The following is a 57,671-nucleotide window of genomic DNA, read 5'->3' as shown; positions in this document are numbered from 1 at the left end:
TACCTCCAACACCTCGTCATCGCCCACCTGCACCCCGACGCAGAGCAACACCCCAACCCGCCGGCCGAGGACCTGGCAGGCGGACTCATCCACTCCGACCTCCTGATCTTCTCCCCCCACGCGACTGCCTGACAGGAGCCACCGCTTTGCACCGCCCCCACGATTCGCCACACCACTCCAAACCGCGCTCGGTGTGGTGGAACACCGCCCCCACCTCAGCCCCGGCCCAACGCAAAGCCCGCAACTACGTGACCGGCAGCAACGCCCACCCCGCCAAGATGCTCCCCGCACTGGCAGCCCACGCCATCACCACCTACACCAAGCCCGGCGACCTCGTCCTCGACCCGATGTGCGGCATCGGAACCACCCTCGTCGAAGCCCAGCACCTCGGCCGCCAAGCGATCGGCATCGAGTACGAACCCCACTGGGCACACCTGGCCGCGCGCAACACGGCCACCGCCGCAAGAGAAGCGGCCACCTCTCCCAGCGCAGTGATCTGCGGCGATGCCCAGCAGACGAGCAGCCTCCTCCCCACCGAACACCATGGCCGCGTCGCCATGGTCCTCACCTCACCGCCCTACGGCCCAAGCACCCACGGCCGCGTCCGCTCCACCCGCGACAGCGGAAAACAAGGCGTCACCAAATGGGACCACCGCTACAGCGAAGACCCCACCAACCTCGCCCACGCCCCCACCGAACAACTCCTCGCCGCCGTCACCCGCATCCTGCGCGCATGCTGCGCCGTCCTCTGCCCCGGCGGCACCGTGGTGGTCGTCGTCCGCCCCTGGCGGGAACACGGCGAACTCATCGACCTGCCTGCCGCCGTGCTCCACGCCGGGAAGCAGGCAGGACTCAACCCCGCTGAACACAACATCGCCCTCCTCGCCGGCCTCCGGGACGGACAACTCACCCTGCGCCCCTCGTTCTTTCAGATGAAGAACACAAGGGACGCCCGCCGCCGCGGAGTCCCTCTCCACCTCATCGCCCACGAAGACGTCCTCGTCTTCCGTAAACCCAGTTCCCCGGTCGCCGCTGTCCTGCCCGTACATCAACCGTTCCGACGACACCGCCGATGGCAACCCACTTCACACCGCCCGGCGCGCAATGGATGCACACCAGGACACCGACCGGTACTGGCGCGGGCACACCACCGCTCAGCACGTAAGGGGTGGGTGTGTTGAACGCCCCGATGACGGTCCCCCGCGCAGGGGAGCTTTCACCAGCAGTTCCCTACCTGCCGCAGTGTTAGACGTTCCCCATCAGGGTCAGTCGCTCGGAAGATTGCGGGCCTGGGCGCTCCGCGCCCAGGCCCGACTGGGGAAGATTGCTCACGCTGTACGAGCGAACCCATTGTGTGCATGCATGCTTCTCCCCTTTCTGATGGTGAGCGCTTCCGTTTGGGATTAGCAGCGCGCCTATTTCAGGTCAGGAACCTGCCTCGAAATTTGCGTGAGTTTCATCAACACCCTTTCGTGTCCTCGCTTGTATTCCATGGTTATTCGAGGGAGCGTTCCAGTGGAGAATTTGAATGCGCAGTCATGCTCAAAAGATTTCGGAGGTGCAGAAGTTTCGGTTGTTCACCCCAGTGAGCCGCCACCGCTAATCGAATCCGCCTCTCGGGCGCTGCTGCGATTTATCGTGTCTGAGTGTGCAAGAGTGGAGAAGTGTCCGGATTCGCATTGCACTTCTCGTGTGATCGAGCTATGACGGTCGTCGAGACCGAGATGGTCAGGATTTCAGGAGATCAGCAGAGAGATGAGTAAATGACAGCTTTTGCCTTTGCGGGACGCTGCTCAACAGAAGACCTTCAGGACCCGGAGACATCCCGCCAGTGGCAACTTCGCCGAGCGCGTGCGTTGATCGAGCCCAACGGGGGCGAGATCGTTGCTGAGTTCTTCGACTCCGGTCACTCCAGGGCCCTGCCGTGGAAACGCCGCCCTCGAGGAGATGCTTTGCTGAAAGCTCTGGGAGACCCAGAGCGCGGATTCGAAGCTGTCGTCATCGGGGAGCCGCAGCGAACCTTCTACGGAAACCAGTTCGGCAACACGTTCCCGCTGTTCGTCCACCACGGTGTGCCGCTCTGGGTTCCCGAGATCGGGGGCGCTATCGACCCCGAGAATGAAGCACATGATCTCGTCATGTCCGTTTTCGGGGGCATGAGCAAGGGTGAGCGCAACCGCATCAAGGTGCGCACCCGCACCGCTATGGCCTCGCAACTCAGTGTCGAGGGCCGTTACCAAGGCGGACGGCCGCCCTACGGATACCGGTTGGTCGACTCCGGACCGCATCCACACCCAGGCAAAGCAGCCGAAGGCAAGCGCCTGCAACGTCTCGAACCCGATCCAGCCACGGCACACATCGTGGCACGCATCTTCGCTGAGTATCTACGCGGCAAGGGCCTCTATGCCATCGCTGAAGGGCTGACTCGCGACGGAATTCCGTGCCCCTCAGCTCATGACCCTGCCCGAAATCGGCATCGTCACGGCTACGCATGGTCCAAGGGGGCTGTCGGAGCCATCCTCGAAAACCCGCGTTACACGGGTCACGAGGTGTGGAACCGGCAGCGCAGGCGAGATGTCCTCGTCGACGTTGAAGACGTTACTTTGGGTTACCGCTCAAAGCTGGAATGGAACAATCCGAGCGAATGGGTGTGGTCGACAGAAGTCGTACACACTCCCTTGGTTGAACCTGAGATCTTCGCCGCCGGGCAATCCAAGCGACGCGCCCGACGAAACACGAGTGGAGTGGAACGCAAGCCTCGCCAGCCCAACCGTACCTACGCGCTTGGCGGCCTAATGCGCCACGCGCTGTGCGGACGCAAGATGCAGGGCAACTGCAACCATGGTGCACCGTATTACCGCTGCCGCTACACAGCTGAGTACGCCAAAAGCGCGCAGCTCGACCATCCACTCACCGTCTACGTGCGCGAGTCCGCCGTCCTTCCGAGTCTTGACCGGTGGATCGCGCGCCACTTTTCCGCAGGCCGTCTCCACGACACGCTGCGTAGGTTGCACGCTGCCCAGCAGAAACAACAGGTATCTCCGGACCTTGCCGAGGCGCGTCAAAAGCTTGCCGACTGCGAGCGACGTATCGCCGGGTACCGAGCCGCCCTCGACGCCGGATCGGACCCAGCCTTGGTCGGTCAGTGGATCAATGAGACGCAGCAGGAGAAGAGCGCCGTCGAACAGCGGCTCCGGAGCGCCCAACGGAGCCGCCCACAAAGCATCGCTTCCGAAGCTGAGCTGGAAACCATGATCCGCACGCTCGGTGACATGAAAGACCGGCTCCTCGCAGCTGACCCCACACAGAAGCGGCCGATCTACGAAGCATTCGGTCTGTTCCTCACATACGACGAACGGCGACTGACCGTGACTGTTGAGTCACGTCCAGCCGCCGCGTGTGCGTATGGTACGTGTCGGGAGGGGGACTTGAACCCCCACGCCCTGTAAAGGGCACTAGCACCTCAAGCTAGCGCGTCTGCCATTCCGCCACCCCGACCGGGTGTGCCGCCTGGCCGGTGAGCGGCCTTGCGACGGGTTAAACCTTAGCACCCGATGAGGACTGCGATCACCCGGCTCTTGGGACGCCGGGGTGCGGGCGGGAGGATGGGGGTCTACCTGCGAGAAGAGGAGGCAGCGTGAGTGCCGACAGTGCCGCGACCGCGAGTGCCGCTAGCGCCGAGAGCGAGGTCGTCGACCTCTGCCGTGAGCTGATCCGGATCGACACCAGCAACTACGGCAACAACGAGGGTCCCGGTGAGCGGGCGGCGGCCGAGTACGTCGCCGGGAAGCTGGCCGAGGTCGGGCTGGAGCCGCAGATCATCGAGTCCAGCCCGGGCCGCGCCTCGACCGTGGCGCGGATCACGGGCGAGGACCCGTCCCGCCCGGCCCTGCTCATCCACGGGCACACCGACGTGGTGCCCGCCAATGCGGACGACTGGACGCGGCATCCCTTCTCCGGGGAGATCGCGGACGGCTGCGTGTGGGGCCGCGGCGCCGTGGACATGAAGGACATGGACGCCATGACGCTGGCGGTGGTGCGCGAGCGGATGCGGTCCGGTCGCAAGCCGCCCCGGGACGTCGTGCTGGCCTTCCTCGCGGACGAGGAGGCGGGCGGGGTCTACGGGGCGCGGCACCTGGTCGACAACCACGCCGACCTCTTCGAGGGGGTCACCGAGGCCATCGGGGAGGTCGGCGGGTTCTCCTTCACGGTCAACGAGGATCTGCGGCTGTATCTGGTCGAGACGGCGCAGAAGGGCATGCACTGGATGCGGCTCACCGTGGACGGCACGGCCGGCCACGGGTCCATGACCAACGACGACAACGCGATCACCGAGCTGTGCGAGGCCGTGGGGCGGCTGGGGCGGCATAAGTTCCCGGTGCGGGTGACCAAGACGGTCCGCTCCTTCCTGGACGAGCTCTCCGACGCGCTCGGCGTCGAGCTGGACCCGGAGGACATGGAGGAGACGCTCGCCCGGCTCGGCGGCATCGCGAAGATCATCGGTGCGACGTTGCAGAACACCACCGCGCCCACCCAGCTCGGGGCCGGCTACAAGGTCAACGTGATTCCCGGGCAGGCGACCGCGCATGTGGACGGGCGGTTCCTCCCCGGGCACGAGGAGGAGTTCCTGGCCGATCTGGACCGGCTGCTGGGGCCGCGGGTGCGGCGTGAGGACGTGCACGCCGACCGGGCGCTGGAGACGACGTTCGACGGTGCCTTGGTGGACGCCATGCAGTCCTCGCTGCGGGCGGAGGACCCGATCGCGCGCGCCGTGCCGTACATGCTCTCGGGCGGCACCGACGCCAAGTCCTTCGACGATCTGGGAATCCGCTGCTTCGGTTTCGCGCCGTTGAAGCTGCCGCCGGAGCTCGACTTCGCCGGCATGTTCCACGGGGTGGACGAGCGCGTCCCGGTCGACGGACTCCAGTTCGGTGTCCGTGTGCTGGACCGGTTCCTGGATCGGGCTTGACGCCCACCGGGGTGCCGGTGCGTGGCGTTGATCGGCTGCTGTGACCGGCGCTTTTCCGATCAACGTCCGGAACCTTGCCCGGTTCCCCGGCGGTGTTCCTCCGAAGGAGTGGTGCGGTGGGGTCTCGAATCGACAGCCTGTGCGGAAGTCACCGGGACGGGTGAATGATCTAGTCAGTTCGTAGCCTCATTCCTCCATCCTCGTTACAGGGAGTGCGACCCCCTGCTGGGGTCGTATTGCCAACTAGGAGGAATAATGATCAAGAAGGTCATCGCCGCCGCGGCTGTCACCAGCGGTCTTGTGCTGGCTGGTGCGGGTATGGCCGTTGCCGACTCCGGTGCGCAGGGCGCCGCCGTGAACTCCCCCGGCGTCGTTTCCGGCAACACCGTGCAGGTCCCGGTCCACGTGCCGGTGAACGCCTGCGGCAACACGATCTCCGTGATCGGGCTGCTGAACCCGGCCTTCGGCAACACCTGCGTCAACCAGTGACGTCACGCCTCATCCGACGCGATCGGTGAGGCATGTGCATCTGAGCGGCCCCGGAGCACGCGCCACGCGCTCCGGGGCCCTCGGGTCTCGGGGGGTGGGAGGGTGCGCAGGTGCGCCTCCCCCTGGCCGGTCACCAACAGCCACCACTAGGCAGGGGATTCCAACATCATGCGTCAGGGCACCAGAAAGGGCCTGATCACCATGGCCGCCGCCGGCGGTCTTCTCGCGGTCTCCGGGGGGACCGCATTCGCCGACTCGGGCGCCCAGGGCGCCGGCGCGAACTCGCCCGGAGTTCTCTCCGGCAACACCGTCCAGGCGCCGGTGAACGTCACGGTGAACATCTGCGGCAACACCGTCAACGTCCTCGGGCTGCTCAACCCGGCGTCCGGCAACAGCTGCGGGAACGGCACCGGAAGCGGTGGCGGCAGCCCGCAGGGCGGAAGCGGGGCCCATGCGCAGGGCACCGCCCACGATTCGCCCGGCGTCGGCTCGGGCAACGACGTTCAGGCGCCGGTCGACGTGCCGGTGAACGTCTGCGGCAACACCGTGGACGTGGTCGGCGCGCTCAACCCGGCGCACGGCAACGGCTGCGCCAATCCGTCGCACCCGGGGCCCACCGATCCCGGGTATCCGGACGAGCCCGGGAACCCGGACGAGCCGGGGAACCCGGATGAGCCCGGGAACCCCGATGAGCCCGGGAACCCGGATGAGCCGGGGAACCCCGATGAGCCCGGTAATCCGGACGAGCCGGGGAACCCGGATGAGCCCGGGAACCCCGACGAGCCGGGGAACCCGGATGAGCCCGGCAACCCGGGGCAGCCCAGCGAGCCCGGCGAGCCCGGCGAGCCGTCCACTCCGCAGTCGCCCACCCAGCCGGGCAGCTCCGGTGAGGTGCACGCTCCGTCCACACCGGAGACCGTCGCCGCGGCCCAGGTCTCCGACTCCGACACCCCGGAAGACGGCGGGGAGCTCGCGCACACCGGTGCCGGCTCGCAGCTCGGCATCGCCGCGCCGGTCAGCCTGGGCATGCTCGCCGGGGGATACGTGCTCTACCGGCGCTCCCGGCCCGCCGCCAAGCGCTGACCGGGGCGCAGCGCCGACCCCGGCGCTGTGCTCGACCGGCATTCCGCGACCTGACGCGCGGGCCGGTGTTCCGGCGCGGTCGCCGCGCCGGTCAAGCCGAGGGAGCGGGTCCCGCACCGCCGGGCCCGCTCCCTCTCGGTTCTTCTGCAGGGCTCCCCCCCCGCGGCTCTCCTGCTCCGCGCCGACGGTCACCCCGTACCGTGCGGACACCCGTGACCAGGGGGAATCCGCGACCGGCGATCACCAGGTCGGGCGAAGCTGGCGGATGATGCGGCGGCGCAGCCGCACCCGGCGGCTGCCGTCCGGATACAGCCGGGTGCGGGCCAGTTCCCAGTGCCCGTACTCCGCCTGGTCGGTGAGCAACTGGGTCGCGGCCCTACGGGAGACGCCCCGTGGGACGTACACATCGCGAAATTCGTATTCCGGCATCGTCTCTATTGTGCGTGCGGACCCCGTCTGCCGATAGCGTCTGCACTATGTCTGATGCTGCGCAGCCCACCGCTGCCGACGTACGCGCCGCCGCCGAAGCGGTCAAAGCCGCGCTGGACCGGCACCTCGAAGCCGTCGAGCGCCGCGCGGGGGAGTCCCGGGTGCCTGCCGGAGCGGGTGGTGCGGGTGAGCGGGACGCCTCGTCGGCTGAGCAGTACGCCGCCGAACTCGACTCCGCCGTCTATGCCGCCTTCGACGCGCTGGCCGCCGCCGGCGAGACCTACGACGAGCTGCTGTACGAGGCCTACGACGAGGTCACCCCGTTCGAGATCCCCAGCAGCGAGAGCCTGCCGGCCTACACCGGACCCGATGTGCCCACCGCGCTGAGCGTCCTGATCCGGCGGGACTATGTCATCTCCGAGCCGCACCGGCTGCAGGCCCAGGCCGAGCGGATCACCGAGCTGGACCCGGACTCCGCGGAGGACGAGCGGTACGAGGGGGCGGCACCGAGCAACAGTGTGCACGCGGCGCTCGGTGTGCTCTTCGGCGAGTTCGAGCCGGACGAGATCGCCACCCGCCACAAGGAGTTCGGCCTGGAGGAGGGCGACTCCACCCTCTGGGTCACGGCGGTCGACGAGGCGGCCGAGCCCGGCGAGTGGCTGTCGGCCCCGTTCGAGCAGGCGGATCCGCAGCGCGTGGTCTGCCGCTTCGACGTCTCCGCCGTCTTCGACGAGGACGAGGAGGACCTGGTGCTCGAGGCCCGCAGCGAGGAAGCGGACGAGGACGGAGACGACGACGAGGACGGAGACGAGGACGGCTACGACGACGCTGACGGCTACGACGAGGACGGGGACGGCGCCGGCAGCGGAGTGTCCGCCGCCCGCCGCACGTAGCGCGGGCGGCGCGGCGGGCCGCCCCGGCGCCGCTGCCGTCCCGGCTCAGCCGTCGGCCGCCTCTGCCGCTTCTGTCGCCTCCGCCGCCCGCGCCGCCTCGGCGGCGCGGGCGGACTCGGTCAGCAGGGTCCGCAGCCGGGTCGTACGCTCCCGCGCCGCGGCCGAGGCGACCGCGCGGGGGAGCGCGTCGCCCGCTCCGTGCACGACCGACAGATGGCGCTCGCCCCGGCCGAAGGCTGTGTAGACCCACTCCCGGGTCAGCGCCTCCGTGGCGTCCCCGGGCAGTACCACGACGGCGGCGGGCCAGCGGATCCCGGCGGCCTGGTGGGCCGTCACGGCCCAGCCGTGCCGCACCGTTTCGGGCACCCGCTCGGGCGGGACCGTCACCCGCCGGTCCCCGCAGGCCAGCTGGAGGCCGTCCGCGTCGGCCGAGGACACCGTGCCGATGCGCGTGCGGCCCGGCGCGGGGGAGTGGGCGACCCGGTCACCGGGGTCGAAGCCGCCGAAGCGGCCCGGGCCCGGGTTGAGCTGTTCCTTGAGAGCGGCGTTGAGCGCGCGGGTGCCCGCGGAGCCGCCGTGACCCGGAGTGATCACTTGGGTCTCGGCGGACGGGACGCCGAGGGCACGCGGCACCGAGTCCTTGACGAGCTGCACCGTCCGGTGGACGGCCTCGCCGGGGTCGGCGACGGGGACGATCACCACCTCCTTGCCGGGGGCCGCCACCTGGCTCAGCTCTCCGATGCCGATGCCCGACACCAGCTCGCCGATCGGCCCGGGGTCCGGGGTGCGGGAAGCGACGTGCGGGCAGTACCGGGCCGCCATCAGGTCTCCGAACACCTGCCCGGGGCCCGCGGCGCCCAGCAGGCCCGGGTCTCCGCTGAGCAGCAGACGCGCCCCGTCCGGCAGCGCCTCCAGCAGCGCCGCGGCCGTCTCCGCGTCCAACTGCGGCGCGTCGCAGACGGCCAGCACATCGACGCGGAGCGCTCCTTCCGTGTCCCGCTCCGGACCGTCCGTGCCTGCCAGCACCCCGGCGACGGTGGCGCAGTCCGGGGCCGGAGCCGCATCGCCGCCGGCCGGGGTGCTGTCCGGATCGGTGTCCGGGTGGGAGGCCGAGTGCTCGGCGAGGAGGCGGGCCATGCGCTCCCGGCCCTCATCCGTATGGGTGAGGACTGCGGCACGCAGCCCGAGCGCCCGCGCCGCGACCAGCGCGGCGGCGACCTCCCCGCGGGACGCCTCACCACCCGTATGGGTGACCAGCCCGCTTCCGGCCACCGCCCGGATCAGCTCGCGCGCCGAGGAGGTGGAGGCACTCCCGGCGGCAGCCTCCCAGCCGTCGTCGGTCCCCGCGGCTCCGGCCGGAGCACCGTCCGCCGTTTCCGCGGAGTCCGCCGGACCGCCCGCCGGCTCCGCGGAGGCGAACGTGCCCGCGACGCGGGCGAGCCCGTCCGCGAGGCTCTCCTCCGCGAGCGCGTACCGGTCCAGGCCCACCAGGAGGGCGACCGGGCGCTCCTCCTCGGCCTCGCCCTCGGTCATGGCCGAGGGCACCGGCCCCGCGTCCAGCGCGTCCTCGAAGACCAGGACGGCTCCCGCGTCCACGGCCTGCCGTACGGCCTCCTCGGGGTCCGGTACCGCGTGCCCGGCCAGGCCCCTGCCCAGGGCGTCCGGCGTCAGTACCGTGTCGCCCCGCAGCGCCGCGTGCTCCAGCAGCCGGACCACCAGCGCCACCGCCCGCCGCGGGTCGTCCGGCCCGGCCTCGTCGCCCAGCAGCGCCCGGGCGAAGCCGTCGGCCTGCTCGGGGAGCACCCCGGGAACCGCGAGGAGCTGCCAGGGGTCGGCGCGCAGCACGCTCTCCGCGCCCTCCCCGAGCGTCTCGGTCACACGCCGGGCCAGCTCCTCCGGGGCACTGCCCTCCGCCAGCAGGGCGCGCACCCCCTCCGGGACGGTGACCGGGCCGTCCTGCCGGCCGGAGCGCTCCGCACGCCCCGGCGGGGGCACCGCTGCGCCGCGGGCTCCGGTCGGGCCGCCCGCGGCGCCGGACTCCGGGCCGCCCGGCCGGGCGCGGGGGCCGCTGCGGGGGGCCGGTCCGGCGGCGGGTTCGGTGAAGAAGGAGGTGGCGGAGCGTTCGCCGCTCTCCACCGCGCGGACGGCCGCGAGGAGTTCGGCTGCCTTCTCGTTGCTCACAGCTCGCTCCAGTCATGGTCGGGGTAGCGGTGCACGGGGGCCGAGACGTCGTCCAGGGCCGCGCGGATCTCGTCTGGAAGACTAAGGCCCTCCACCGACAGCGCCTGCGTCAACTGCTCCGCCGTGCGTGCGCCGACGATCGGTGCCACCACCCCGGGCCGGTCGCGGACCCAGGCCAGGGCCACCTGGAGCGGCGGCAGCGCGAGCCCGTCGGCCGCGGTGGCCACCGCGTCGGTGATCCGGGCCGCGGTCCCGTCCAGGTAGGGCTCCACGAAGGCGGCCAGCCGCTCGGAGGCGCCGCGCGAGCCGGTCGGCGGCGGGCCGGGTTCGCGGTACTTGCCGGTCAGTACTCCGCGCCCCAGGGGCGAGGAGGGCAGCAGCCCGATGCCGAGGTCCTGCGCGGCGGGCAGCGCCTCCCGTTCGACGCCCCGCTGGAGCAGCGAGTACTCCATCTGGGTGGCGGCCAGCGGCTGCCGCACTCCGGGTGCGGCCCGTTGCCAGGTGCCCGCCTTGGCGAGCTGCCAGCCGGAGAAGTCGCACACTCCGGCGTAGCGGGCGCGTCCGCTGCTGACGGCCGTGTCGAGTGCCTGGAGTGTCTCCTCCAGCGGTGTGTACGGGTCCCAGGCGTGCACCTGCCACAGGTCCACGTGGTCGGTGCCCAGCCGGTCGAGGGAATCGTCCAGCGCGTTCAGCAGGTGGCCGCGCGAGCAGTCGAAGGGGCGTTCGGGGTCGGGCACGCCCCCCGCCTTGGTGGCGATCACCAGGTCGTGGCGCGGCACCAGGTCCTGCATCAGCCGTCCCAGGAGGTACTCGGCCTCGCCGTCCCCGTACACGTCCGCGGTGTCCACGAGGGTGCCGCCCGCTTCCCAGAACGTCTTGAGCTGGTCGGCGGCGTTGCGTACGTGCTGGTCGTGCCGCGGGTGCGCCCCGGTTCCCGCGCCGGGTGCCGCGCGGTCGCTCCCGCCGCCGCGCGCCCAGCCCAGAGTGCCCAGTCCGATCCGGGATACGCGCAGGCCAGTGCGGCCGAGGTGCCTTCGCTCCATGGGCGTTGAGCGTAGTTGTGGCACGCGTTAGAGTCCGGGGGTCAGGGACATTACTGATCAGTAAGGGAAGTGGGTGCGGGATGGGGATGCGACTGGGCATCAACCTCGGCTACTGGGGTGCCGGGATGGATGCGGACAACCTCGCCGTCGCACAGGAGGCCGACCGGCTCGGCTACGACGTGTGCTGGGCGGCCGAGGCGTACGGTTCGGACGCCGCCACCGTGCTCACCTGGGTGGCGGCCCACACCGAGCAGATCGACGTGGCCTCCGGGATCTTCCAGATCCCGGCCCGGGCGCCCGCCATGACCGCCATGACGGCCGCCACGCTCGACTCGCTCTCCGGCGGCCGCTTCCGGCTCGGCCTGGGCGTCTCGGGCCCGCAGGTCTCCGAGGGGTGGTACGGGGTGAAGTTCGACAAGCCGCTGGCCCGCACCCGCGAGTACGTCGAGATCATCCGCCGCGCCATGTCCCGGGAGCGGCTGTCCTACGAAGGGCAGCACTGGACGCTCCCGCTGCCCGGCGGACCCGGCAAGCCGATCAAGCTGACCGTCCACCCGGAGCGCGCGGAGATCCCGCTCTACATCGCGGCGATCGGCCCCAGGAACCTGGAGCAGACCGGCGAGATCGCCAATGGTGTGCTGCTGGTCTTCTTCTCCCCGGAGCACGCCGAGGAGACCACCCTCCGGCACCTGCGGGCGGGCCGGGAGGCCTCGGGCCGGACGATGGAGGACTTCGACGTGTGCCCGACCGTCCCGATGGCCGTCGGCGACGACATCGACGCGCTCGCCGACCTCTTCCGCCCCTACACCGCGCTCTACGTGGGCGGCATGGGCAGCCGCAAGCAGAACTTCTACAACAAGCTCGCCCAGCGCATGGGCTATGAGAAGGAGGCCGCCGAGGTCCAGGAGAAGTACCTGGCCGGGGACAAGGAGGGGGCCGCCGCGGCGATTCCGCGCGAGCTGATCGACTCCACCACCCTGATCGGCCCCGTCGAGCGGATCGCCGAGCGGATGCGGGCCTACGCGGATGCCGGGGTGACGACGCTCTCGCTGGCCCCCGCCGGGTTCTCGCTGGAGGAGCGGCTGGCCGGACTGCGGGCCGGGGTCGATGCGCTGGAGCAGGCCGGGGTCGCCGCCTAGCGGCGGACTGCCGGCGTCCCGCGCGGGCGGCGCCGCCGGATCCGAGCGGCCCCCGGCCATGCGCCCGGGGGAGAGGGCGCGGTACAGCCCGAAGGCGTAACGCGCCCGAAGAATTCTGCGGCCGTGGTGGGGGCTCGGGGGGCGACCCCGCCACGGCCGTCATGGAGCACAACGCGGCCCGGCCGGTCCGGTTACGCGGGCGGGCCGCGGGGCTCCTGCGATCGGCGCAGCCGGACCGCTCACATGTTGCCTGTTCGGGTACGCGGCATTTGACTCGTTCTTCGCGGATGTCGTGCGGTAAGGGAACTCGTGCACGGAGGTGGCGGCGATGCTCTCGGCCAGGAGTCTGTTCCAGGAAATCCTCGACAACGACGAGTCCTTCCGGCTCTTCTGCTCCATCGCGGCCAGCGGCGAGGCGCAGGGCGGCTGGGAGAACGCCCGCATCGCCGCACTCGTCCCCGACGGCGCCCGCCGTCTCGCGCCCAAGATCGTCCGGCACGGAGCCGACGAGGACAAACACGGCCGCATCTTCCTCGCGCTGCTGAACAAGCGCGGCCTGGAGGCGGCCGAGATCCCCGACGGCACCGACTACACGATGATCCTGGAGGGCCTCGGGATCGGCCTGGCGCACGAGAAGCTGCGCCGGGACGAGCCGCTGACCGAGCACGACGTGCTCGCCTACCTGGCCCACAGCCGGGTCACCGAGCAGCGGGCCGCCGAGGAGATGGCTCTTCTCACCAAGGCGGTCGGTGACCACCCGGAGCTCGGCCGGGCGGTGCGGATGATCTCCCGGGACGAGGACAACCACCTCGCCTACTGCCACGAGGAACTGCTGCGGCTGGCCCGCGCCGGGCACGCGCGCACCATCCGCGCCCTGCTGCGCGAGAGCGCGCTCGCCGAGATCAAGGTCTACCGGGACGTCAGCCTGGCCGTCATGAGCCGGATGGCGCGCATCCTGGGCTGGTCCGGGCTCCGCTACGGGCTCGTCGCGCTGGGGATCCACGGCCGGTACGGCTGGGAGCGGCTGGGCGGCTGGCGCCGGCTGGTTGCCCTCCGGATGCCCGAGCGCCGCGACGCGCTGGGCACCGGGCAGGCGGATGCGGCGGCCGAGTACGCCTGAGCCCCGTACCGGCCGCCCCCGGCGCACGCCGCCCAGGAGCCGGAGCCGGAGCCGGAGCCGGAACCGGAGCCGGAACCGGGCACCGGGAACGCGATCCGCCGAGCCGCCGATCCGTTAGAACCAGTCGCGGCGCTTGAAGATCCGGAAGAGCACCACGCAGATGGTCACCATCAGCAGCAGCGTCACCGGATAGCCCCACACCTGGTGCAGTTCCGGCATGTGCGCGAAGTTCATCCCGTACACCCCCGCGAGGGCCGTGGGCACGGCGAACATCGCGGCCCAGGCGGAGATCTTGCGCATGTCGTCGTTCTGCCGCACCCCCATCTGCGCCAGATACGCCGACAGGATGTCCGTCAGCAGCCGGTCGATGGACTCCACCTGTTCGTTCACCCGCGAGAGGTGGTCGGCCACGTCCCGGAAGAACACCCGCGCGTCCTTGTGCACGAAGGGGACCCGGGCGCCCGTCAGCCGGGTGATGGGGTCGGTCAGCGGCGTGGTCGCCCGGCGGAACTCCAGCGCCCGCCGCTTGAACTCGTAGATCCGGCCGGCCGTGTCCCGGCTCCCCGCCCGGGCGTTCCTGGCGAAGACCGCGGCCTCCAGTTCCTCCAGGTCGGTGTGCAGCGCGGCCGCGACCTCCAGGTAGTGGTCCACCACGGTGTCGCTGACCGCGTACATCACGGCCGTCGGACCGTGCCGCAGCACCTCCGGGTCGCCCTCCAGCCGGGCGCGCACCGATCCGAGCGGGTTGGTCCGGCCGTGCCGGACGGTCAGCACGAACGAGTCGCCCACGAACACCATCAGTTCACCGGTGCTGAGCGTGCTGTCGCCCTCGTCGTAGTCCACCGGCTTGAGCACCAGGAAGAGCGAGTCCGCGTAGATCTCCAGCTTCGGCCGCTGATGCGCGTGCAGCGAGTCCTCGACGGCCAGCGGATGCAGCCCGAAATCCCGGGTCACCCGGTCGAACTCGGCTTCGGTCGGCTCGTGCAGGCCGATCCACAGAAATGTCTCGGCCGCGGCGCGGGCCTCCCGCAGCGCCGCCGAGAAGTCCTGCGGGCGCTCGGCTCGGCGCCCCTGCCGGTAGAGCGCGCAGTCGACGATCACTTCTCGCATTCTGCCGTTTCCGGACCGACGCACAACCGGAGGCCGCCACGAGAACCGAGGAGCCGCCGCGCGGACTGCGCAGCGCCGCCGACGGCGCCTCGCTTAGGGTTGCGGCATGCCGACGCTGATCCTCGTACGCCACGGCAGGTCCACAGCGAACACCGACGGACTGCTGGCCGGCCGCACGCCCGGAGTCGCCCTGGACGGACACGGCCAGCGGCAGGCCGCCGGCCTGCCCGACCGGCTCCGCGACATCCCGCTGGCCGCCGCGGTCAGCAGCCCGCTGCGCCGCTGTCAGGAGACCCTCGCGCCGCTGGCCGCCGCCCGCCCCGAGTTGTCCGTGCACACCGAGGAGCGCATCACCGAGTGCGACTACGGGGACTGGTCGGGCCGCAAGCTCGCCGAACTGAACGACGAGCCCCTCATGACCACCGTCCAGGGCCATCCGTCCGCCGCCGCCTTCCCCGGCGGCGAGTCGCTGCGGGCCATGCAGGCACGGGCCGTGGACGCGGTCCGCGCCTGGAACGCCCGCATCGAGGCCGAGCACGGCGCGGACGCCGTCTATCTGATGTGCTCGCACGGCGACATCATCAAGTCGATCGTCGCGGACGCGCTGGGCATGCACCTCGACCTCTTCCAGCGGATATCCGTCTCCCCCTGCTCGGCCACGGCCCTCACCTACACCCGGCTGCGCCCCTTCGTGCTGCGGCTGGGCGACACCGGGGAACTGGCCTCCCTCGCGCCACCGGAGAAGACGGGCGAGCAGGGCGCCGCCGCGAGCGCGGGGGAGGGCGATGCGACCGTCGGCGGAAGCGCGTGAGCACGATGATCGGAACGCACAGTAGGGTGCGGATGTCCGAAGCCACTCAAGCTGTCGAACCCAACGGAGCAGAACGTGTCCCGTCAGGTATTTCTGTACGATCCGCCGGACCGGTTCGTCGCCGGTACCGTCGGTCTGCCTGGCCGCCGCACCTTCTTCCTCCAAGCCAGTGCGGGGGGCCGCACCACCAGTGTGGCCCTGGAGAAGGCGCAGGTCGAAGCGCTCGCCGAACGGATCGACGAGCTGCTGGACGAGGTGGTGCGCCGTTCCGGCGGCAGCGCGCCCGTGCCTGCCGTCGCCCCCTCCGAGGTCGATGACACCGGGCCGCTGGAGAGCCCGGTCGAGGAGGAGTTCCGGGTCGGCACCATGGCCCTGGCCTGGGACGGCGACGGAGAGCGGATGGTCGTCGAGGCGCAGGCCATCGTCGAGCTGGAGCCCGGCGAGGACGAGGACCTGGCCGACGCGGAGGAGCGGCTGCTCCAGGACGACGAGAACGGGCCCCCGATGCTCCGGGTGCGGATCAGCGGGAACATGGCCCGGGCCTTCGCCAAGCGGGCGATGGAGGTCGTCAACGCGGGCCGGCCGCCGTGCCCGCTGTGCAGCCTGCCGCTCGATCCGGAGGGACACGTATGTCCGCGCCAGAACGGATACCGCCGGGGCGAATGAGCGGCACGGCACCGGCCGCCGAGGCCACCCGCGAGCTGCTCCGGCAGGGCACGCTCACCGTGCGGGGACAGATCACTGCCGCCTCCAACACCGTGCTGTTCGGCACCGTCGAGCACGCGGGGAGCAGCCTGCCCTGCGTCTACAAGCCGGTGGCCGGTGAGCGGCCGCTGTGGGACTTCCCCGACGGCAACCTCGCCCGGCGCGAGGTCGCGGCCTACGAGGTCTCCCGCGCCACCGGCTGGGATCTGATACCCGCCACCGTGCTGCGCGACGGCCCCTACGGCCCGGGTATGTGCCAGGCCTGGGTGGGCGAGCCGCCGGACGCCGATGACGACGGGGAGGACGCGCCGTCCGGGGAGCCGGCCGAGGCCGCGCCGGAGCGCGAGCCGGGCGGCGAGCCGGGGCGCGGGCCGGGCGGCGAGCCGGAGGAGGAGCCGGCACCGCTGCTCGCGCTGGTCGACGGCGAGGAGCCGGGCGAGGGCTGGAAGGCGGTCGGCTTCGCGGACGTCGGCGGCGGCCGGAGCGCGCTGCTCGTGCACGCCGACGACCCCCGGCTGCGCCGGCTCGCGGTGCTCGACGCCGTGCTCAACAACGGCGACCGCAAGGGCGGCCATCTGCTGCCCCGGCCCGACGGCGCGCTGTACGCCATCGACCACGGCGTCACCTTCCACGTGGACGACAAGCTGCGCACCCTGCTGTGGGGCTGGGCGGGCGAGGAGCTGACCGGCGAGGCCGTCGAGGCGCTGCGCAGGCTCTCCACCGCGCTCTGTGCCGATGCGGGCGGCCACGCGGAGGCGGCGGAGGCTGCGCAGGCGGTGGACGCGGCCGAGGCTCCGCTGGCGGCACGGCTGGCCGAGCTGCTCACCGAGGCCGAGGTACAGGCCGTGGGCAAGCGGGTGGAGGCGCTGCTGAGCTCCGGCCGGCATCCGCTGCCGAGCGGCGAGTGGCCCGCCATCCCCTGGCCACCTGTCTGACATCCGCCGCCCGCGCCCGGCCTCCGGAGCGGGCCGGAACGGCCCCGGAGGGCGCCTGCGGGCCGGCTCGGGCCGTCTCCCCTCGCCGCGCCCGACCGGTCCCGAACGGCCGTGCGGGCCCCGCCCGCGCCCGCGGACCTCGAACGGCGTCCATCCGGACGGATACGGAACACCAGTCCGGGTTAGGCTCAGGTTATGCATGCCTGGCCCGCTACCGAGGTCCCCGTCCTGCCTGGACAGGGCCGCGACCTCGACATCCACGACACCGCGACCGGTGGCCGAGTGACCCTCACCCCCGGTCCTGTCGCCCGCCTCTACGTGTGTGGCATCACCCCCTACGACGCCACCCACCTCGGACACGCGGCGACCTACAACGCGTTCGACCTCGTGCAGCGCGTGTGGCTCGACACCAAGCGCCAGGTGCACTACATACAGAACGTCACCGACGTGGACGATCCACTCCTGGAGCGGGCGGTCGCGACGGGCATCGACTGGACGGCGCTCGCCGAGCGCGAGACCGCGCTGTTCCGCGAGGACATGACGGCCCTGCGGATGCTGCCGCCGAAGCACTACATCGGCGCCGTGGAGTCCATTCCGCACATCGTGCCGCTGGTCGAGCGGCTGCGGGACATGGGTGCCGCCTACGAACTCGACGGCGACATCTACTTCTCGGTCGAGTCCGACGCCCACTTCGGAGGCGTCTCGCACTACGACGCGGAAACGATGCGCCTGCTGTCCGCGGAGCGTGGCGGCGACCCCGAGCGCCCCGGCAAGAAGAACCCGCTCGACCCGCAGCTGTGGACGGCGGCCCGCGAGGGCGAACCCCACTGGGACGGCGGCACGCTGGGCCCCGGACGCCCCGGCTGGCACATCGAGTGCGTGGCGATCGCGCTCGAACACCTGGGCATGGGCTTCGACATCCAGGGCGGCGGATCCGATCTGGCCTTCCCGCACCACGAGATGGGCGCCTCCCACGCGCAGGCGCTGACCGGCGAGTTCCCCTTCGCGCGCAGCTATGTGCACGCGGGGATGGTCGCCCTGAACGGCGAGAAGATGTCCAAGTCGAAGGGCAACCTCGTCTTCGTCTCGCAACTGCGCAAGGACGGCGTCGATCCGGCCGTCATCCGGCTCACCCTGCTGGCGCACCACTACCGTGCCGACTGGGAGTACACGGACGCGGTGCTGGAGGCGGCGCAGCAGCGGCTCGGCCGCTGGCGTTCGGCCGTCTCGCGGCCGGACGGACCGCCCGCAGAGGCCATGCTGGAGGCGGTGCGGACCGCGCTCGCGGACGATCTCGACACCCCCGCCGCGCTGGCCGCCGTCGACGCGTGGGCCGAGCAGCAGGCCGAGCGGGGCGGCACCGACGAGGGCGCTCCCGGACTGGTCTCCCGCACGGTCGACGCGCTGCTGGGCGTCGCGCTGTAGCCGTCCCCTGTCTCCCGCCTCCCGGCCGTGTCCCGCGGCCGGGAGGCCCGTCCCGCCCGGGCCCCGCCGTCGTCTCCACACCCCGCGCCGCCGCGCGGCGCCGGTCCCGGAGCAGCGGAGTCCGCTCCGCCGCGGCGGAGCGCCGGTCACTCGTCCTCGTCCGGCTCACCGGGTCGCGGCGGCTCGCCACCGGGCTTGGGCGGCGGGGGAGGGGACTGGTGCCCCGGGTCCCGCAGCGAGGGGGACGTGCCGGGCGCCGAGCCCCCGTCGGCGGAGCCCGAGCCGTCGCGGTGCCGCAGGTAGCGCTCGAACTCCTTGGCGATGGCCTCTCCCGAGGCTTCCGGCAGTTCGGCGGTGTCCCGGGCCTCCTCCAGCGACTGGACGTACTCGGCCACCTCGCTGTCCTCCGCCGCGAGCTGGTCGACACCGACCTGCCAGGCCCGGGCGTCCTCGGCCAGCTCACCCATCGGGACGCGCACCCCGAGCAGATCCTCCAGCCGGTTGAGCAGGGCGAGCGTCGCCTTGGGGTTGGGCGGCTGCGAGACGTAGTGCGGTACGGCCGCCCACAGGCTGGCCGCCGGGACGCCCGCATGGGTGCAGGCCTCCTGGAGGATGCCGACGATCCCGGCCGGGCCCTCGTAGCGGGACTCCTCCAGATTCATGGTGCGGGCCAGATCGGAGTCCGAGGTCACGCCGGTCACCGGGACCGGCCGGGTGTGCGGAGTGTCACCGAGCAGCGAGCCCAGCACCACCACCAGCTCGACCCCCAGCTCGTGCGCGAACCCCAGGATCTCGTTGCAGAAGGACCGCCACCGCATGCTCGGTTCGATGCCGCGCACCAGGACCAGATCGCGCCGCCTGCCCTTGCCGTCCGCGTCCTCGACCCGGACGACGGACAGCCGCGTGGTGGGCCAGGTGACCTTGCGGACCCCGTCCTCCAGGAAGACCTGCGGGCGGTTCACCTGGAAGTCGTAGTAGTCCTCGGCGTCCAGCGCGGCGAACACCTCGCCCTTCCACTCCTGTTCCAGGTGCGCGACCGCGCCGGACGCGGCGTCGCCCGCGTCGTTCCACCCCTCGAACGCGGCCACCATGACTGGGTCGACCAGCTCGGGAACCCCCTCCAGCTCGATCACCCAGTGCCTCCTCAGCTCGCTGTCGCCTGCGGCCGGCGATACCGCTGCGGACTCCGTCCCCCGGACCGCCGCCGGCCGTTTCGTGCGAGGCCCAGCCTACGGCGTGCACGCACGCGGCCCGCAGCCCCCGCACGTCCCCGATCCGGACCCGCGGCCCGTCCGACCGGCAGTTCCCGCGGTCGCGTCCGTCCCGGGGAGGCGGTGGTGTCCGGCGTCACAGTGCCGCGCGCAGCCACTGCTCGACGCCCGCGATGTGCACGGTCGACCAGGAGCGCGCCGCCTCCGCGTCGCCGGTACGCAGGGCCGCGAGGATCTGCCGGTGCTCGTGCAGGGTGCGGCCGACCGCTTCCTGCCGGGTCAGCCCCTGCCAGACCCGGGCCCGGGTGTGCGGGCCGGCGAGGCCGTCCAGCAGCGAGCCCAGTACGGAGTTGCCGGAGGCCGCCGCGATGCGCCGGTGGAACTCCAGGTCCGCGGCGACCAGTTGCCCCACGGACGGTTCCGGAGCCGGGGCGGCCAGCTCGGACTCCAGCGTGTCCAGTTCGGACTCCAGCGCGTCCAGCTCGGCCACCGCGATCCGGGTGCCCGCCAGCGCGGTGGCCGCCGGCTCCAGGATGCGGCGCACGGCCAGGAGTTCCAGGACGGTGTCGTCGCGGTGGAAGTCGACCACGAAGCTCATCGCCGTCAGCAGCACCTGCGGATCCAGGCTCGTCACATAGGTGCCGTCGCCCTGGCGTACGTCGAGCACCCGGATCAGCGCCAGCGCGCGGACCGCCTCCCGCAGCGAGTTGCGCGACAGGCCGAGTTCGGTGGCCAGTTCGCTCTCCCTGGGCAGCCGGTCGCCGGGGCCCAGCGCCCCTGAGACGATCATCCCCTTGATCTTCTCGATCGCCTCGTCCGTGACGGTCAACGCTGCCTCCCCTGGGCATCCGAAGTCTGTGTGTGCCGTGCTCCGGCCGGAGTCGCCGGTGTCGCCGGTGTCGCCGGTGCGCCCCAGCCCCGCCGGTAGGCGCGCCAGTCCTGCTCCGTCGCCGCGAAGTCGACGTAGAGCGCGACGCCGAACCGCGCACGGTCGCGGTCCTCGCGGCCGAGCCCGAGCCGTACCCCGCGCACCGCCGCCGCGGCGGTCTCGGCCGCGGCGTGATGGCCCATGCCGTCCGTGTGGTAGAAGGGCAGCCCCATCAGCAGGTCCACCCGGTCGGGCGCCGCCTCCAGCGCGAGTGCCGTCTGCTGCGCCACATAGCCGCCGTACAGGCTCTCGGCGGGCAGCGCCGTGTCGTAGGACATCACCGCGATCTGGTCCACCCGCCGCGCGACCTCGCCGAAGTACTCCTGCGACCACCACTTTCCGTGTCCGAAGACGCCGCCCGAGACGTGGTGCAGCCCCGGCAGCGGGTCGATCTGGTGCGCGGCGACCGACAGCACCCCGTCGTGCGCCCGGACCGCCGGGCGCAGCCGGTCCAGCAGCCGCAGATAGCCGGCGTCCCCCGAGCGCAGCGGCTCCAGGTCGAAGTGCACCCCGTCGAAGCCCGCCGCCAGCACCTGCCGGGCGCTCGCCACCACGGCGCGCCGCGTCTCCGGGTCGGCCGTGCGCAGCCCGCCGTCCGCGTCCGGGCCGTAGGCGAGCCGGTCCCCGAGCCATGCCTGGACCCGCACGCCGGGCAGTTCCCGCTCGACGGCCTTCAGCAGCCATTTCGCACGCGGGTACCGCTTCTTCGGCAGCGAGCCGTCGTGGGACAGCGGCCCGGTGTGCACGTACAGGTCGCGGATGCCGGTGCCCGCCGTCCGCCGCTTGAGCGCCGCGAGGTCGGCCTCGTCCCGGCGCCCGTCCAGCCAGGCGTGGCCCAGCCACAGTGCGTCCCGGCCCCGGGAGCGCGCTTCGGCGGACACCTCCCCCGCGTAGCCGGCGCGGAGTGCCGCCGCCGCGCCGGCGGTCGGCAGGACGAGGAGGACCACGAGCGCCAGTGCCGTCCACCCCGCGGCCCGCCGTGCCCGGGTGCGCCCCGGCATCCGCAGGCGGCGGCGCACGGGTCCGGCCGCGGGTGTCCCGCCGCCCGCGTTCGTCTTGCCTTTCATGCGGAGGACAGTGCCACGCCGCACCGCCTGACCGGGCGGTGGGAACCCGCTCGTTACCAACTTGCCGAACTGGTGATCCCATCCGCACAACGTCACGGCGCCCGGGGGTGAATGGCGTCCGGACAGCGGCAAGGGGGCGTACGCCGTCGAACGGCGTACGCCCCCTCGCGGTGCGCTCGGCGCGGTGTCAGCCGCGCTGCCCGAGCAGCTCCTCGATCCGGCCGCGGACCTTCTCGTCGTCCAGGCCGCGGATCGTCAGGGTGGTGCGGCGGCGCGCCACGTCGTCCACCGTCTCGGCCCACTCGTGGTCGCGTGCGTAGACGACCTGGGCCCAGATCTCCGGCCCGTCGGGGTGGATGCGCTCGCCCAGCGACGGGTCCTCGTTGACCAGCCGGGCGATGTCGAAGGAGAGCGAACCGTAGTGCGTGGCCAGCTGACGGGCGGTCAGCGGGTCCATCCGCACGCCCGGCTCCCGGTCCGCCAGCAGCCGGTGCGCGACCGCGTTCGGGTTGGCGATCCCCGGCAGCGGCGTCCGCCGCACCAGGTCCTTGACCGGCACCGCGCTCTCCATGGACGCCGCGAGCGCCCCGCCGGGCAGCTTCTCCAGCTTGTCCATCACCGTGCGGCCGATGTGCCGGTAGGTGGTCCACTTGCCACCGGCGACCGACAGCATCCCGCCCCGGCCCTCGGTGACGACGGTCTCCCGCTTGGCCGACTCCACGCCGCCGGGGCCGCCGGGCAGCACCCGCAGCCCGGCGAAGGCGTAGGTCATCAGATCGCGGTCCAGATCGGCGTCCCGCACCGAGAAGGCGGCCTCGTCCAGGATCTGCTGGATGTCGGCCTCGGTCGCCCGCACGTCGGCCGGGTCCCCGGTGTACTCCTCGTCCGTGGTGCCCAGCAGCAGCTGGTCCTCCCACGGCAGCGCGAAGGTGATGCGGTACTTGTCGATGGGCGTGGCCATCGCCGCGCCCCACGGCGACTTCTGCTTGAGGACCAGATGCGCGCCCTTGGACAGCCTGATCGAGGGCGCCGCGCCGCTGTCCTCCATCGTCCTGAGGTGGTCCACCCACGGGCCGGTCGCGTTCAGCACCAGCCGCGCGTCCACGCCGAACTCGGCACCGTCGGTGCGGTCCCGCAGCTCGGCGCCGGTGACCCGGCCCCGGGTGAAGCGCAGCCCGGTGACCTCCGCGTGGTTGAGGACCACGGCGCCCGACTCCACGGCCGCGCGGACGGTCATCACGGCCATCCGCGAGTCGTTCATCTGGTGGTCGCCGTAGACCGCGACCGCCTTGAGGTTGTCGGTGCGCAGCGCCGGGTTGTCGGCGGCGGCCTTCGCCGGGGAGATCACCCGGCCGACGCCGTCGCCGAAGGCGGACAGCGCCGAGTAGGCGAAGACGCCCGCGCCGAGCTTGGTGGCGCCGTGCGGGCCGCCCTTGTAGACGGGCAGGTAGAAGGTGAGCGGGTTGACCAAGTGCGGGGCCACGTCCTTGGCCAGCACCCGGCGCTCGTGGTGGTTCTCCGCGACGAGCTTGACCGCGCCGGTCTGCAGGTAGCGCAGACCGCCGTGCACCAGCTTCGAGGACGCGGAGGAGGTGGCGCCGGCGAAGTCGCCGGCGTCCACCATGGCCACCCGCAGTCCCGACTGCGCCGCATGCCAGGCGACCGAGGTGCCCAGGATGCCGCCGCCGATGACCAGGAGGTCGTACGTCGCGTTCGCGAGCAGCCCTCTGGTCTCTGCGCGGCCAGGGTTGCTGCCGGCAGTCGGGTGCGTCCCGAGGGTGGGGACGCTCTGCGAGGTGTTCATCGCTCTCAGTTCTCCTCTTCGATCCAGCCCATGGTCCGCTCCACGGCCTTGAGCCAGTTCCGGTATTCCCGCTCACGCGTCTCTGCGTCCATGCGGGGGGTCCATTCCGCGGCGCGCTTCCAGTTGGCCCGCAGCTCGTCGGTGCCCGACCAGAAGCCGACGGCCAGACCGGCCGCGTACGCCGCGCCGAGGCAGGTGGTCTCGGCGACCATCGGGCGCACGACGGGCGCGTCCAGGACGTCCGAGATGGTCTGCATCAGCAGGTTGTTGGCGGTCATGCCGCCGTCCACCTTCAGCGCGGCCAGCTCGACGTCCGAGTCCTTCTGCATCGCGTCGACGATCTCCCGGGTCTGCCAGGCCGTCGCCTCCAGCACCGCGCGGGCCAGGTGCGCCTTGGTGACGTAGCGGGTCAGGCCCGCGATGACACCGCGCGCGTCCGAGCGCCAGTACGGGGCGAACAGGCCGGAGAACGCCGGGACGAAGTAGGCGCCGCCGTTGTCCTCGACGGAGCTGGCCAGGGTCTCGATCTCCGCCGCGCTGTTGATCAGCCCCATCTGGTCGCGCATCCACTGCACCAGCGAACCGGTGACCGCGATGGAGCCCTCCAGCGCGAAGACCGGCTGCTGGTCACCGATGCGGTAGCCGACCGTGGTGAGCAGGCCGTTGTAGGAGTTGACCGGCTCGTGCCCGGTGTTCATCAGCAGGAAGGTGCCGGTGCCGTAGGTCGACTTGGCCTCGCCCTGCTCGAAGCAGGTCTGGCCGAACAGCGCCGCCTGCTGGTCGCCCAGCGCGGAGGCGACGGGCAGCCCCGCCAGCTCGCCGGTGGCCTCGCCGTACACCTCGGAGGACGAGCGGATCTCGGGCAGCAGCGCCATCGGGATGCCGATGGACGCGCAGATCTTCTCGTCCCAGGCCATGGTGTGCAGGTTCATCAGCATGGTGCGGGAGGCGTTGGTGACGTCGGTGACGTGCTTGCCGCCGTCCGGGCCGCCGGTGAGGTTCCAGATGACCCAGGAGTCCATGGTGCCGAAGAGGATCTCGCCGTTCTCGGCGCGCTCGCGCAGCCCGTCGACGTTGTCCAGCAGCCAGCGGATCTTCGGTCCGGCGAAGTAGGACGCCAGCGGCAGCCCGGTCTCGCGGCGGAACCGGTCCTGGCCCACGTTGCGGCCCAGCTCCTTGCAGAGCGCGTCGGTGCGGGTGTCCTGCCAGACGATGGCGTTGTGCACCGGACGGCCGGTCGCCTTCTCCCACAGGACGGTCGTCTCGCGCTGGTTGGTGATGCCCAGGGCCAGCACGTCCTCCCGGGTGACCCCGGCCTTCTCCAGCGCGCCGGTGACCACCTGCTGGACGTTGGTCCAGATCTCGGCCGCGTCGTGCTCGACCCAGCCCGGCTTGGGCAGGATCTGCTCGTGCTCCTTCTGGTCGACCGCGACGATGCGGCCGTCCTTGTCGAAGACGATGCAGCGGCTGGAGGTGGTGCCCTGGTCGATCGCGGCTATGAAGGGCCCGCCGCCGTGCGCGGAGGCGTGGGTGCTGTGGGTCTCGCTCATGGTGTGTGTGCTCCCTTGCGTCATCGGGTGGTCTCGGCGGTCGGCCGGGTCGCTAGGCCCATGCGAGGTTGTAGAGCCCCGCGGCGATGGCGGCGCCGGCCAGCGGTCCCACCACCGGGACCCAGGCGTAGCTCCAGTCGCTGCCGCCCTTGTTCGGCAGCGGCAGCACCGCGTGGGCCAGCCGGGGACCGAGGTCACGGGCCGGGTTGATGGCGTAGCCCGTGGGTCCGCCGAGCGAGAGACCGATACCGACGACGACCAGCGCGGTGATCAAGGCACCCATCCTGCCGAGGCCCATGGTGCCGTCGGCATCCTTGACCAGGCCCTGGGTGAGGATCGCGAAGATCAGCACGAAGGTGGCGATGACCTCGGTGAGGAAGTTCAGCAGGCCGTTGCGCACCTCGGGGGAGGTGAAGAAGACACCGTGCACGGGGCCGGGGTTCGCGTGCTTCATCTCGACCATGTCCGGCTCGCGGAGCGTGGCCTGGAACTGGCTGTAGTAGGCGACCCACACGAGTACGGCGCCCAGGATGGCGCCGAGCAGCTCGCTGCCCATGTAGAGCGGGACGTCGCTCCAGGGGGTGTCACCCTTGATGGCGAGCGCCAGGGTGACCGCCGGGTTGAGGTGGGCGCCGGACGGCTGGGCGATGTAGGCACCGGTGAGCACCCCGAAGCCCCAGCCGAAGGCGATGGCGACCCAGCCGGCCGCGAACGCCTTCGAGCGCTTGAGATTGACTGCGGCGACCACGCCGCCACCGAGGAGGATCAGCACCATCGTGCCGGTCACCTCACTCGTGAAGATGTCGAGGCTGGACACCCGCGACTCCTTTGTCCTTGTCCATGGGGGCACCTCCCGGCCGGAGGCCAGGGGGATGGGCGGACCGGTTGTTGATCGTCCGGTGTTCGACAATGTCGACCGCCGAACGGCAACTTTTCTCCTTCGTAAGAGTCCCGTCAAGGGGCTGTGACCGATGACTCCTGGCTGTCATCCTGCGGCCACGCAGCGGTGGCGGCACCCCGGGAGGGCCAGACGGTGCGCGCGGCCCTCCCGGCGGCTCGGGACGGCCGCGCCGGGGCCCTCCCGGGGAGGCCCCGGGACGCTCGGAGGGGGCCGTTTCGGAGCCCCCGCCGGTGCCGGCCCGGAACGCTCAGAACCGCCGCGCCCCCAGGTCCCTGGAGACCGCCCGCGCCGTGTCCCGGACGGCCGCCACCAGCCGCGGAAGCAGCTCCTCGCCCTCGCACACCCGCTCCACGGCCCCGGTGATGCCCACCGCGCCCACCGGCATCCGGCGCCGGTCGTGGATCGGCGCGGCCACCGAGGCGAGGCCGTCCCAGGTCTCCTCCACGTCCGCCGCCCAGCCGCGCGCCCGGACGGTATCCAGCAGCGTCTCGAACCGGTCCCCGCCGGTGACCGTGCGCTCCGTGAAGTCGGTGCGCCGCCCGTCCAGCGCCTCGCTGTGCGCCACCGGGTCGAACGCGCACAGCACCTTGCCCAGGGCTGTGCTGTGCAGCGGCTGCATGGCGCCGACCTCCAGCACCTGGCGGCTGTCGTCGGGGCGGAAGACGTGGTGCACGATGAGCACGCCCTGCTGGTGGAGCACGCCCAGATAGACGCTCTCCCCGCTGGAGCGGGCCAGGTCGTCCGTCCACACCAGGGCGCGGGCCCGCAGCTCGTGCACGTCCAGATAGCTGTTGCCCAGACGCAGCAGCTCGGCCCCGAGCTGGTAGCGGCCCGTGACCGCTTCCTGCTCCACGAAGCCCTCCTGCTGGAGGGTGCGCAGCAGCCCGTGCGCCGTACCCTTGGCCAGGTCGAGCGCCGAGGCGATCTCGGAGAGTCCGAGCCGCCGCTCGCCGCCCGCCAGCAACCGCAGTACGGCCGCCGCTCGTTCCAGCGACTGGATGGTCCGGGCCATCGGTCCTCCCTGACCTGCTGCCTTGAGATTCCACATGCCAAATTGTCGAATTCGACAATGTCGAACGGTATCGCTTGATGTCGACGCGACGGTAGTCGGGATCGAGCCCGGATCGAGCGCCGGAGTGTCCGATGGTCGGAATGTCGACCTGCGCTCTTGCGTCCGCCCGCTACGCTGACCGGGTGCGCTGCCTCACCGGCGCGCAAAGCCGACAGCCGTCGCAACCCAGGGAGCCTCTTCCATGGCCTCGTCGCCGAGCCGCACGTCCGCAACTCCGTCCCCCACCCGGGCCGAGGCGCTCCGCAGCGCACTCGCCTCCCGTGTGGTCGTCGCCGACGGAGCGATGGGGACGATGATCCAGGCGCAGGATCCGACGCTGGAGGATTTCGAACAGCTCGAGGGCTGCAACGAGATCTTGAACGTGACCCGCCCCGACATCATTCGCGCGGTCCACCAGGAGTACTTCGCCGCCGGCGTGGACTGCGTGGAGACCAACACCTTCGGCGCCAACCACGCGGCGCTGGGGGAGTACGACATCACCGAACGCATCTTCGAACTGTCCGAGACCGGCGTGCGGATCGCCCGCGACGTCGCCGAGGAGTTCGAGTCCGGAGACGGGCGGATGCGCTGGGTCCTGGGCTCCATGGGCCCGGGCACCAAACTGCCGACCCTCGGCCACGCCCCCTACACCATCCTGCGCGACGCCTACCAGCAGAACGCGGAGGGCATGATCGCCGGTGGCGCCGACGCGCTGCTGGTGGAGACCACCCAGGACCTGCTGCAGACCAAGGCCGCCGTCATCGGCGCCCGCCGCGGCATGGCGGCGGTCGGCGCCGACCTGCCGCTGCTGTGCTCGGTCACGGTGGAGACGACCGGCACGATGCTGCTCGGCTCCGAGATCGCCGCGGCCCTCGCGGCCCTGGAGCCGCTGGGCATCGACATGATCGGGCTGAACTGCGCCACCGGCCCCGCCGAGATGAGCGAGCATCTGCGCTATCTGGCCCAGCACTCCCGCGTCCCGCTCTCCTGCATGCCGAACGCCGGTCTGCCGGTGCTGGGCAAGGACGGTGCCAGCTACCCGCTCACCCCCGAGGAGCTGGCCGACGCGCACGACACCTTCGTGGGCGACTACGGTCTGTCCCTGGTGGGCGGCTGCTGCGGGACCACGCCCGAGCACCTGCGCCAGCTGGTGGAGCGGGTGCGCGGCCGCGAGCCCGCCGCGCGCACCCCGCAGCCGGAGCCGGCCGCCGCCTCGCTGTACCAGGCGGTGCCCTTCCGCCAGGACACCTCGTACATGGCCATCGGGGAGCGGACCAACGCCAACGGTTCGAAGAAGTTCCGCGAGGCGATGCTGGAGGCGCGCTGGGACGACTGCGTCGAGCTGGCCCGGGAGCAGATCCGCGAGGGCGCCCACATGCTCGACCTGTGCGTCGACTACGTGGGCCGGGACGGCGTCGCGGACATGACCGAGCTGGCGGGCCGGCTGGCCACCGCCTCCACGCTGCCGATCGTGCTGGACTCGACGGAGATCGACGTCATCCAGGCCGGTCTGGAGAAGCTGGGCGGCCGCGCCGTCATCAACTCCGTCAACTACGAGGACGGTGACGGCCCCGAGTCCCGCTTCGCGAAGGTCACCAAGCTGGCCGCCGAGCACGGGGCGGCGCTGATCGCGCTGACCATCGACGAGGAGGGCCAGGCCCGCACCGCCGAGCACAAGGTCGCCATCGCCGAACGCCTCATCGCGGACCTGACCGGCAACTACGGCATCCACGAGTCGGACATCCTCATCGATGTCCTCACCTTCACCATCTGCACCGGCCAGGAGGAGTCCCGCAAGGACGGCATCAACACCATCGAGGCCATCCGGCTGCTCAAGCAGAAGCACCCCGACGTGCAGACCGTGCTGGGCCTGTCGAACATCTCCTTCGGTCTGAACCCGGCCGCCCGGATCGTGCTCAACTCCGTCTTCCTCGACGAGTGCGTCAAGGCGGGGCTGGATTCCGCGATCGTGCACGCCAGCAAGATCCTGCCGATCGCCCGCTTCGACGACGAGCAGGTGACCACCGCCCGCGACCTGGTCTACGACCGCCGCAGCGAGGGGTACGACCCGCTGCAGAAGCTGATGGAGCTGTTCGAGGGCGCCACGGCCAAGTCGATGAAGGCCGGGAAGGCCGAGGAGCTGGCCGCCCTCCCGCTGGAGGAGCGCCTCCAGCGGCGCATCATCGACGGCGAGCGCAACGGGCTGGAGGCCGACCTGGACTCCGCGCTGGAGGAGCGTCCGGCGCTCGACATCGTCAACGACACGCTGCTGGCCGGCATGAAGGTCGTCGGTGAGCTGTTCGGCTCCGGACAGATGCAGCTGCCCTTCGTGCTGCAGTCGGCCGAGGTGATGAAGGCCGCCGTCGCCCACCTCGAACCGCACATGGAGAAGTCCGAGGACGACGCGGGCAAGGGCACGATCGTGCTGGCCACGGTCCGCGGTGACGTCCACGACATCGGCAAGAACCTGGTCGACATCATCCTGTCCAACAACGGCTACCAGGTGGTCAATCTCGGCATCAAGCAGCCGGTGAGCGCCATCCTGGACGCCGCGGCCGAGCACCGGGCCGATGTGATCGGCATGTCCGGGCTGCTGGTGAAGTCCACGGTGATCATGAAGGAGAACCTGGAGGAGCTCAACCAGCGCAAGATGTCCTCCGACTTCCCCGTCATCCTCGGCGGCGCCGCGCTGACCCGGGCCTATGTCGAGCAGGACCTGCACGAGATCTACGAGGGCGAGGTCCGCTACGCCAAGGACGCCTTCGAGGGGCTGAGCCTCATGGACGCCCTGATGGACGTCAAGCGCGGCGTGCCCGGCGCCGAGCTGCCCGCGCTCAAGCAGCGCCGGGTGCCCAAGCGGGACCTCGACATCCCCGAGCCGGAGGAGAACGACGGCTCCGTCCGCTCCGACGTGGCCGTCGACAATCCCGTCCCCGAGCCACCCTTCTGGGGCACCCGGGTGATCAAGGGCCTGCGGCAGCAGGACTACGCGTCCTGGCTGGACGAGGGCGCCCTCTTCAAGGGGCAGTGGGGGCTCAAGGAGTCCCGCAAGGGCGACGGGCCGTCCTACGAGGAGCTGGTGGAGACCGAGGGCCGCCCCCGGCTGCGGGGCTGGCTGGAGCGGCTGCAGACGGAGAACCTGCTGGAGGCGTCCGCCGTCTACGGCTACTTCCCCTGCTACTCCAAGGGCGACGACCTGATCCTGCTGGACGAGCAGGGCAACGAGCGCACCCGCTTCACCTTCCCCCGGCAGCGGCGCGGCCGGCGGCTGTGCCTGGCGGACTTCTTCCGTCCGGAGGAGTCCGGCGAGACCGACGTGGTCGGATTGCAGGTGGTCACCGTCGGTTCCAGGATCGGCGAGAAGACCGCCGAGCTGTTCGCGGGCGACGCCTACCGCGACTACCTGGAGCTGCACGGCCTCTCCGTGCAGCTGGCCGAGGCGCTGGCCGAGTACTGGCACGCCCGGGTCCGCAGCGAGCTGGGCTTCTCGGGTGAGGACCCCGACCAGATGCAGGGCATGTTCGATCTGAAGTACCGGGGAGCGCGGTTCTCGCTGGGCTACGGCGCCTGCCCGAACCTGGAGGACCGCGCCAAGATCGCCGAGCTGCTGCGGCCGGAGCGGATCGGCGTCGAGCTGTCCGAGGAGTTCCAGCTCCACCCCGAGCAGTCGACCGACGCGATCGTGCTGCACCACCCCGAGGCGAAGTATTTCAACGCCCGATGAGGGCACAGGTCATATACTGATCGGTCCGGTACAGGCCGGTCGTCCGCTTCCGCCGGAAACCGGAGCCCTCCGGGGTTCCGGCGGAGGGGACGACCGGCCTTGTCGTCCCTTGTGGAGTCGTCGCTTTCGGGAGGTGTTCGCGGATGGCCGGTCCATCCCCCGCCGTCACCACGCTCACGGGTGAGGAGCCCGAGCTGGAGGCCGTACTGCTGGACATGGACGGCACGCTGGTCGACACCGAGGACTTCTGGTGGGACGCGGAGGTCGCGGTCTTCGCCGAGCTGGGGCACGAGCTGCGCGACGAGTGGCGCAGCGTCGTCGTCGGCGGTCCCATGTCGCGCAGCGCCGGCTTCCTGATCGAGGCGACCGCCGCCGACATCGGCCTGGAGGAGCTGAGCGTGCTGCTGAACGCCCGGTTCACCGAGCGGCTGGAGCGCGGCGTCCCGCTGATGCCGGGCGCCCGCAGGCTGCTCGCGGAGCTGTCCGCGCACCGGATCCCCGCGGCGCTGGTCTCCGCCTCGCACCGCACGGTCGTGGACCGCATGCTCACCTGGATCGGGCACGAGCACTTCGCCTTCACGGTCGCCGGGGACGAGCTGGCCCGGACCAAGCCGCACCCCGACCCGTATCTGACCGCCGCGCGCCGGCTGGGGGCCGACCCGGTGCGCTGTGCGGTGCTGGAGGACACCGCGACCGGGGTCGCCGCCGGGGAGGCCGCCGGCTGCCATGTGGTGGCCGTGCCGTCCATCGCGCCGATCGAGCCCAAGTCCGGTCGTAGCATTGTGAGTTCACTCGAAGAAGTCGATCTCGAATTCCTCCGTTCGCGGATCATGGTCGCGCGCTGAGTTGATCATTCCGCGGCGGTGCCATTCCGCGCGGGGTGAGAAATCCGCACCCGCGGGACGCCGGAATCCGTTGTCCCGGGCTCCGCAGAATGTCGAACTCCGGTGTCCGGTGCGCAGATTGGTCCAGTGACGTTCATCACGCGCGAGCCCCTCGACCCGCGGCCGGGGCTGTGGTGCGCCTGGGACGGGAGGGGGGAATGTCCTTCCTTTGTGTCCGCATTGATGGAGTGAAGCGGAAAACGTTCCGACGTTCGGATAGCGGACAGGAAGGTACTGGTTTCGCTGCGTGAAACCGGTTCCGCGGCCTGCGCTGCGAAAGTCCCCGGAGCGGACGATTAATGTCGGTGCACCGGCCATTCCTCTCTGCAGCAAACCCCGGCCGGCCGAGGAGATCGTCGACCATGAACCGTAAAACTGTGGTGCTGCCCGTGCTCGCCGCGGGAATGCTCACGCCGCTGCTCGCCGGATGCGGGTCCGAGAAGGGCGGGAGCGCAGGTGGCGACGCCATCGTCGTCGGCACGACGGACCACTTCGCGGTCGGCAAGGACGCGCCGGCCCCGTTCGACCCCGCGGCGGCCTACGACGTCGCGGCCTGGGGCGTCATGCGCAACACCTTCCAGACGCTGCTGCGCTTCCCGCGCACCGGCACCTCGCCGGTGATGGACGCCGCCGCCGAGTGCGGCTTCACCGACGCGGCGAACAAGGTCTACCGCTGCACGATGCGCAAGGGCCAGACGTTCTCCAACGGGCACCCGCTGGACGCCGAGGACGTCGAGTTCTCGCTGCGGCGGGTCAAGCGCATCAACCACAAGGGCGGCCCCGCAGTCCTCTTCAGCAACCTCGACCGCGTCGAGGCCGACGGCAAGAGCCACGTCGTCTTCCACCTCAAGCGGCCCGACGCGACCTTCCCGTACAAGCTGACCACCCCGGCCGCCGCCATCGTGGACAGCCGGACCTACCCGGCCGACGCCCTCACCAAGGGCGACGCGCTGGTCGGCTCGGGCCCCTACGCACTCGAGCACATCGACGCCGAGTCGGCCGTGCTGGCGAAGAACCCGCACTACAGCGGGGAACTGGAGCTGCGGAACAGCCGGATCGAGATGCGCTTCTTCGACGCCGCACAGGGCATGGAGAAGGCGCTCAAGGCCGGCGACATCGATGTCATGGGCCGGACCATCTCCCCCGACCAGGTCAGCCGGCTCGACGGCGCCCAGGAGCAGGGCGTCGAGCTCGTCGAGCAGCCCGGCCAGGAGATCCGCTACCTCGCCTTCGACACCGACGACCCGACCGCGGGCAAGAAGGCCGTCCGCAAGGCCATGGCCCAGCTCGTCGACCGCAAGAAGATCGTGCGGGACGCCTACGACCGCAGCACCGAGCCGCTCTACAGCATCGTGCCCGCCGGGCTCCCGGCGCACCGGAACTCGTTCTTCAACACCTACGGCGAACCCAGCAAGGCGGCGGCCGAGCGGACGCTGCGCGACGCGGGCATCGACAAGCCCGTCAAGCTCACCCTCACCTACACCACCGACCACTACGGCGGCGCCACCGCCGACGAGTTCGCCGTCCTCGAGAAGCAGCTCAACGGCAGCGGCCTGTTCGACGTGCGGACCAAGGGCGTCAAGTGGGACACCTTCCGCCCGGCGGCGACGAACGGCAAGTACCAGGTGTGGGGCTACGGCTGGTACCCGGACTTCCCGGACGCCGACAATTTCGTCGCCCCCTTCTTCGAGAAGGACAACTTCCTCGGCTCGCCCTACACCAACCACGAGATCCGCGACAAGCTCGTACCCAGGAGCCGCCGCCAGACCGAACGCTCCGCCACCACCGGCACCCTCGGCCGCGTCCAGGACATCGTCGCCAAGGACGTGCCGCTGCTCCCGCTCTGGCAGGGCAAGCAGTACCTCGCGGCCCGCGACGACATCACCGGCGTCGAATGGGCCCTCAACTCCTCCTCGGTGCTCCAGCTGTGGGAGCTGGGCCGCGGCCGCGACTCCTGACCCGACCGCCGCGGCAGCGACCCCGACCGCCGCGGCAGCCGGCGGACACGGCGCCACCGGCGCGGGCCACCGGGCCCCGCCGGGCGCCGCGGCCCGCGCCCGGCCGCCCGGGCGGCCGGGCCGATCCCCGGCCCGGCCTCAGGCCGAGCCGGGCCGGACCAGTCCGCTCTCGTAGGCGTACACCGCGGCCTGCACCCGGTCCCGCAGCCCCAGCTTGGTGAGCACGTGGCCGACATGCGTCTTGACCGTCGTCTCGCTCACGAACAGGTCCGCCGCGATCTCCGCGTTCGACAGCCCGCGCGCCACCAGCTTCAGCACCTCCACCTCGCGCTCGGTCAGCTGGTGCAGGGTGTCCGGCACCGGCTCCTCGCCCGAGGGCAGCTTCCCCGCGTACTTGTCCAGCAGCCGCCGGGTGATGCTCGGCGCCAGCATCGCCTCGCCCGCCGCCACCACCCGGATGGCCTGCACGAGCTCACCGGCGGGTGCGTCCTTCAGGAGGAATCCGCTGGCACCGGCCCGCAGTGCCTCCACCACGTACTCGTCCAGGTCGAAGGTGGTGAGCACCAGGACCTTGGCCGGGCCGTCCTTGGCCGGTCCGGTGATCCGGCGGGTGGCCTCCACGCCGTCCATCCGGGGCATCCGGATGTCCATCAGGACCACATCGGGCTGCAGGGCCCGCACCTGGTCCAGCGCCTGAAGGCCGTCCCCCGCCTCACCGACCACCGCTATGTCCTGCTCGGCCTCCAGAATCATCCGGAAGCCGGTGCGCAGCAGCGGCTGGTCGTCGACCAGCAGTACGCGGATTGCCACGGGAACTCCTCAACAGGACGGCAGCGGTCGCCCCATTCTCACTCAGCCGTCCCGCTGCCCCTCCGCCGACCCGGCGGCCCGCACCCCGTCCGGGCCGCTCACCGCACCGCCGCCGGCCGCCGGGTCGCCGCTGCCGCCCGCCTCGGCGGCCGGGCGGGGCTCGGGCAGCCGCGGCTGGATCGTCAGCGGATAGGGCGGGGGAGTGCCGCCGAACTCCGGGCAGTGCGCCTGATGATCGCACCAGCCGCACAGCTTGCTCGGCCGCGGCCGCCAGTCGCCCGTCTCCGTCGCCCGTCCGATCGCGTCCCACAGCGCCAGCAGCTTGCGCTCGGTGGCCTGCAGATCGCCCTCGTCCGGGTCGTAGGTCAGGACGTCGCCGCTGCCCAGGAAGACCAGCTGCAGCCGCCGCGGCACCACGCCGCGCAGCCGCCACAGCACCAGCGCGTAGAACTTCATCTGGAACAGCGGGCCCTCGGCGTACTCCGGGCGCGGTGCCTTGCCCGTCTTGTAGTCGACGATCCGCACCTCGCCGGTGGGTGCCACGTCCACCCGGTCGATGATCCCGCGCAGCCGCAGCCCCGAATCCAGCCGGGCCTCCACGAACAGCTCCCGCTCGGCGGGCTCCAACCGGGTGGGGTCCTCCAGGGTGAACCACCGCTCCACCAGCGACTCGACCTCGGCCAGCCACTCCGCCAACCGGGCCCCGTCGGAGGTGTCCTCCGCGAACAGCTCGGCCAGCTCGGGCCGCTTGGCCAGCAGCCGCTCCCACTCCCCGGGCACCAGGGAGCGGGCCCGCCGCGCGCTGCGCTCCGCCGCCGGCGCGTCGAAGAGCCGCTCCAGCACCGAGTGCACCACCGTCCCCCGGGTGGCGGCGGCGGAGGGCTTCTCCGGCAGTTTGTCGATCACCCGGAAGCGGTAGAGCAGCGGGCACTGCATGAAGTCCCCCGCCCGGGAGGGCGACAGCGAGGTCGGCGGTGTGGCCGCGCTGGTTCTCATGGGGTACGACCCTACGGCCCACCACCGACACCGGACACTTACCATCGACGGCAGACCCCTCGCGCCGGATGACCGCCGCACCAGAACGCTGCGGCAGCCGCACGGCGCGGGGCGAGGGAAGCAGCAGAGGGGAACCCGTGGCGGACGAGGACAACGACGGGAAGCCGCGGTACGGCGGCTCCGGCGAGGGGAGCGGTCCCGAGGGGCCGGAGCGTCGCCGGACACTCCCTCGCACACCTGTACGTCCCGATGCGCCGGGCGGCGGCATCCTGATGGGCCGCCCCTTCGGCGTCCCCGTCTACGTCGCCCCCTCCTGGTTCCTCGTCGCCATCCTGATCACCTGGGTCTTCGGCGGCCAGCTCGACCGGGTGCTGCCCGAGCTCGGCGCCGTGCGCTACCTGATCGCGCTCTTCTTCGCCGTCGCCTTCTACGCGTCGGTCCTGGTCCACGAGCTCGCCCACACCGTCGCCGCGCTCCGCTTCAAACTCCCGGTCCGCCGCATCCAGCTCCAGTTCTTCGGCGGCGTCTCCGAGATCGAGAAGGAGTCCGAGACCCCCGGCCGGGAATTCGTCCTCGCCTTCGTGGGGCCCCTGCTCTCCCTCGTCCTGGCCGGTGTCTTCTACGCCGCGATGCGCGCCGTGGAACCCCGCACCGTGCCCGGGGTGCTGCTGGCCGGCCTGATGATCTCCAACCTCCTCGTGGCCGTCTTCAACCTGCTGCCCGGCCTTCCCCTGGACGGCGGCCGGATGCTGCGCGCCGTCGTCTGGAAGATCAGCGGCAAGCCGATGACCGGCACCGTCGCCGCCGCATGGGTCGGCCGCGCGCTCGCCGTCACCGTCCTGATCGGCCTGCCGCTGGCCACCCACGCGGGCGGCCTGTCACGGGGCAGCGTCAGCGGCGTCGACTCCCTCACCGACGCGCTGCTGGCCGCCATCCTCGCCGCCATCATCTGGACCGGAGCCGGCAACAGCCTGCGGATGGCCCGGCTGCGCGAACGCCTGCCCCGGCTCAGCGCCCGCACCCTCACCCGGCGCGCCGTCCCCGTCGAGACCGACACCCCGCTCTCCGAAGCCCTCCGCCGGGCCAACGCCGCCGGGGCCCGCGCCCTGGTCGTCGTCGACGGCCGGGGCGACCCGCTCGCCCTGGTGCGGGAGGCCGCCATCGGCTCCGTGCCCGAGCACCGCCGCCCCTGGGTCGCCGTCAGCACTCTCGCGCAGGACCTCAAGGACGGCATGCGGGTACCCGCCGAGCTCGCCGGCGAGGACCTGCTGGAATGGCTCCGCGCCACCCCGGCCACCGAGTACCTGGTCGTGGAGGGGACCGGCGAGATCTACGGGGTGCTCTCCACCGCCGACGTCGAGCGCGCCTTCGTCGAGGCCATGTCCAAGCGCCCGGACCGCACCCCGGCCGGACCGCCCGGCTGACCACCCGGAGCCCTCCGCCGGTCGCACTCCGCGGACCGGCTAGGCTGTGCGCATGTCCGAACCGACCGGTGCCGCCCGCCGTCGCGGGCCCTTCAAGGTCGGGGACCAGGTCCAGCTCACCGACCCCAAGGGACGCCACTACACGATCACCCTCGAAGAGGGGAAGAGCTTCCACACCCACAAGGGAGCCTTTCCCCACGACGAGCTGATCGGTGCGCCCGAGGGGAGTGTCGTCCGTACCACCGGAAACGTCGCCTACCTCGCGCTGCGCCCCCTGCTCCCCGACTACGTCCTGTCCATGCCCCGGGGAGCCGCCGTCGTCTACCCCAAGGACGCCGGCCAGGTGCTCGCCATGGCCGACATCTTCCCCGGCGCCCGCGTCGTCGAGGCGGGAGTCGGCTCCGGCTCGCTGAGCACCTTCCTGCTCCGCGCCATCGGCGACCAGGGCATGCTCCACTCCTACGAGCGCCGAGCGGACTTCGCCGAGATCGCCCGGCAGAACGTCGAGCGTTACTTCGGCAGCCCCCACCCCGCCTGGACGCTCACCGTCGGCGACCTCCAGGACAACCTCGCCGACGCCGACGTCGACCGGGTCATCCTCGACATGCTCGCCCCCTGGGAGTGCCTCGAGGCCGTCTCCAAGGCCCTGGTGCCCGGCGGCATCCTGTGCGCCTATGTCGCCACCACCACGCAGATGGCGCGCATGGTCGAGTCCATCCGCGAATTCGGCACCTTCAACGAACCCCAGGCGTGGGAGACGATGGTGCGCAACTGGCACATCGAGGGCCTCGCCGTCCGACCCGACCACCGCATGATCGGCCACACCGGCTTTCTGCTGACCGCCCGCCGACTGGCCGACGGGGTCGAGCCGCCGCTGCGCCGCCGCCGCCCCGCCAAGGGCGCCTACGGCGAGGACTACACCGGCCCCGGCAGCCAGTCCGGCGGACGCACCTCCTAGACCGTGCCGTCGAATGCTCCGCCCGCCGGGCGGACGGGGCTTCGACGACACTCCCCAGCACCCCCGCCGTCCCTCCGGCGGCCCCCGCGCGACACGCCCGCTGCCCCGCACCCGGACCGAACCCGGCTGCGGGGTAGCGGCGTTGAGCGGCACGGCGGGATCAAGGGGACCCGGCCGTTCCGCGACGGTGTGACCTGTGGCACCATGCGAGGCACCTCCTCCGCGTCCGCCTCGCACCGCCCCAGGAGTCACCCCGAGTGACGGAACTGCCGCACACCCGTACCCGCACGGCCCACTGGCTCGCCACCGCCGCAGCGCTCGCCGCGGTCCTCGGCGGCACGGCGCTCCTGCGACCCGCCACCGCCACCCCCGCCCCCGCCGGTACCGGCCGGGCCCCCGACCCGGCCCGCGCCCACTACCCGCTGGACTGCGGCCGGGGCGCGGCGAAGCCGGAGGTGCTGGACACCGCCTCCGCGGACTTCGACGGCGACGGCGCCACCGAGACCGTCGCCGTGGTCCGCTGCCGCGCCCACGGAGGCACCCCGCCCAGCGCCGTCTACGTGCTGGCCGGCTCCGCTGCCGACCGGCCCCCGCGGCTCGCCGCCACCCTCGTCGAGCAGCGGGAGGGCATGTCGGTCCAGGACCTGGCCGTGCGCGGCACCACCGTCTCCGCCACCCTCCTCGGCTACTCCTCCGCCGAGGTGCCGCGCTGCTGCCCCGACCGGCGGCGCAAGGTCAAGTGGGAGTGGCACGAGGGGAAGTTCGCCCTCCGTCCCGGCCCGGTGGCGGGCGGCGGCATCCGCGTCTGAGGGGCTCCGCGCGCCGCCGGCCGGGCCCGCCGCCTCGAATCCCGCTCTGGTCCCGCTCGGGCCGAAACAGCGCCGCACTGGACGGGTGTTGAACGTCCCGACCCCGCAACCGGTCGCTTTCAGATGGTTGTGGGTGGGTATTCCCAGTCCTGAGGGAGTGCGCAAGGGTGAAGATCGGACACACCCCGACCGTCTTTGTGATCTAGGGGTTTCAACCCGCACCGGCCCAGGTAGGGTCGAAGCGTCCAGCTCCCCCTGGAGGAGGTGAGGACCGTGGCAGCCCACGACGACGACACCAACCGCGGCGCCCGGCCCGGTCGGGGTTCCGAAGACCCGTCCGGCCAGGTCGCCTACCTTGAGCAGGAGATCGCCGTCCTGCGCCGCAAGCTCGCCGACTCTCCGCGGCACACTCGTATTCTCGAGGAGCGGATCGTCGAGCTGCAGACCAACCTGGCCGGTGTGTCCGCCCAGAACGAGCGGCTCTCCACCACGCTCCGTGAGGCGCGTGACCAGATCGTGGCCCTCAAGGAAGAGGTCGACAGGCTCGCTCAGCCCCCCGCGGGCTTCGGAGTCTTCCTGCAGGCCAACGAGGACGACACGGCCGACATCTTCACCGGCGGCCGCAAGCTGCGGGTGAACGTCAGCCCGAGCGTCGAGCTCCAGTCGCTCCGGCGCGGCCAGGAGCTCATGCTGAACGAGGCGCTCAACGTGGTCGAGGCCATGGAGTTCGAGCGCGCGGGTGACATCGTCACCCTCAAGGAAGTCCTGGACGACGGAGAGCGCGCCCTGGTCGTCGGCCACACGGACGAGGAGCGCGTGGTGCGCCTCGCCGAGCCGCTGCTGAACGCCACGCTGCGGGCCGGCGACGCCCTGCTGCTGGAGAGCCGCTCCGGCTACGTCTTCGAGGTCGTGCCCAAGAGCGAGGTCGAGGAACTGGTCCTCGAAGAGGTCCCGGACATCGACTACACCAAGATCGGTGGCCTCGGCGGACAGATCGAGCAGATCAGGGACGCGGTCGAGCTCCCCTATCTGTACCCGGACCTCTTCCGCGAGCACGAACTGCGTCCGCCCAAGGGTGTCCTGCTCTACGGCCCGCCCGGCTGCGGCAAGACGCTCATCGCCAAGGCGGTGGCCAATTCCCTGGCCAAGAAGGTCGCCGAGGTGACGGGCAAGCCCCAGGGCAAGAGCTACTTCCTCAACATCAAGGGCCCCGAGCTGCTGAACAAGTACGTGGGCGAGACGGAGCGGCACATCCGCCTCGTCTTCCAGCGGGCCCGGGAGAAGGCCAGCGAGGGCACACCCGTCATCGTCTTCTTCGACGAGATGGACTCCCTCTTCCGCACCCGCGGCTCGGGGGTGAGCTCGGACGTGGAGAACACCATCGTCCCGCAGCTCCTCTCCGAGATCGACGGCGTGGAGGGGCTGGAGAACGTCATCGTCATCGGTGCCTCGAACCGCGAGGACATGATCGACCCGGCGATCCTGCGTCCCGGCCGGCTGGACGTGAAGATCAAGATCGAGCGTCCGGACGCCGAGGCCGCCAAGGACATCTTCTCCAAGTACCTCACCTCGAACCTGCCGCTCCACGCGGACGACGTCGCGGAGCACGGCGGCAATGTGGAGGCCGCCTGCGCCGCGATGATCCAGTCGGTCGTGGAGCAGATGTACGCGGAGTCGGAGGAGAACCGCTTCCTGGAGGTCACCTACGCCAACGGTGACAAGGAGGTCCTGTACTTCAAGGACTTCAACTCCGGCGCGATGATCGAGAACATCGTCGGCCGGGCCAAGAAGATGGCCATCAAGGCGTACCTGGACCACAACCAGAAGGGTCTGCGCGTCTCTCATCTCCTGTCGGCCTGCGTGGACGAGTTCAAGGAGAACGAGGACCTGCCCAACACCACCAACCCGGACGACTGGGCCCGCATCTCCGGCAAGAAGGGGGAGCGGATCGTCTACATCCGCACCCTCGTCACCGGCAAGCAGGGCGCGGACACCGGCCGGTCCATCGACACCGTCGCCAACACCGGTCAGTACCTGTAGCGGGATCCGGTTCCGGCTGCGGGTCCCCGCCCGGGGTACCCGCAGCCGGATTGTTTCCCGGAGCGCCGAGGAAGTCCGCAGAGTGATCTCCCCACTCCTCTCCGTGCGTCATAGGCTTTCCCCACCGCCGCGACGCGCAGTGCGCAGGAGGGGGCCGCACACGGGACGGATGCGCAGCGGGACTTGAACGGCTGTCCACCGGCGGGCCGCCGTCAGGCAAGGAGGGAAGCATGACCGTACGGCGCGTAATGGGCATCGAGACCGAGTACGGCATTTCCGTGCCGGGCCACCCCAACGCCAATGCCATGCTCACCTCGTCCCAGGTCGTCAACGCCTACGCGGCGGCGATGCACCGGGCGCGGCGCGCCCGCTGGGACTTCGAGGAGGAGAACCCGCTGCGGGACGCCCGCGGCTTCGACCTGGCCCGCGAGTCGGCGGACGCCAGCCAGCTCACGGACGAGGACATCGGACTGGCCAACGTCATCCTCACCAACGGCGCCCGGCTCTACGTCGACCACGCCCACCCCGAGTACAGCGCGCCCGAGGTCACCAATCCGCGGGACGCGGTGCTGTGGGACAAGGCGGGTGAGCGGGTGATGGCGGAGGCCGCCGAGCGGGCGGCCGAGGTCCCCGGGACCAACCCGATCCACCTCTACAAGAACAACACCGACAACAAGGGCGCCTCCTACGGCACGCACGAGAACTATCTGATGAAGCGGGAGACCCCCTTCTCGGAGATCGTCCGCCATCTGACGCCCTTCTTCGTGTCCCGGCAGGTCGTGTGCGGTGCGGGGCGGGTGGGGCTGGGGCAGGACGGCGGCGAGCACGGGTTCCAGCTCAGCCAGCGCGCCGACTACTTCGAGGTCGAGGTCGGGCTGGAGACGACACTCAAGCGGCCGATCATCAACACCCGGGACGAGCCGCACGCCGATGCCGAGAAGTACCGGCGGCTGCACGTGATCATCGGGGACGCCAACCTCTCGGAGATCTCCACCTACCTCAAGCTGGGCACGACCTCCCTGGTGCTGTCCATGATCGAGGACGGGTTCATCGCCGTGGACCTCGCCGTCGACCAGCCCGTCCGGACCCTGCACCAGGTGTCGCACGATCCGACACTCGAACGGCTGATCACTCTTCGCAACGGCCGGACACTGACCGCGGTACAGCTCCAGATGGAGTACTACGAGCTGGCCCGCAAGTACGTCGAGGAGCGCTGGGGCACCGACGCGGACGAGCAGACCCGTGACGTGCTGACCCGCTGGGAGGACGTGCTCGGGCGGCTCGAGCGGGACCCGATGAGCCTGGCCGGCGAGCTGGACTGGGTCGCCAAGCGGGAGCTGATGGAGGGCTACCGGCGGCGCGACAGTCTCGACTGGGACGCGCCACGGCTGCATCTGGTGGATCTCCAGTACGCGGACGTGCGCCCCGACAAGGGCCTCTACAACCGCCTGGTGTCCCGCGGGAGCATGCAGCGGCTGCTGTCCGAGGAGGAGGTCAAGGAGGCCGCCTTCAAGCCCCCGGAGGACACCCGGGCCTACTTCCGCGGCCGCTGTCTGGAGCAGTACGCCGACGACGTGGCCGCCGCGTCCTGGGACTCGGTCATCTTCGATCTCCCCGGCCGTGACTCTCTGCAGCGGGTTCCCACCCTGGAGCCGCTGCGGGGTACCCGGAACCACGTCAAGGAGCTGCTGGACCGCTGCCGCACCGCGGAAGAGCTGGTGAAGGTGCTTTCGGGCGGCTGAATCGCGGCTATTCGGTGCCCGGTCCGGGAATCATCGAGGTGGTTGCCGGACGTTGTCACAACGAAGGAGCCGAAGCCGGTCCCGGCTTGTAGGGTCTGATCTTGTACGTTCCGCGTACACCACCGAACCGAGCGGGGTGAGGGATATGGCGACCAAGGACAGCGGCGGCGGACAGCAGAAGTCCACACGTCACACCGAGGAGACCGAGGAGGAGACCCAGGACGCACAGGTCTCCGAGGATCTCAAGGAACGCCAGGAGGCACTCTCCGACGACGTGGACTCCGTACTGGACGAAATCGACGACGTGCTCGAGGAGAACGCGGAGGACTTTGTGCGTTCCTTTGTCCAAAAGGGTGGGCAATGAATTCCCCTTCAAAGTGAAGGGTGATCCTCGTGGAGGAAGCGGAAACCAAGCACTGTCCGCGTTGTGAGCGTTGCCCGTCCCCGGCGGCGTCCGGGCGTCACCGGGTGCGGGCCGACGGTTCGCAGGACTACTGCCGCCCGTGTGCCCGTGCGTACACGGAGCAGGGGGACGGGCGGAAGCGGCGTGCGCTGAAGTACCCCCGGGTGCCGACTGGTTCCCAACCGCGCCGTTCATGCGGGGAGGCGAAGTCGTCCGGCGAGCGGCATCGCGATGCGACCGCTGCGGATGGCCTCTTCACCCGGTGCAGAAAGCGCCGAGCAGTTGACGGACGGTCCGGACACCTCGGACGCACCTACGGTATGACCGTCGAGCAGAGCCGGAGTCTGCTGGACGGCCGGTTCGGCAACTGCCCGAGCTGTCCCGGGTCCGCTCCTGAGCATGTGGACCACGATCATGAGACGGGTAGGGTCCGGGGCGTACTGTGCTTCAGCTGCAATGCCGCACTGGGGCAGTTCAGGGATCGGCCGGACGTCATGCGGCGTGCGGCAGCCTACGTGGAAGGAAACGTGTGGAAGCCGAAATTCGTAGCACCGGGCGTCTACCTGCTGCCTTCCTGACGCCAGGGTCGTCGTCGTTCATGGATTTCCTGTCCGACCACGCGCCGGAGCAGTTGCCGGGAAGCCGGCCGCTGCCTCCCGTGGAGGGCGCCGTGCAGGCGCCGCACGGCACCACGATCGTGGCAGCGACCTTCGCGGGCGGTGTGGTGCTGGCCGGGGACCGGCGGGCGACGATGGGCAACGTCATCGCGCAGCGGGACATCGAGAAGGTCTTTCCCGCCGACGAGCACTCCGCCGTGGGTATTGCGGGCACCGCGGGGCTGGCGGTGGAGATGGTGAAGCTGTTCCAGCTGGAGCTGGAGCACTTCGAGAAGGTGGAGGGCTCCACCCTCTCGCTGGAGGGCAAGGCCAACCGGCTCTCCACGATGATCCGCGGCAATCTGGGCATGGCGATGCAGGGGCTGGCCGTGGTGCCGCTGTTCGCCGGCTTCGATCAGGACCGCGGTGCGGGCCGGATCTTCTCCTACGACGTGACCGGCGGCCGCTCCGAGGAGCTGGGCTTCGCCGGGGTCGGCTCCGGCTCGGTCTTCGCCCGCGGCTCGCTCAAGAAGCTCTACCGGGAGGAGATGACCCAGGAGCAGGCCGCGACCGTGGTCCTCCAGGCGCTCTACGACGCCGCCGACGACGACTCGGCCACCGGTGGTCCGGACATGACGCGCCGCATCTACCCGGTGGTGGTGACCATCACGGAGGACGGGTACCGCAGGCTGGGCGAGGAGGAGGTCTCCGGGCTGGCGCAGACGGTGCACGACGGCCGCCTCCGGCTGCCCAACGGGCCGCAGGCCCCCGTCTCCTAGAGCACTCATTCGGACAGGAAGGGACGGATAGCCGGTGTCGACGCCGTTCTATGTGTCACCCCAGCAGGCGATGGCGGACCGCGCCGAATACGCCCGCAAAGGCATCGCGCGCGGACGCAGCGTGGTCGTTTTGCAGTACGCGGACGGCATCGTCTTCGTCGCCGAGAACCCCTCCCGCGCGCTGCACAAGGTCAGTGAGATCTACGACCGGATCGCCTTCGCCGCGGTCGGCAAGTACAACGAGTTCGAGAACCTGCGGATCGGCGGTGTCCGCTACGCCGACCTGCGCGGCTACACCTACGACCGCCAGGACGTCACGGCGCGCGGGCTGGCCAATGTGTACGCCCAGACCCTGGGCACGATCTTCTCGGCGAACGCGGAGAAGCCCTACGAGGTCGAGCTGATCGTCGCCGAGGTGGGCGCGGCTCCCGAGGACGACCAGATCTACCGTCTGCCGCACGACGGGTCGATCGTCGACGAGCACGGCTCGGTCGCGGTCGGCGGCAACTCGGACCAGATCGGCAGCTACATGGACCAGCGGCACCGGGAGGGAATGTCGCTGGGCGAGGCCCTCAAGCTCGCTGTCGAGGCGCTCAAGCGGGACAGCAACGGCGGTGAGCGGACGCTGACCGCCGAGCAGCTGGAGGTGGCCGTCCTGGACCGTGAGCGTTCCCAGCGGCGCAAGTTCAAGCGCGTCCCGGCCGGGCAGGTGGCCCGTCTTCTGGAGGAGACCCCTGTCCCGGAGGCCACCGGCGAGGCGGAGGGCGAAGCCGAGGGCGGCGAGGAGGAGTAGTCCCCGGTCCTGCTCCGCCCCGCGGCTGCCCGGAAGGGTGACCGCGGGGCGGAGCAGGGCTGCGCGGGTCTGCCGGGGCGGGCGCGTCCTTCCGCGCGGGCCGGGGCGCCCGCGGAACGGTCCCGGGTCCGGTCGGGGCCCTGCGGCCCGGAGCGCCGAGCGGCCGACGGACCAGGTCGCGTGTCCCGGACTCCCGGTGGCTAACGCGGCCCGGGGGACCGGGAGGGGCCCCGGGGAGCCGGGGTGCGGGCGGGGCCGGTGGAACCGCGTGCCACCAGCCGCACCGGCAGCCGCACGGCTTCCGGCTCCCGGCCCTCCAGGATGTCCAGCAGGGTCCGCATGCCCGCGGCTCCCACCCGTTCGGCGGGCAACCGGACGGTCGTCAGCTCCGGTTCCACGGCGGTCGCCAGGGCCAGGTCGTCGAACCCGGTCACCGAGACGTCGTCCGGCACCCGCAGTCCGAGCCGCCGCGCGGCCTTCAGCGCCCCGGCGGCGAGCAGATCGTCGTCGCACACCAGTGCCGTCGGCGGCCCCTCGCCGCCCTCGCCCGACGGTCCGGGCACGTCCCCGGCGGTCCGGCGGGCACCGCTCGCGTCCGCCGCGCCGTTCGGGTGCGCCGTCAGCGCCCGGGTCGCCGCTTCCAGCCCGCCCGGCACGCCGAGTGCCCCGCGCTGCGTGTGCACCAGGGCGGCGCCGCCTGCGGTCAGCTCCGCGCGCAGCGCCCGCGCCCGTTCCGCGAAGGTCCAGGAGTCCACGTCGGCGGCGATGTGGGCGATCCTGCGGTGGCCGAGCCCGAGCAGGTGGGCCACCACCTGCCGCATGCCGTCGGCGAGGTCGACGTTCACGGTGGCGTCGCGGGTCCGCTCGTCGCTGTCCAGCATCACCACGGGCAGTCCCTCGCCGCGCAGCGCCGCGAGGGCTTCGGGTGCCATGGAGGAGGCGATGACGCCGTCGAGTGCGGTGCGGGCCGAGGCGAAGGGGTCGGGGGCGGCGTCGATCCCCTCGGGGGAGGGGTAGAGGACGATGCCGAAGTCGTGGGCTCTGGCGACTTCGGCCGCCCCGCGGTGCACGGTGGCGAAGAACTCGTTGGTCAGCGCCGGCACCACCAGGAGCGCGGTGCGGGTGCGGCCGAGGCGCAGGGTGCGGGCTGCCAGGTTGGGGCGGTAGCCGAGCTCGCGGGCCGCGGCCCGGACGGCCTCGGCGGTCCGGGCGGACACCCTGCCCTCCCATTTGCCGCCGAGCACCAGCGAGACCGTGGCCTGTGAGACGCCTGCCGCGCCGGCGACGTCGTGCCCGGTGGGCCGGTTCCGGCCATGGTCCAGGTCCGCGGCGGGCCGCCGCGCGGCGTCCCGGTCGGGTGCACCGCGGCGGGAGGCGCCGTCTGCCCCCGCGGGCCGCCCTCCGGTGTCGCGCTCGTGGCCGGCTGCCGACTGCTGTCCTGGCACGGAAAACTCCTTCACCGCCGCTGCCTGGGCATGGTACGTATAGCGCGGTAGTTATACGTAAAACGAGAGCGGTGGGGTGGGGCGGATGGCGACGGGATACGCCGATGTGCTGCGGGCCGGACACGCGGTGCGGCTGCTGGCGGGGACGCTGGTGGGCAGGCTGCCGAACGCCACGGGTCCGATCGCCATCGCGCTGTTCGTCCGCGCCGAGGGCGGCAGCATGGCCCTCGCGGGGGCGCTGTCCGCGGGATACGGCCTCGCCACCGCGTTCGGGCAGCCGATGCTGGGGCGGCTGGTGGACCTGTTCGGACAGCCGCGGGTGATGCTGCCCGCAGCGGCGGCGTCCGCCGCGGGCGCGGGCACGCTGGCGCTGGCGGGGATCGGCTCGCTGCCGCTCGCCCTCGGGTGCGTGCTGGTCTTCGGCCTGTTCACCCCGCCCCTGGAAGGCGGGCTGCGGGCGCTGTGGCCCAGCGTGCTGCGGCGCGAGGAGCAGGTGCACACCGCCTACGCGCTGGACGCGGTCGCCCAGGAGGTGATGTTCGCGGTGGGCCCGCTGCTGGTGACGCTGCTGGTCGCCGGGTGGAGCGAGGCCGCGGCGCTGCTGGTGGTCAACGGCCTGGGGCTGCTGGGCGCCGTCTCGGTGGTCCTCTCCCCGCCGTCCCGCCGCTGGCGCTCCGCACCGCGCAAGCCGCACTGGCTGGGGGCGCTGCGTTCGCCGGGGCTGAAGGTGCTGCTGGCTTCGTTCTTCTTCGTGGGGCTGGCGCTGGGGACCTTCGCGCTGGCCGCGGTCTCCTACGCCGACGACCACTCCGACAAACTGATCTCCACCTATCTGCTGGCGGCCCAGGGCACGGGAGCACTCGTGGGCGGGATCAGCTACGGCGCCCGCCGCTGGCCGGGCAGCCACGAGGGGCGGCTGCGGGTACTGGTGGGCCTCTTCGCGCTGGGCAACCTGCCGCTGGCGCTGGTGCCGGGAACTCCGGTGATGGCGGTGCTGGGCGCGCTCTCCGGGCTCTTCCTGGCCCCGTCCCTGGCGTGTGCCTTCGTGGTGGTGGACCGGCACGCCCCGTCGGGGACGGTGACCGAGGCGTTCTCCTGGCTGGTGACGACGTTCGGGGTGGGCGCCGCTGCGGGCACGGCGGCGGTCGGCCCGGTCATCGAGCGGGGCGGCACGGGGGCGGGCTTCGCGCTGGCCGGGGCCGGCGGGGTGGCGGCGGTGGCCGTCGTCGTGGCGGCGCGGCGGATCCTGGCACCCCCGGAGGGTCCGCCGTCCGCCGGTGCGGTGGTGTCCGGCGGGGCGTCCGCCGCATCCGCGCCGGCGTGGCCGGCCGAGGTGCAGGCCGCACCGGCACCGCTGGGCGCGGCCCCGCACAGCGGGGCCCGGACGGGGGAGCCGGGTACCGCGGGCGCGCCTCCGGAACGCCTGCCAGGTGCGGAAACTGATCGGAACGGCTGCGGCGAACCCGGTTTCAGATCCTTCCCGCAGGCGTAATGTTCAGGCATGGACCGCCGAATCTTCGGGCTGGAGAACGAGTACGGCGTCACATGTACGTTCCGGGGCCAGCGCCGGCTGTCCCCCGACGAGGTGGCGCGGTACCTCTTCCGCCGTGTTGTGTCATGGGGCCGCAGCAGCAATGTGTTTCTGCGGAACGGCGCGCGCCTCTACCTGGACGTGGGTTCGCACCCGGAGTACGCCACTCCCGAGTGCGACAACGTGACCGAGCTGGTCACGCACGACAAGTCGGGTGAGCGCATTCTCGAGGGCCTCCTCGTCGATGCCGAGCGCCGGCTGCACGAGGAGGGGATCGCGGGCGACGTCTATCTCTTCAAGAACAACACCGACTCGGCGGGCAACTCCTACGGGTGCCACGAGAACTATCTGGTGGCCCGGCACGGGGAGTTCTCCCGGCTCGCCGACGTGCTCATCCCGTTCCTGGTGACGCGGCAGCTGGTGTGCGGCGCGGGCAAGGTGCTGCAGACCCCGCGCGGTGCGGTCTACTGCGTCAGCCAGCGTGCCGAGCACATCTGGGAGGGCGTCAGCTCGGCGACCACCCGTTCGCGGCCGATCATCAACACCCGGGACGAGCCGCACGCGGACGCCGAGCGATACCGCAGGCTGCACGTGATCGTCGGTGACTCCAACATGTCGGAGACGACGATGCTGCTCAAGGTCGGTGCCACCGATCTGGTGCTGCGCATGATCGAGGCGGGCACGGTGATGCGGGACCTGACGCTGGAGAACCCGATCCGGGCGATCCGCGAGGTCAGCCACGACATCACGGGCCAGCGCAAGGTGCGGCTTGCCAGCGGCCGGGAGGCGTCCGCGCTGGAGGTGCAGCAGGAGTACTTCGACAAGGCGCTGGACTTCTGCGACCGGCGCGGCATCCGCACCGGCCGGGTCGAGCAGGTGCTGGAGCTGTGGGGGCGGGCCCTGGAGGCGGTGCGCACCCAGGAGCTGGACAAGATCAACACTGAGATCGACTGGGTGATGAAGTACCAGCTCATCGAGCGGTACCGGAACAAGAACAACATCACCATGTCGCACCCGCGGATCGCCCAGATAGATCTCGCCTACCACGACATCCACCGCCGCCGCGGTCTCTACTACCTGCTGGAGCGCAGCGGCAGAGCCGCCCGGATCTGTGACGACGTCAAGATCTTCGAGGGCAAGTCGGTGCCGCCGCAGACCACCCGGGCCCGGCTGCGCGGCGACTTCATCCGCAGGGCCCAGGAGCAGCGCCGGGACTTCACCGTCGACTGGGTGCATCTCAAGCTGAACGACCAGGCGCAGCGCACGGTGCTGTGCAAGGACCCGTTCAGGTCGGTGGACGAGCGGGTGGAAAAGCTGATCGCGGGCATGTGACGGTTGCCCCGCGCGGCGGCCGCGAGCGTCGCCGAGGGCGGTCCCGGGCTGCGGGGCCGCCCTCGGCGTGTGTCAGCGTGAGTTGACCACCGGCGTGCGGTGCCGTGTCGTGGGCGGTGGCAGCCTCGTTGCTGGGTCGTAGGCTGTCATCTCCGCAGGACCATCCCTATACCCGTGAGTGGGACTCATGTTGTATTTCTCCGGGGGCTCGACCCCCCGTACCCCGCGAGCCTTCCGGACCCCGCGCGGGCGCGCCGCGCGTCGTACCGCTGCTCTCCTGGTCGTTCCGCTGCTGGCCGTCTCGGCGGCGGCCTGCGGGGGTGACGACAGCTCCTCCGACTCCAAGGGCAGCCCGCCGGCGGTGAGCGGATCCTGGGGGAAGAAGCCCAAGATCGAAAAGGGGGAGGGCGATCCGCCCTCCGACCTGAAGACCAAGGTGCTCAAGAGCGGCGACGGGCAGAAGGTGCGCAAGGGCGACGCCGTCAGCGCGCATTACGTGGGCCAGCTGTGGAACGGCGACGAGTTCGACAGCAGTTGGAAGCGGAAGATGCCCGCCACCTTCCAGATCGGCACCGGCAAGGTCATCAAGGGCTGGGACGAGGCACTGGTCGGCAAGAAGACCGGCAGCCGCGTCGAGATCGTCGCCCCGCCGGACAAGGCGTACGGCAAGAAGGGGCAGCCGCCGACGATCCCCGGCAACTCCACGCTGGTCTTCGTCGTCGACCTGGAGAAGATCGCCCCCGGCGAGATCGACGGCAAGCCGGTGGACAAGCCGCAGAACCCGCAGCTTCCCGAGGTGAGCACCAAGGTCGAGAAGAACAAGGCCCCCTCGATCAAGATGCCCGAGGGCAAGGACTCGGCGCCGGACAAGCTGGTCAGCGAGACCATCGTGCAGGGCAGCGGCAAGGAGGTCGGTGCGGACAGCACGATCCTGACCCACTTCACGGCCAAGGCGTGGAAGGGCGGCAAGCAGCTGGACGACACCTGGGCGCAGAACGGTGCGCCGCAGGAGATCCCCGTCGCCCAGATCCCGGGCTGGAAGGAAGGGCTCAAGGGCGTCAAGGCGGGCAGCCGCGTGGTGATCTCGGTGCCGCAGGACGAGTTCCCCAAGGAGCAGCGCAAGCAGTTCAAGGACGGGGTCGTCTTCTCGGTGGACGTGCTCGACGTGAAGTGACCGGGTCCGTGGCAGACTGGCGCGGTTGTCCCGCAGATACGTTCGTAGGAGCAATTTCGTGAGCATCGACAAGCCCGAGGTCGACTTCCCCGAGGGCGAGCCGCCCTCCGACCTGGAGATCCAGGACCTGTGGCAGGGCGACGGCCCCGAGGCCAAGGCCGGGGACAACGTCTCCGTGCACTACGTGGGCGTCTCCTTCTCCACCGGTGAGGAGTTCGACGCGAGCTGGAACCGCGGCAAGCCGCTCCAGTTCCAGCTCGGTGCCGGCCAGGTCATCGACGGCTGGGACAAGGGCGTCCAGGGCATGAAGGTCGGCGGCCGCCGCCGGCTGACCATCCCCGCGCACCTCGCCTACGGCGAGCGCGGCGCGGGCGGCGGACGGATCAAGCCGGGCGAGACGCTGATCTTCGTCTGCGACCTCGTGTCGGTCTGACCACGTCCGGTACCTCAGCCGGGAGCCCCGTCGGCCGCGGGGCTCCCGGCTTTTGCCTCGCGCCGCGCCGACGGTACGGTCGAGGGTCCAGAACAGCATCACAGAGGGCACGAGGGAACCCATGGCGATTGCCAAGGCCGAGCGGCTGATGAATCTGGCGCTGTGCCTGCTGGGGGCCCGCCGCCCGCTCACCAAGCGCGAGCTGCGCGCATCGATCGAGGCCTATGTCGAGGCCTTCGGCTCGGGCTCGGCGTCCGGCCCCGGGGACGGGGCGACCGGGACCGAGGAGTCCTTCAGCCGGATGTTCGAGCGCGACAAGGACGATCTGCGCGAGCTGGGCCTGGTCATCGACACCGTCGACAACCTCGACGGGGAGACGGGCTATGTCGCCCGCCGGGACAGCAACCGCCTGCCGCCCATCACCCTGGACGCCGCCGAGGCCACCGCGCTCGGCCTCGCGGCCCGGGTCTGGCAGCAGGCCCGGCTCGCCGCCGCGGCCAGCGGGGCCCTGCAGAAGCTGCACGCCGCCGGCGGGATGCCGCCCGGCGCACTGCCCGAGCAGGGCGGGGAGCGGCAGCTCAGCACCCTGGAGCCGCACATTCCCGCGCGGGAGGCCGCGTTCGAGCCGCTGATGCTGGCGTGCCGCGACCGCCGCCCCGTCGTCTTCGACTACCGCAAGTCCAACGCGGCCCGCTCCGAGAAGCGCCAGGTCGAGCCCTGGACCCTGGAGTGCTGGCGCGGGCACTGGTATCTGGCCGGCTGGGACCGGGAGCGGCAGGCCGAGCGGGTCTTCCGGCTCTCGCGGATCACCGGCCCGGTCCGCTCCCGGACCGCGGCCTTCACCGCCGAGGTACCCGATCAGGTGACGGTGCGCGAGACCGTCGAGCGCTGGGCGGGGGAGGGTGCCACCAGCACGGCCCGGGTCAGGCTGCGCGCCGGAGCGGGCTATCCGCTGCGCTCCCGCGCCCTGCACACCCGGGAACTCGGCGACGGCTGGGACGAGTTGGAGATCCCGTACGGGCACGGGCTGGACGCCTGGCTGGTGGAGTTCGGACCGGACGTGGTCGTGCTGGAGCCCGCCGAGCTGCGCGCGGACGTGATCGACCGGCTGCGCGCCGTGGCGCAGGGCTGAGGGAGGAGCGGAACATGGCGGCCAACGCCATCGATCAGACCCGCAGGATGCTCTCGCTGGTCACCTATCTCAGGGACCGGCCCGGCGCCCGGGTCGAGGAGGTGGCCCGTGCCTTCGGGATCTCCGACGACGAGCTGATCTCCGACCTGAACGTGCTGCCCATGTGCGGCACCAGCTTCCGGGGCGGTGATCTGCTGGAGATCGACACCGACGGGGAGCGCATCTGGTGGCGCAACTCCGAGGCGCTGGGCAGCGACACGGCGCAGCCTCTCCGGCTCGCCGCCGACGAGGCGACGGCGCTGCTGGTCGCGGCCCGCGCCGTGGCCACGCTGCCGGGCCTGCGGGAGAGCGACCGGGAGGCGCTGCAGCGGGCCACCGCCAAGCTGGAGACGGCGGCGGGGGAGAGCGCGGGCGCCAGCTCGCGGCTCTCGGTCACCTTCGAGTCGGAAGGCGGCGTCTTCGCCGACGTGGACCGGGCCATCGCCGAGCGCCGCCGGCTGTGGATCCGGTACTACTCGCCGGCCCGGGACGAGCTGACCGAGCGCGAGGTGGACCCGATCCGGCTGTTCGCCGTCGGCCACACCTATGTCGAGGCGTGGTGCCGGCTCTCCGAGGCGCGGCGCACCTTCCGGCTGGACCGGGTCGCCGAGATCAAGCTGCTGGACGAGCGCTCGGACCCGCCGCCGATAGAGCCGCGGGACCTGAGCGCCGGCCTGGTGCAGCCCGCGGCCACCGATCCGGAGGTCGTGGTGGAGGTCGGTCCCGGTGGGCGGTGGGTCGCGGAGTACTACCCGCACGACAGCGCCGAGGAGCTGGCCGACGGTGGCCTGCGCATCACGCTGCGCACCCCCGAGCCCGCCTCGCTGCGGCGGCTGGCGCTCCGCCTGGGCGCGGACGGCCGGATCACGGCCCCGGAGGAGCTCGCCCGCAGCGCACGGGAGGCGGCGCGGCAGGCACTCGCCGCCTACGGGGCCGACGGGACCTACCGCGCCGACGGGGCCGAGGCCCAGGCCGCCCCGGCGCCGGGAGTGCCGGGCTGAGCGGGCTGCGGCGGGGGCACTAGGCTGGCTGCATGCTCTGGCCGATGTTCTTCCTGGCGCTCGCCTTCTGCGGGATCGCCGTGCTCGGGGTGCTCGCCGTACGGGTGGGGCTGGAGGTGCGGCGCTTCTCCCGGGCTGTCGGCGACAGCTCCGAGCGGATCACGCGGGCGGCGGAGAGTCTGGAGCGGGCGGCGGTGCCGCTGGCCGCGCGCACCGGCCGGGAGGCGGGGGCCGGCCGCGCCTCCGGCCGCACCCAGGGGCAGAACGAGACATAGCCGACGTACGGCCGGTCTCCGGCGCCGGATCCGGGAGCGGTAGGCTGCCAGGTGCCGCGTCGACGAGCGCCGGAGTACGCAAGCGGGCGGATGCACGGGGATTGCCTGGCGTTCACTCCGCAGGGTTACGATCGATGTCGGCACGTCCGCACGATGCAGCCAGTCCGATTCATCCGGCAGGCACGGAACACGCCGCCCCGGCGAGAAGGTAGTGGCACATGATCGCAGGTTTGAGGCCCATGGAGATCGTCCTGATCCTCCTTGTCATCCTGCTGCTGTTCGGCGCCAAGAAGCTCCCGGACATGGCCCGTTCGCTCGGCAAGTCGGCCCGGATCCTCAAGAGCGAAGCCAAGCAGATGAAGAAGGAAGGCTCCTCCGACGGCGAGGCGGACAAGTCCGGGGAGGCGCAGCAGTCGGCCCCGAAGACGATCCAGGCCGCTCCCGGCGACGTCGCGACCTCGCGCCCCGTCACCGAACCGGCGGACCAGCCCAAGCAGAGCTGAGCAGCCCGGCCGAGCCACCTGCCGTGTCCGCCGCCCGCTCCGTGGCACCGCGCCGCGGCGCGGTCCGGCAGGCCGTAACCGACACTTCGAGACCGAGGACGAGGGTTGCTCAAGTCCGCCCGGAACCAGGGTAAGCAGCAGAAGGACCCCGAGGGGCGGATGCCTCTGGCGGACCATCTGCGGGAGCTGCGCAACCGTCTGATGAAGTCGGTGCTGGCCATCCTCGTGGTCACCATCGTGGCGATGGTGTATTACAAGCAGATCGCCGATTTCCTCATGACTCCGGTGCGGGACGCGGTCGGCTGCACCAAGGGCTTCGGCGAGACCGCCGCGGAGGGCGAGACCTGCGCCGAGATCACCATCAACGGCCTGATCGCGCCCTTCACGATCATGCTGAAGGTGGCGCTGACCGCGGGTGTCGTCGTCGCCTCCCCGGTCTGGCTCTACCAGCTGTGGGGCTTTCTCGCCCCCGGCCTGCACCGCCACGAGAAGCGCTACGCGCGCTCCTTCGTGGCGGCCGGCGTGCCGCTCTTCCTCGCGGGCGCCTGCCTGGCCTACGTCCTGCTGCCCAAGGCCGCCAAGGCCCTGCTGGACTTCTCCCCGGAGAACACGGGCAACCTCATCCCGCTGGACGACTTCCTCGACATCGTCACCCGGCTGGTCATCGTCTTCGGCCTCGCCTTCGAGCTGCCGCTGCTGCTCGTACTGCTCAACTTCGGCGGAGTGCTGACCGGCAAGCGGCTGCTGGGCTGGTGGCGGGGGATGGTCGTGGGCATCACCGTCTTCGCGGCGGTCGCCACCCCGACCGGTGACCCGCTGACGATGTGCGCGCTGGCGGCCCCCATCGTGCTGCTGTACTTCAGCGCCGTGGGCATCAGCCTCTTCAACGACCGCCGCCGCAGCCGCCGCAACCCCGACGCCGGGCTCGACGACGAGGAGGCGGCCCCGCTGGACCTGACGCCGGAGGGCATCGGCACCGCCGAGGGGCTGCCCGGACCGCGTCACGACGGCGAGGACCGCCGGGACGGCGGCGGTCGCGCTCCCGGCGGCTTCGACGACGCGACCTGAGCGAGCCCGCCGCCCGCCCGAGGCCCGGCCCGTCCCGCACCCCGGCCCGCGGCGCGGTCCGTCCGCGGAGCGCCCGCACCTCGCTGACCACGGAATCCGCTGCGCGGGCCGGTAAAGATCGTGAGTCTGTCGGAGTCGGCCGGTAGGCTCGTAGACACGATGACCGAGGATCTGTCCCCCGCGGAGCGGTACGCGGCGGCACGCAAACGTGCCGCCGAGCAGGCCACCGCTCTCGCGCCCTTCCGTGACCTGTACGACTTCGCTCTGGACCCCTTCCAGATCGAGGCGTGCCAAGCCCTCGAAGCGGGAAAGGGTGTGCTGGTCGCAGCGCCGACCGGCTCCGGCAAGACCATCGTGGGCGAGTTCGCCGTCCACCTGGCCCTCACCCAGGGCCGCAAGTGTTTCTACACGACCCCGATCAAGGCGCTGTCGAACCAGAAGTTCAACGACCTCGTCAAGCGGTACGGAGCCGCCAAGGTCGGACTGCTGACGGGTGACAACAGCGTCAACTCCGAGGCCCCGATCGTCGTGATGACGACCGAGGTGCTGCGGAACATGCTCTACGCGGGCTCGAAGTCCCTGCTGGGCCTGGGCTACGTGGTCATGGACGAGGTGCACTACCTCTCGGACCGCTTCCGGGGCGCCGTCTGGGAAGAGGTGATCATCCACCTCCCGGAGTCGGTCACCCTGGTCTCGCTCTCGGCCACCGTCTCCAACGCGGAGGAGTTCGGCGACTGGCTGGACACCGTCCGCGGCGACACCCAGGTGATCGTCTCCGAGGAGCGCCCGGTGCCGCTGTGGCAGCACGTGCTGGCCGGCCGCCGGATGTACGACCTGTTCGAGGAGTCCGGCGACAAGCGTGAGGTCAACCCCGACCTGATGCGGATGGCCCGGATGGAGAACAGCCGGGTGGGCGGCGGCCGCGACCGGCGCCGGGGCGGCCGCCCCCAGCGGGAGGCCGACCGCGAGCGGGAGCGTCGGCAGCGGGCCCGGATCTGGACACCGGGCCGGCCCGAGGTGATCGACCGGCTGGACTCGGAAGGGCTGCTCCCGGCCATCACCTTCATCTTCAGCCGGGCCGGCTGCGAGGCCGCCGTCCAGCAGTGCCTCTACTCGGGACTGCGGCTGAACGACAACGCGGCGCGCGGCCGGGTCCGGGAGATCGTCGAGGAGCGCACCGCCGACATCCCGGACAAGGATCTGCACGTCCTGGGCTACTTCGAGTGGCTGGAGGGCCTGGAGCGGGGCATCGCGGCCCACCATGCGGGCATGCTGCCCACCTTCAAGGAGGTGGTCGAGGAGCTGTTCGTGCGCGGGCTGGTCAAGGCCGTCTTCGCCACCGAGACGCTCGCCCTGGGCATCAACATGCCGGCCCGCTCGGTGGTGCTGGAGAAGCTGGTCAAGTGGAACGGCGAGCAGCACGCCGACATCACCCCCGGTGAGTTCACCCAGCTGACAGGGCGTGCGGGGCGGCGCGGCATCGACATCGAGGGGCACGCGGTCGTGCTGTGGCAGCGCGGCATGGACCCCGCCGCGCTGGCGGGGCTGGCCGGTGCGCGCACCTATCCGCTGCGCTCGTCGTTCAAGCCGTCCTACAACATGGCCGTCAATCTCGTCGCGCAGTTCGGCAGGCACCGTTCGCGCGAGCTGCTGGAGACGTCCTTCGCACAGTTCCAGGCCGACCGCTCGGTGGTCGGCATCTCCCGGCAGGTGCAGAAGAACGAGGAGGGCATGGCGGGCTACCGCGCCTCCATGACCTGCCATCTGGGGGACTTCGAGGAGTACGCGCGGCTGCGCCGGGAGCTGAAGGACCGCGAGACGGAGCTGGCCAAGCAGGGCGCCAACCAGCGCCGGGCGCAGGCCGCAGCGGCCCTGGAGAAGCTCAGGCCGGGCGATGTCATCCATGTGCCCACCGGGAAGTACGCGGGGCTGGCGCTGGTGCTGGACGCCGGGGTGAGCGGCGGCCGCGGCCCGGGAGCGCGCAGGGGGTACGACGGGAGCGCCGGCCAGGAGGGGCCGCGGCCGCTCGTCCTGACGGCGCAGCGGCAGGTCAAACGGCTCGGTCCGATCGACTTCCCGGTGCCGGTCGAGCCGCTGGAGCGGATGCGCGTCCCCAAGTCCTTCAACGCGCGCAGCCCGCAGTCCCGCCGGGATCTGGCCTCCGCCCTGCGGAGCAAGGCGGGCCACCACGTGCCCGAGCGGCATCGCAAGCAGCGTTCGGCCGCCGCCGACGACCCGGAGATCGAGCGGCTGCGCACGGAGATCCGCCGGCACCCCTGCCACGGCTGCGACGAGCGGGAGGACCACGCCCGGTGGGCCGAGCGCTACACCCGGCTGCGCCGCGACACCCGCCAGCTGGAGCGCCGCATCGAGGGCCGTACGAACACCATCGCCCGCACCTTCGACCGGGTGTACGCGCTGCTCTCCGAGCTCGGCTACCTCTCCGGCGACCAGGTCACCGAGGACGGCCGGGTGCTGGCCCGGCTCTACGGCGAGCTCGACCTGCTGGCCTCGGAGTGCCTGCGCGAGGGCGTGTGGGAGGGGCTGCCCCCCGCCGAGCTGGCCGCCTGTGTCTCCGCGCTGGTGTTCGAGGCCCGCAACAACGACGACGCGCTGCCTCCCAAGCTGCCCGGCGGCCGGGCCCGTGCCGCGCTGGGGGAGATGGTGCGGATCTGGGGGCGGCTGGACGCGCTCGAGGAGGAGCACCGGATCACCGCCACCGAGGGCGTCGGCCAACGCGAGCCCGACCTGGGCTTCGCCTGGGCGGCCTTCCGCTGGGCGGACGGCTACGGACTCGACGACGTGCTGCGCGAGGCCGACATGCCCGCCGGTGACTTCGTGCGCTGGTGCAAGCAGGTCATCGACGTCCTGGGCCAGTTGGCCGCCGCGGCGCCGGACGGCGGCACGGTGCCCCGGAACGCACGCAGGGCGATCGAGGGCATGCTGCGCGGCGTGGTCGCGTACACCAGCGTGCGCTG

General features: G+C 71.4%; 49 protein-coding genes and 1 tRNA gene (1 of these 50 running past the window's edge). 35 read left to right on the top strand and 15 right to left on the bottom strand.

All coding sequences use genetic code 11. The features are described from left to right. The 3 genes from A949_RS36365 to A949_RS35895 form a co-directional block, all read left to right on the top strand. Positions 1-132, top strand: partial view of a hypothetical protein gene (locus tag A949_RS36365; RefSeq protein ID WP_237735813.1) — the final stretch only. 513 nt of this gene lie to the left of the window's left edge; only the last 132 of its 645 coding nucleotides appear in the window; its start codon lies off the left edge, out of view; its stop codon occupies positions 130-132. Positions 133-191: 59 nt separating this feature from the next. Beyond that, on the top strand, positions 192-1,181 hold the full coding sequence (locus A949_RS36360) for a TRM11 family SAM-dependent methyltransferase (RefSeq protein ID WP_237735812.1): 990 nt from the start codon (positions 192-194) through the stop codon (positions 1,179-1,181). 582 nt (positions 1,182-1,763) lie between these two features. After that, the gene (locus A949_RS35895) at positions 1,764-3,449 is read left to right on the top strand and encodes a recombinase family protein (protein WP_078565411.1); all 1,686 of its coding nucleotides are present in this window, start codon (positions 1,764-1,766) and stop codon (positions 3,447-3,449) included. Here A949_RS35895 and A949_RS0112895 read toward each other — a convergent pair. Then, positions 3,414-3,498 (bottom strand) — tRNA-Leu (locus tag A949_RS0112895). The two genes, A949_RS35895 and A949_RS0112895, sit on opposite strands and share 36 nt — an antisense overlap. A 139-nt stretch (positions 3,499-3,637) precedes the next feature. Here A949_RS0112895 and A949_RS0112890 point away from each other — a divergent pair. The 3 genes from A949_RS0112890 to A949_RS0112880 all read left to right on the top strand — a co-directional run bounded on the left by A949_RS0112890 (position 3,638) and on the right by A949_RS0112880 (position 6,541). Next, positions 3,638-4,969, top strand: coding sequence for a M20/M25/M40 family metallo-hydrolase (locus A949_RS0112890; RefSeq protein WP_019356428.1), 1,332 nt, complete (start codon positions 3,638-3,640; stop codon positions 4,967-4,969). 255 nt (positions 4,970-5,224) lie between these two features. Further along, entirely contained in the window at positions 5,225-5,458 is a 234-nt protein-coding gene (chpH, locus tag A949_RS0112885) for a chaplin ChpH (protein ID WP_019356427.1), read from the top strand. A 168-nt stretch (positions 5,459-5,626) separates the two neighbouring features. Next, positions 5,627-6,541 carry a chaplin gene (locus tag A949_RS0112880; RefSeq protein WP_019356426.1) on the top strand — a complete coding sequence of 305 codons (915 nt, stop codon included), beginning with the start codon at positions 5,627-5,629 and terminating at the stop codon, positions 6,539-6,541. Positions 6,542-6,781: 240 nt separating this feature from the next. Here A949_RS0112880 and A949_RS0112875 read toward each other — a convergent pair whose 3' ends face one another. Continuing rightward, a complete protein-coding gene (locus A949_RS0112875) occupies positions 6,782-6,970 on the bottom strand; it encodes a DUF5703 family protein (protein WP_026004600.1) in 189 nt (62 codons plus the stop codon). Between the two features lie 47 nt (positions 6,971-7,017). On the opposite strand from A949_RS0112875, the gene A949_RS0112870 reads away from it, so the two are divergent. After that, positions 7,018-7,863 (top strand): hypothetical protein, encoded by an 846-nt coding sequence (locus A949_RS0112870; protein ID WP_019356424.1) that lies wholly within the window; start codon positions 7,018-7,020, stop codon positions 7,861-7,863. A 45-nt stretch (positions 7,864-7,908) separates the two neighbouring features. On the opposite strand, the gene A949_RS33260 is transcribed toward A949_RS0112870, so the two are convergent. Both A949_RS33260 and A949_RS0112860 read right to left on the bottom strand, forming a co-directional pair. Continuing rightward, positions 7,909-10,044: a helix-hairpin-helix domain-containing protein gene (locus tag A949_RS33260; RefSeq protein ID WP_019356423.1), complete on the bottom strand. Its 2,136-nt coding sequence runs from the start codon at positions 10,042-10,044 to the stop codon at positions 7,909-7,911. After that, a complete protein-coding gene (locus tag A949_RS0112860; RefSeq protein ID WP_019356422.1) occupies positions 10,041-11,087 on the bottom strand; it encodes an aldo/keto reductase in 1,047 nt (348 codons plus the stop codon). Before A949_RS0112860 ends, A949_RS33260 begins: the two co-directional genes overlap by 4 nt. An 86-nt stretch (positions 11,088-11,173) precedes the next feature. Between A949_RS0112860 and A949_RS0112855 the strand changes: the two genes are divergently transcribed. Together A949_RS0112855 and A949_RS0112850 are read left to right on the top strand one after the other, a co-directional pair. After that, on the top strand, positions 11,174-12,226 hold the full coding sequence (locus tag A949_RS0112855; RefSeq protein WP_026004599.1) for an LLM class F420-dependent oxidoreductase: 1,053 nt from the start codon (positions 11,174-11,176) through the stop codon (positions 12,224-12,226). A 328-nt stretch (positions 12,227-12,554) separates the two neighbouring features. Beyond that, the gene (locus A949_RS0112850) at positions 12,555-13,346 is read left to right on the top strand and encodes a hypothetical protein (protein WP_019356420.1); all 792 of its coding nucleotides are present in this window, start codon (positions 12,555-12,557) and stop codon (positions 13,344-13,346) included. A 114-nt stretch (positions 13,347-13,460) separates the two neighbouring features. On the opposite strand, the gene corA is transcribed toward A949_RS0112850, so the two are convergent. Further along, positions 13,461-14,456, bottom strand: coding sequence for a magnesium/cobalt transporter CorA (gene corA / locus A949_RS0112845; RefSeq protein WP_078534400.1), 996 nt, complete (start codon positions 14,454-14,456; stop codon positions 13,461-13,463). Positions 14,457-14,562: 106 nt separating this feature from the next. On the opposite strand from corA, the gene A949_RS0112840 reads away from it, so the two are divergent. The 4 genes from A949_RS0112840 (at position 14,563) to mshC (ending at position 18,332) form a co-directional block, all read left to right on the top strand. Next, positions 14,563-15,267 (top strand): histidine phosphatase family protein, encoded by a 705-nt coding sequence (locus A949_RS0112840; protein ID WP_019356418.1) that lies wholly within the window; start codon positions 14,563-14,565, stop codon positions 15,265-15,267. 75 nt (positions 15,268-15,342) lie between these two features. After that, a complete protein-coding gene (locus tag A949_RS0112835; RefSeq protein WP_019356417.1) occupies positions 15,343-15,933 on the top strand; it encodes a DUF3090 domain-containing protein in 591 nt (196 codons plus the stop codon). Next, positions 15,897-16,907 carry an SCO1664 family protein gene (locus A949_RS0112830; RefSeq protein ID WP_078565410.1) on the top strand — a complete coding sequence of 337 codons (1,011 nt, stop codon included), beginning with the start codon at positions 15,897-15,899 and terminating at the stop codon, positions 16,905-16,907. The genes A949_RS0112835 and A949_RS0112830 overlap by 37 nt, the downstream gene beginning before the upstream one ends. 195 nt (positions 16,908-17,102) lie before the next feature. Further along, positions 17,103-18,332 (top strand): cysteine--1-D-myo-inosityl 2-amino-2-deoxy-alpha-D-glucopyranoside ligase, encoded by a 1,230-nt coding sequence (gene mshC, locus A949_RS0112825; protein WP_019356415.1) that lies wholly within the window; start codon positions 17,103-17,105, stop codon positions 18,330-18,332. A gap of 146 nt (positions 18,333-18,478) precedes the next feature. Here the strand turns inward: mshC and A949_RS0112820 are convergent, their stop codons facing one another. From A949_RS0112820 to A949_RS0112790, 7 genes are all read right to left on the bottom strand, one after another. Then, a complete protein-coding gene (locus A949_RS0112820) occupies positions 18,479-19,465 on the bottom strand; it encodes a PAC2 family protein (RefSeq protein ID WP_019356414.1) in 987 nt (328 codons plus the stop codon). 214 nt (positions 19,466-19,679) lie between these two features. Further along, the gene (locus A949_RS0112815) at positions 19,680-20,372 is read right to left on the bottom strand and encodes a FadR/GntR family transcriptional regulator (RefSeq protein WP_019356413.1); all 693 of its coding nucleotides are present in this window, start codon (positions 20,370-20,372) and stop codon (positions 19,680-19,682) included. Further along, positions 20,369-21,538, bottom strand: coding sequence for a glycosyl hydrolase family 18 protein (locus tag A949_RS33255; RefSeq protein ID WP_019356412.1), 1,170 nt, complete (start codon positions 21,536-21,538; stop codon positions 20,369-20,371). The genes A949_RS0112815 and A949_RS33255 overlap by 4 nt, the downstream gene beginning before the upstream one ends. Positions 21,539-21,725: 187 nt before the next feature. Then, entirely contained in the window at positions 21,726-23,342 is a 1,617-nt protein-coding gene (locus tag A949_RS0112805; protein WP_019356411.1) for a glycerol-3-phosphate dehydrogenase/oxidase, read from the bottom strand. Between the two features lie 5 nt (positions 23,343-23,347). Next, positions 23,348-24,892, bottom strand: a complete 1,545-nt coding sequence (gene glpK / locus A949_RS0112800; protein ID WP_019356410.1) for a glycerol kinase GlpK — start codon at positions 24,890-24,892, stop codon at positions 23,348-23,350. A 52-nt stretch (positions 24,893-24,944) separates the two neighbouring features. After that, entirely contained in the window at positions 24,945-25,709 is a 765-nt protein-coding gene (locus A949_RS0112795; protein WP_019356409.1) for an MIP/aquaporin family protein, read from the bottom strand. A 331-nt stretch (positions 25,710-26,040) separates the two neighbouring features. After that, positions 26,041-26,805 carry an IclR family transcriptional regulator gene (locus tag A949_RS0112790; RefSeq protein WP_019356408.1) on the bottom strand — a complete coding sequence of 255 codons (765 nt, stop codon included), beginning with the start codon at positions 26,803-26,805 and terminating at the stop codon, positions 26,041-26,043. 241 nt (positions 26,806-27,046) lie between these two features. Between A949_RS0112790 and metH the strand changes: the two genes are divergently transcribed. From metH to A949_RS0112775, 3 genes are all read left to right on the top strand, one after another. Next, a complete protein-coding gene (gene metH, locus A949_RS0112785; protein WP_019356407.1) occupies positions 27,047-30,568 on the top strand; it encodes a methionine synthase in 3,522 nt (1,173 codons plus the stop codon). 143 nt (positions 30,569-30,711) lie between these two features. Further along, positions 30,712-31,413, top strand: coding sequence for an HAD family hydrolase (locus tag A949_RS0112780; protein WP_019356406.1), 702 nt, complete (start codon positions 30,712-30,714; stop codon positions 31,411-31,413). A 401-nt stretch (positions 31,414-31,814) separates the two neighbouring features. Further along, a complete protein-coding gene (locus tag A949_RS0112775; RefSeq protein WP_026004598.1) occupies positions 31,815-33,410 on the top strand; it encodes an ABC transporter substrate-binding protein in 1,596 nt (531 codons plus the stop codon). A gap of 138 nt (positions 33,411-33,548) precedes the next feature. On the opposite strand, the gene A949_RS0112770 is transcribed toward A949_RS0112775, so the two are convergent. Then, the gene (locus A949_RS0112770) at positions 33,549-34,220 is read right to left on the bottom strand and encodes a response regulator (protein WP_019356404.1); all 672 of its coding nucleotides are present in this window, start codon (positions 34,218-34,220) and stop codon (positions 33,549-33,551) included. Between the two features lie 42 nt (positions 34,221-34,262). Further along, on the bottom strand, positions 34,263-35,216 hold the full coding sequence (locus A949_RS33250) for a RecB family exonuclease (RefSeq protein ID WP_019356403.1): 954 nt from the start codon (positions 35,214-35,216) through the stop codon (positions 34,263-34,265). Between the two features lie 137 nt (positions 35,217-35,353). Between A949_RS33250 and A949_RS0112760 the strand changes: the two genes are divergently transcribed. The 9 genes from A949_RS0112760 (at position 35,354) to prcA (ending at position 44,760) form a co-directional block, all read left to right on the top strand. Next, positions 35,354-36,640, top strand: a complete 1,287-nt coding sequence (locus A949_RS0112760) for a site-2 protease family protein (RefSeq protein ID WP_019356402.1) — start codon at positions 35,354-35,356, stop codon at positions 36,638-36,640. A 52-nt stretch (positions 36,641-36,692) separates the two neighbouring features. Further along, a complete protein-coding gene (locus A949_RS0112755; RefSeq protein WP_019356401.1) occupies positions 36,693-37,598 on the top strand; it encodes a tRNA (adenine-N1)-methyltransferase in 906 nt (301 codons plus the stop codon). Between the two features lie 257 nt (positions 37,599-37,855). Next, on the top strand, positions 37,856-38,407 hold the full coding sequence (locus A949_RS0112750; RefSeq protein WP_019356400.1) for a hypothetical protein: 552 nt from the start codon (positions 37,856-37,858) through the stop codon (positions 38,405-38,407). Positions 38,408-38,680: 273 nt separating this feature from the next. Then, a complete protein-coding gene (gene arc, locus A949_RS0112745; RefSeq protein WP_019356399.1) occupies positions 38,681-40,447 on the top strand; it encodes a proteasome ATPase in 1,767 nt (588 codons plus the stop codon). A 230-nt stretch (positions 40,448-40,677) separates the two neighbouring features. Further along, positions 40,678-42,189 (top strand): depupylase/deamidase Dop, encoded by a 1,512-nt coding sequence (dop, locus tag A949_RS0112740; protein WP_026004597.1) that lies wholly within the window; start codon positions 40,678-40,680, stop codon positions 42,187-42,189. Positions 42,190-42,334: 145 nt separating this feature from the next. Beyond that, entirely contained in the window at positions 42,335-42,553 is a 219-nt protein-coding gene (locus A949_RS0112735; RefSeq protein ID WP_019356397.1) for a ubiquitin-like protein Pup, read from the top strand. Between the two features lie 20 nt (positions 42,554-42,573). Then, positions 42,574-43,170, top strand: a complete 597-nt coding sequence (locus A949_RS39510) for an endonuclease domain-containing protein (protein ID WP_026004596.1) — start codon at positions 42,574-42,576, stop codon at positions 43,168-43,170. Beyond that, positions 43,122-43,967 (top strand): proteasome subunit beta, encoded by an 846-nt coding sequence (prcB, locus tag A949_RS0112725; RefSeq protein ID WP_026004595.1) that lies wholly within the window; start codon positions 43,122-43,124, stop codon positions 43,965-43,967. The genes A949_RS39510 and prcB overlap by 49 nt, the downstream gene beginning before the upstream one ends. Before the next feature lie 34 nt (positions 43,968-44,001). Beyond that, positions 44,002-44,760, top strand: a complete 759-nt coding sequence (gene prcA, locus A949_RS0112720) for a proteasome subunit alpha (RefSeq protein ID WP_019356395.1) — start codon at positions 44,002-44,004, stop codon at positions 44,758-44,760. A gap of 200 nt (positions 44,761-44,960) precedes the next feature. Here the strand turns inward: prcA and A949_RS0112715 are convergent, their stop codons facing one another. Beyond that, positions 44,961-46,205, bottom strand: coding sequence for a LacI family DNA-binding transcriptional regulator (locus A949_RS0112715; protein WP_019356394.1), 1,245 nt, complete (start codon positions 46,203-46,205; stop codon positions 44,961-44,963). A gap of 85 nt (positions 46,206-46,290) precedes the next feature. Here A949_RS0112715 and A949_RS0112710 point away from each other — a divergent pair, with 85 nt between their 5' ends. The 10 genes from A949_RS0112710 to A949_RS33240 form a co-directional block, all read left to right on the top strand. After that, positions 46,291-47,697, top strand: a complete 1,407-nt coding sequence (locus tag A949_RS0112710) for an MFS transporter (RefSeq protein WP_019356393.1) — start codon at positions 46,291-46,293, stop codon at positions 47,695-47,697. 9 nt (positions 47,698-47,706) lie between these two features. Beyond that, positions 47,707-49,068, top strand: coding sequence for a Pup--protein ligase (gene pafA / locus A949_RS0112705; protein WP_019356392.1), 1,362 nt, complete (start codon positions 47,707-47,709; stop codon positions 49,066-49,068). A gap of 187 nt (positions 49,069-49,255) precedes the next feature. Beyond that, positions 49,256-50,242 carry an FKBP-type peptidyl-prolyl cis-trans isomerase gene (locus A949_RS0112700; RefSeq protein WP_019356391.1) on the top strand — a complete coding sequence of 329 codons (987 nt, stop codon included), beginning with the start codon at positions 49,256-49,258 and terminating at the stop codon, positions 50,240-50,242. 58 nt (positions 50,243-50,300) lie between these two features. After that, positions 50,301-50,675, top strand: a complete 375-nt coding sequence (locus A949_RS0112695; protein ID WP_019356390.1) for an FKBP-type peptidyl-prolyl cis-trans isomerase — start codon at positions 50,301-50,303, stop codon at positions 50,673-50,675. A 121-nt stretch (positions 50,676-50,796) separates the two neighbouring features. Then, positions 50,797-51,807 (top strand): helix-turn-helix transcriptional regulator, encoded by a 1,011-nt coding sequence (locus tag A949_RS0112690; protein WP_019356389.1) that lies wholly within the window; start codon positions 50,797-50,799, stop codon positions 51,805-51,807. A gap of 14 nt (positions 51,808-51,821) precedes the next feature. Next, positions 51,822-52,847, top strand: a complete 1,026-nt coding sequence (locus tag A949_RS0112685) for a helix-turn-helix transcriptional regulator (RefSeq protein ID WP_019356388.1) — start codon at positions 51,822-51,824, stop codon at positions 52,845-52,847. A gap of 32 nt (positions 52,848-52,879) precedes the next feature. After that, a complete protein-coding gene (locus tag A949_RS0112680) occupies positions 52,880-53,122 on the top strand; it encodes a hypothetical protein (protein WP_019356387.1) in 243 nt (80 codons plus the stop codon). A gap of 218 nt (positions 53,123-53,340) precedes the next feature. Further along, complete coding sequence (tatA, locus tag A949_RS0112675) at positions 53,341-53,625, top strand: Sec-independent protein translocase subunit TatA (RefSeq protein ID WP_026004594.1); 285 nt, start codon at positions 53,341-53,343, stop codon at positions 53,623-53,625. Between the two features lie 105 nt (positions 53,626-53,730). Beyond that, positions 53,731-54,693, top strand: coding sequence for a twin-arginine translocase subunit TatC (tatC, locus tag A949_RS0112670; protein ID WP_019356385.1), 963 nt, complete (start codon positions 53,731-53,733; stop codon positions 54,691-54,693). Between the two features lie 159 nt (positions 54,694-54,852). Next, a partial coding sequence (locus tag A949_RS33240; RefSeq protein WP_019356384.1) for a DEAD/DEAH box helicase occupies positions 54,853-57,671 on the top strand: 2,819 nt, incomplete at its 3' end.

Source organism: Streptomyces sp. AA1529 (genome assembly GCF_000280905.1).
GTDB lineage: Bacteria > Actinomycetota > Actinomycetes > Streptomycetales > Streptomycetaceae > Streptomyces.
The sequence above is the reverse complement of the archived record's forward strand: the minus strand, read 5'-3'. Positions and strand labels throughout refer to the sequence as shown.

What these genes read in the sequence shown, in the direction of transcription:
- mshC (WP_019356415.1), top strand. Translation starts at nt 17,103, where the DNA reads ATGCATGCCTGGCCCGCTACCGAGGTCCCCGTCCTGCCTGGACAGGGC.
- A949_RS0112870 (WP_019356424.1), top strand. Translation starts at nt 7,018, where the DNA reads ATGTCTGATGCTGCGCAGCCCACCGCTGCCGACGTACGCGCCGCCGCC.
- glpK (WP_019356410.1), bottom strand. Translation starts at nt 24,892, where the DNA reads ATGAGCGAGACCCACAGCACCCACGCCTCCGCGCACGGCGGCGGGCCC.
- chpH (WP_019356427.1), top strand. Translation starts at nt 5,225, where the DNA reads ATGATCAAGAAGGTCATCGCCGCCGCGGCTGTCACCAGCGGTCTTGTG.
- A949_RS0112840 (WP_019356418.1), top strand. Translation starts at nt 14,563, where the DNA reads ATGCCGACGCTGATCCTCGTACGCCACGGCAGGTCCACAGCGAACACC.
- A949_RS35895 (WP_078565411.1), top strand. Translation starts at nt 1,764, where the DNA reads ATGACAGCTTTTGCCTTTGCGGGACGCTGCTCAACAGAAGACCTTCAG.
- A949_RS0112875 (WP_026004600.1), bottom strand. Translation starts at nt 6,970, where the DNA reads ATGCCGGAATACGAATTTCGCGATGTGTACGTCCCACGGGGCGTCTCC.
- A949_RS0112685 (WP_019356388.1), top strand. Translation starts at nt 51,822, where the DNA reads ATGGCGGCCAACGCCATCGATCAGACCCGCAGGATGCTCTCGCTGGTC.
- A949_RS0112830 (WP_078565410.1), top strand. Translation starts at nt 15,897, where the DNA reads ATGTCCGCGCCAGAACGGATACCGCCGGGGCGAATGAGCGGCACGGCA.
- A949_RS0112700 (WP_019356391.1), top strand. Translation starts at nt 49,256, where the DNA reads ATGTTGTATTTCTCCGGGGGCTCGACCCCCCGTACCCCGCGAGCCTTC.
- A949_RS0112850 (WP_019356420.1), top strand. Translation starts at nt 12,555, where the DNA reads ATGCTCTCGGCCAGGAGTCTGTTCCAGGAAATCCTCGACAACGACGAG.
- A949_RS0112755 (WP_019356401.1), top strand. Translation starts at nt 36,693, where the DNA reads ATGTCCGAACCGACCGGTGCCGCCCGCCGTCGCGGGCCCTTCAAGGTC.
- corA (WP_078534400.1), bottom strand. Translation starts at nt 14,456, where the DNA reads ATGCGAGAAGTGATCGTCGACTGCGCGCTCTACCGGCAGGGGCGCCGA.
- pafA (WP_019356392.1), top strand. Translation starts at nt 47,707, where the DNA reads ATGGACCGCCGAATCTTCGGGCTGGAGAACGAGTACGGCGTCACATGT.
- A949_RS0112710 (WP_019356393.1), top strand. Translation starts at nt 46,291, where the DNA reads ATGGCGACGGGATACGCCGATGTGCTGCGGGCCGGACACGCGGTGCGG.
- A949_RS0112855 (WP_026004599.1), top strand. Translation starts at nt 11,174, where the DNA reads ATGCGACTGGGCATCAACCTCGGCTACTGGGGTGCCGGGATGGATGCG.
- A949_RS33250 (WP_019356403.1), bottom strand. Translation starts at nt 35,216, where the DNA reads ATGAGAACCAGCGCGGCCACACCGCCGACCTCGCTGTCGCCCTCCCGG.
- A949_RS0112680 (WP_019356387.1), top strand. Translation starts at nt 52,880, where the DNA reads ATGCTCTGGCCGATGTTCTTCCTGGCGCTCGCCTTCTGCGGGATCGCC.
- A949_RS0112880 (WP_019356426.1), top strand. Translation starts at nt 5,627, where the DNA reads ATGCGTCAGGGCACCAGAAAGGGCCTGATCACCATGGCCGCCGCCGGC.
- A949_RS0112735 (WP_019356397.1), top strand. Translation starts at nt 42,335, where the DNA reads ATGGCGACCAAGGACAGCGGCGGCGGACAGCAGAAGTCCACACGTCAC.
- A949_RS0112690 (WP_019356389.1), top strand. Translation starts at nt 50,797, where the DNA reads ATGGCGATTGCCAAGGCCGAGCGGCTGATGAATCTGGCGCTGTGCCTG.
- A949_RS0112790 (WP_019356408.1), bottom strand. Translation starts at nt 26,805, where the DNA reads ATGGCCCGGACCATCCAGTCGCTGGAACGAGCGGCGGCCGTACTGCGG.
- dop (WP_026004597.1), top strand. Translation starts at nt 40,678, where the DNA reads ATGACCGTACGGCGCGTAATGGGCATCGAGACCGAGTACGGCATTTCC.
- A949_RS0112860 (WP_019356422.1), bottom strand. Translation starts at nt 11,087, where the DNA reads ATGGAGCGAAGGCACCTCGGCCGCACTGGCCTGCGCGTATCCCGGATC.
- A949_RS0112805 (WP_019356411.1), bottom strand. Translation starts at nt 23,342, where the DNA reads ATGAACACCTCGCAGAGCGTCCCCACCCTCGGGACGCACCCGACTGCC.
- metH (WP_019356407.1), top strand. Translation starts at nt 27,047, where the DNA reads ATGGCCTCGTCGCCGAGCCGCACGTCCGCAACTCCGTCCCCCACCCGG.
- A949_RS0112780 (WP_019356406.1), top strand. Translation starts at nt 30,712, where the DNA reads ATGGCCGGTCCATCCCCCGCCGTCACCACGCTCACGGGTGAGGAGCCC.
- A949_RS0112775 (WP_026004598.1), top strand. Translation starts at nt 31,815, where the DNA reads ATGAACCGTAAAACTGTGGTGCTGCCCGTGCTCGCCGCGGGAATGCTC.
- tatA (WP_026004594.1), top strand. Translation starts at nt 53,341, where the DNA reads ATGATCGCAGGTTTGAGGCCCATGGAGATCGTCCTGATCCTCCTTGTC.
- A949_RS33255 (WP_019356412.1), bottom strand. Translation starts at nt 21,538, where the DNA reads ATGAAAGGCAAGACGAACGCGGGCGGCGGGACACCCGCGGCCGGACCC.